This is a genomic window from Kocuria palustris (assembly GCF_007666205.1).
In the GTDB taxonomy this organism is placed as follows: domain Bacteria; phylum Actinomycetota; class Actinomycetes; order Actinomycetales; family Micrococcaceae; genus Kocuria; species Kocuria palustris_A.
On record NZ_VDOR01000006.1, the window covers coordinates 55906 to 113057 of the forward strand.

The window sequence follows — 57152 nt, forward strand, 5'->3', positions numbered from 1 at the left end:
GCCCCCGCCGCCTCCCGGCCCTTCTCGACCGCTGGTTCTGGCTCGCCGTGTGGGCCTGCGCCTGCGCCCTGGCCTGGCCGGCGATCGCCTGGGCGGCCACCGGGGAGATGACGGCCTACACCGAAACCGAGACGGCGTGGCGCGGCGGCGGCCTGGTGCCCGTCGAGCCGTGGCTGCAGCTGGGCGCCCGGCTGCTCGGGCAGGGCTGGGGCTGGCTCTTCGCGGCCGTGCTGATCGCGGTCGCCGCGCTGCTGCTGGGCACGCGGGTCGTGCGCCGCACGCTGCCGCAGGGCGTGCGGCTGTGGGCCGGCGCCTACGCCGTCTACCTCCTGCTGTTCCTGCATCCGCAGTCCTCCACGCTGCGGCTGCTGCTGCCGCTGTTCGTCGTGGCGCTTCCCCTGACGGCCGTGAGCGAGTCGCGGGCCTACCGGTGGACCCTGCTCGTCGTCGGCGCTCTGTCGCAGCTCGTGTGGGTCGGCGTGCTGTGGCAGTGGTCCCCGCTGCCGCAGGGCGGCGACTACCCGCCGTGACCGGCTGCGCTTGAGGCCGCTCCGCTCAGGGTCGCCTCAGCCCGTGTGACGCATCCGATATACTGGCTCCCGAAACGACGTCCGAAGAACAGGAGATGAGTTCCATGGCGGCTATGAAGCCCAGGACCGGTGATGGTCCTATGGAGGTCACCAAGGAGGGGCGCAGCCTCATCATGCGAGTCCCTCTGGAGGGCGGCGGCCGCCTCGTCGTCGAGCTCAAGCCCGATGAGGTCGCGGAGCTGAAGGGCTGCCTCGAGGGCGTCTCCGTCTGAGGCCGGCTCACCCCGCGCGCAGGGCCCCGCACCGCTGCCGGTGCCGGGGCCCTTCGCGTGTCTGCCCCGCCCGGGAGAGGGGGGCAGGGGATCAGCGGCGCACGGCCACGAGCATTCCGGCGCCGGGGGTGAGCACCGTGCTCACGAACCGCTCGTCCTCCCGGAGCATCCGGTGGATCTCGCGGTGGATGCGGGTCGAGTCCTCGCGCTCCACGGGATTCGGCACGCGGTCCTGATCGAGGGCGTCGTGGACGATCAGCGTGCCGCCCGTGCGCAGCAGGCGCACGGCCTCGTCCACGTAGAGCAGGGTGTTGGACGGCTCGGCGTCCAGCAGGACCAGGTCGTAGGAGCCAGCGCTGAGCCGGGGCAGCACGAGCGACGCGCGGCCGGAGATCGTGCGCACGCGCCGGCCCTCGGCGCCGACCTCGCGGAAGGTCTCCCGGGCTGCGCGCAGCGCGCGGATGTCGGTGTCGATCGTGGTGAGCACGGAGTCCCGCGGCATGCCGCGCAGCAGGGCGGCCCCGGACACGCCGGCGCCGGTGCCGACCTCGACGGCCGCGCGGGGCTGGACCGCCGCGGCGAGGACCGTGAGGGTCGCGGCGACCGCCGGGGTCACGGGGCGCAGGCGCAGGGCCATCGACCGCTCGCGGGCCCGCAGCAGGACGTCGTCCTCCCGCGGGTAGGCCTCGGCGTAGGCCCAGCTGGTCGCCTTGCCGCTGCTCATCCGCGCCCCGCCTCTCCGATCGTCCGTCGCTCCCGCTGCCTGCCCGCTCGCGGCGCCGGCCGGCTGCGGGGGTCGGCAGGCCGACCCGACGGGCTGAGTGCGCAGTGCACTGGCGGACATCCTACCCGTCGCCGGCGAACGGGCCCTGCGTCCAGGACCCGCTCAGGTCCGTGGCCGAGCATGGCTGCGCATCGTCTGCACTCGCATCGCCGGCAGGAGGGTCGACCGTGGGCTCCACCGCGCTGCCGAGCTTCGTGTCCCGGGCCCGGCTCGTCTCCGTGGTCACCTCGGTGGCCGCGCTGCTGCTGCTGGGCGTCCTGCTGCTGGGCTGGTTCGCCGGCTCCCGCACCTCCTCTACGGCGGGGGCGGGCTCCGCGGCAGTGCCGGGATCGCCGTGGGCGCAGTCCTCGGGCCTGCTGCTCACCGACATCTCCGACGTGGACCTCCTGCGCTCGCAGGGGTGGACGCTGCCGCTGGCCGGGGCGCCCGGCTACGAGGTCTCCTCGCTGCGCCAGGTCACCGTGGCGGGCGAGCCCGCCGTGCGGATGACCATGAGGGACCAGCAGGGCGAGAGCTACACGCTGGTCGAGCAGCGCGGCGAGGTCGATCCGCAGCACCCGGTGGACGGGCTGGTCGGGCTGCCGTCGACGACCACGGGCCTGGACCCGGCGGCCGTGGACGGCACCCCCGTGCGGATGCGGGCGGGCAGCCCGTGGACCGCTCAGATCGTGCACGACGACGTCGTCTACACCCTGCAGGGCGACGGCTCCGCCGCGGGCATGGTCCGGCTGATCCACCACACGGAGGCCGCGGACCGGGCCACGCTGATCCCCGCTCCGGAGCGGGAGTCGACGCCGGGGGAGACCGTGGTCGACGGGTGGAAGCGCATGCTCGGGCTGGACGCGTGAGCCCGACACCGCCCTGCTAATGTCGAGTCCGTGTTCGGCATCAGCGGGCTCGAAGCCATCGTCCTCATCGTCGTGATCCTCCTCGTGGTGGGTCCCGAGCGGCTTCCCGAGTACGCCGAGAACCTGCGCGACCTCGTGAAGCGGGCCCGCCGCTATGCCACCGGGGCCAAGGAGGATCTGCGCGAGACCCTGGGCCCGGAGATCGGCGACATCGACTGGCGCAAGCTGGACCCTCGCCAGTACGACCCCCGGACCATCGTGCGCGATGCCCTCCTGGAGGCCGATCAGGAGGACTCCGCCGAGAAGCGCCGCCGCGAGCGCGAGGAGCGGGAGGCCGCCCGCGCCCAGCGCCGCCGCGAGCGCGAGGAGGCGGAGGCCGTCTCCGGGGACGACAGCGGGGACGCACCGGCGCCGGCCCCTTCGCTCGTGCGCCTCGGCGACGGCCAGCGCGCGCCCTTCGACCCCGAGGCGACCTGAGGCTGCCGCACCGCGGCAGGCGTCAGCTCGGGCTGATCCCGAGCGAGCGCCCGGCCAGGCCGCGGGGGCCGTCGAGCGCCGCGGCGATCTCGCGCAGGATCCGGGAGGCGGGGGCCTCGGGCTGCGACCACACGAGCGGGAGGCCGTCGTCGCCGGCCTCTCGCAGGGCGACGTCGAGCGGGATCGAGCCGAGCAGCGGGACGTCGTAGCCCATGCGCTGCGTCAGCGACCGCGCGATCTGCTCGCCGCCGCCGCTGCCGAAGAGCTCGAGCCGGGAGCCGTCGGGCATGGCCATGGCGGACATGTTCTCCACGACCCCCGCGACCCGCTGATCGGTCATCGAGGCCAGCGCCCCGGAGCGCTCGGCGATCCCCGCCGCGGCCTGCTGCGGGGTGGAGACCACGAGCACCCCCGAGCCCGGCAGCTTCTGGGCCACGGCGATCGCGACATCTCCGGTCCCGGGCGGCAGATCGAGCAGCAGGTGGTCCAGATCGCCGAAGTGCACGTCGGCCAGGAACTGCTCGACGGCCCGGTCCAGCAGCGGGCCGCGCCAGACCACGGGGTCGGCGGGATCCGTGAACATGCCGATCGAGATGGCCCGGACGCTGCCGCGGCGGCCGTCGCCCGGCGTCCCGGGCCCGTCCTGGCCGAGCACGTCCTCGGGGACCTCGACGACCGGCGGGAGGATCATCTCGTCGACCCGGGTGGGCGCGCGGGTGATGCCGAACAGGCCCGGGATCGAGAAGCCGTGGATGTCCGCGTCCACGACCCCCACGCTGCGCCCGCGCGCGGCCAGTGCGGCGGCGAGGTTGGCGGTGACGGTGGACTTGCCCACGCCGCCCTTGCCCGAGGTCACGGAGTGCACGCGGGTCAGCGACGACGAGTCCGCGAACGGGATCGAGCGCGTGTGCCCGAGCTGCTGCTTGAGCTGCTCGCGCTGCTCGGGGGTCATCACGTCCAGCTCGACGACGGTGCGCCGCACGCCGTCGACGTCGCGCACCGCCTGCTCGAGGTCCGACTCGATGGTGGAGCGCAGCGGGCAGCCCGAGATCGTCAGCAGCACCTCGATGACGGCCGTGCCGTCGGGCTCCAGGCGCGCCGCGCGCAGCATCCCGAGCTCGACCAGCGGGCGCTGGAGCTCGGGATCCTGGACGGCGGCCAGGGCGTCGGCGAGGCGGGGGTCGATCGCGTGCTGCTGCGTCATGGTCCTCCGTGCTCGGCGCCGGCTGCGTGGGAGCCGCTGCGGGCCCCTGCCGCGGTCTCGCCGGGCTTCTGCTTCTTCTTCCTGCGCCTGCGGCCGCCCTGCTCGGCGGTCTCCGCGGTCTCGTCGGGGCCCTCGGGGTCGCCGATCTCCTCGAGCAGCTCCTCGAGCAGGTCGCGCAGCTCCGAGCGGACGTAGTCGCGCGTGGCCACCTCGCGCATGGACATGCGCAGGGCCGCGATCTCGCGGGTCAGGTACTCGGTGTCGGCCAGGTTCTCCTGGGACCGCTTGCGGTCGCGCTCGGCCACGACCTTGTCGCGGTCGTCCTGCCGGTTCTGCGCGAGCAGCAGCAGCGGGGCCGCGTAGGAGGCCTGGAGCGAGAGCATCAGGGTCAGCAGCGTGAAGTTCAGCGCCCGGGGATCGAACTGCATGCTCTCGGGCATCAGGGTGTTCCAGCCCAGCCACACGGCCACGAAGACCGTCATCCACAGCAGGAACTGCGGCGTGCCCATGAAGCGGGCGAAGCCCTCCGTGAGCTGCCCGAATGCGTCCGGGTTGGGACGCAGCCGGGTCCACAGCCCGTGGCGCAGCCCGCCAGGCGTGTCCAGCCCTGCGGTGCGGCGCTCGGCGCCGGCTCGGCTCTCACTCATAGCGTCGTCCCACCTTCCTCACGGGGGTTCCGTCGTCCCAGATCCTCCAGTCGTCCGGCAGGAGGTCGTCGAGCACGTCGTCGATCGTCACCGCGCCCACGAGGCGCCGGCCCTGGTTGACCACCGGGATGATCGTCAGGTCGTAGGTCGCCAGCTCCCGGGCCACGTCGGCGATGGGGGACAGGTCCTTGACGGGGTCGATCGCCGAGTCCAGCAGGGTGCCGATCTGCTCGGGCGGGGGCACGCGCAGCAGCTCCTGCATGTGCACCATGCCCAGGTACCGCCCGGTCGGGGTCTCCAGCGGGGGGCGGCACACGAACACGGCGGCCGCCATGGCGGGGGAGACCTCCTCCTGGCGGATCGCGGCCAGCGCCTCGGCCACGGTCGTCTCCGGGGAGAGGATGATCGGCACGGGCGTCATCATGGAGCCGGCCGTGCCCTCCTCGTACTCGAGCAGGCGGCGGACGTCGTCGGCGTCCTCGGGCTGCATGAGCTCGAGCAGCGATTCGGCCTCCGGATCCGGCAGCTCGTTGAGCAGGTCGGCCGCGTCGTCGGGCTCCATCTCCTCGAGGACGTCGGCGGCGCGCTCGACCTCGAGATTGGTCAGCACGAACACCTGGTCCTCGTCGGTCATCTCCTGCAGGACGTCCGCCAGGCGGTCGTCGCGCAGCTCGCCGGCGATCTCCAGGATGCGCTTGGGCGGCAGCCCCCGCAGCTCGTCGGCGATGTCGGCGGCCTTGTCGTCCTCGTGGGAGCTGACCCACTGGGTCGCCGGCTGATGGCCCGCCGACTCCTGGTCCGAGGCCTCGTTCCAGTCGATGACGAGGGTCTCGCCGCTGCGCCGGCGCATCAGGCCGCCGCTGCCGGAGGGCGTGCGGCGCACGAAGAGCTGCGTGACCTGCCAGTCGCCGGTGCGGGTCTGCTCCATGGCGACGTCGCTGATCGTGGCGGTGCCGCTGCCGTCGAGCATGGTCACGGTGCGGTCGAACATCTCGCCGACCACGAGGATCTCGGAGCCGCGCTGCTCGAACCGGCGCAGGTTCACCAGTCCCGTGCACAGGATCTGCTCGGAGTCCATCGACGTCACGCGGGTCATGGGCAGGAACACGCGGCGCTTGCCCAGGACCTCGACGACGAGGCCGATGACCATCGGCTGCTTGGCCGAGCTGCCGCCGATCGCGGCGGCGCCCCGGCGGATCATGACGAGATCGCGCACGCGGCCGACGCGGTCGCCCAGCGGGTCGAACACGTCCAGGCCGATGAGGCGCGCGATGAAGATCTTCTCGAGTGAACTGCTCACCGGGACAGCGTAGTCGTTGAGGGGATTCAGCCGGTCGCGATAGAGACGCCCGTCTCAAGCCGGCGATCAGCTCCGTGGGGGAATCTGGTGCCCATGAGCAGCTCAGCACAGCAGGCACGGCAGATCTCCGGCGAGGGGCTCCCGGACGGCCAGGTGATCGCCTCGTTCTCCCGCTACGTCGACGCCCAGCACGCGGTCGACCACCTCTCGGACGAGGAGTTCGACGTCTCCGCGCTGTCGATCGTGGGGCACGACCTCGCGACCCTCGAGAAGGTCACCGGGCGGCTGACCTACCCGCGCGTGGCCATGATGGCCGCGGGCCAGGGCGCCTTCTTCGGCCTGTTCTTCGGGCTGATCCTCACCCTCTTCGGCGGCGGCGGTCCCATGGCGATCCTGCTCATCGTGATCCTGGGCGCCGCCTTCTGGATGCTGCTGGGCGTCATCTCCTACGCGGCGCAGCGCGGCCGCCGCGACTTCACCTCGATGTCGACGATCGTGGCCACCCGCTACGAGGTCCTGGCTCGCGGCGACGTCGCGGAGCGGGCCGGGGCGGCGCTGCAGGCGGCGGGCATCCAGGGCCGGGCGCCGCGGACCGGCGGCACGAGCGGCCCCGCCGGCATCGCCCCGGCCGCGCCGGGCGCCGCCGCCCCGGGAGCGCCCGCGGGACAGGAGCGGGCCGATGCGAGGCCCGTGCCGTCTCGCGTCGACGAGACCCCGGACGGCCGGCCGCTCTACGGCGTGCGCGTCTCCGAGCAGGAGCAGGACGCCCGCCGCGTCGACTCGGCAGCTGCCCAGGGCGAGCCCGAGGACGGGTCCGAGGCCGAGCCCGAGGACGGCCGCACGCCGTGGGAGCAGGGCGAGCACCGCGGCTGAGCCCCGGTGCTCGGATCCCGCGGCTCAGTGCGCGATCGACGACGCGGAGGAGGACTCGAAGAGCCCCTGCATCCAGGACTCGACGTCCTCCGGGGTGCGGGGCAGGCCGGCCGAGAGGTTCTCGTTGCCGTCTGCGGTGATGAGGACGTCGTCCTCGATGCGCACTCCGATGCCGCGGTACTCCTCCGGGACGGCGAGGTCCTCCTCCTTGAAGTACAGGCCGGGCTCGATCGTGAAGACCATGCCGGGCTCGATCACGGCGTCCTGGTAGAGCTCGCGGCGGGCCTGTGCGCAGTCGTGGACGTCGAGGCCCAGGTGATGGCTCGTGCCGTGGGGCATCCAGCGGCGGTGGTGCTGGCCCTGCGCCGAGAGGGAGACCTCGGCCGGGACGGGCAGCAGCCCCCACTGCTCGAGGCGGTCGGCGAGCACCGACATGGCGGCGTCGTGGACGTCGCGGAACCGGTTGCCGGGCACCGCGACGGTGAACGCGTGGTCGGCGGCGTCCAGCACCGCCTGGTAGATCTTCCGCTGGATCGGCGAGAACTCGCCCGAGGCGGGCAGCGTGCGGGTGATGTCCGCGGTGTAGAGCGAATCGGCCTCGACCCCGGCGTCCACCAGGATCAGGTCCTGCGGGCGGATCTCGCCGGTGTTGCGGATCCAGTGCAGCACGGTCGCGTTGTTGCCGGAGGCCGCGATGGTGTCGTAGCCGAGGTCGTTGCCCTCGGCCCGGGCCCGGGCGAAGAAGGCGCCCTCGACCAGGCGCTCGCCGCGCGGCTTGGCGATGGCCCGGGGCAGCGCCCGCACGACGTCCTCGAAGCCGCGGGCGGTCATGGCCACGGACTCGCGCAGCTGCCCGATCTCGTGGTCGTCCTTGATCAGCCGCAGCTCCGAGAGCCGCTCGACGAGCTGGTCGTCGCGGGCCTCGGCCTGCTCGAGCAGCACGCCGCCGGCCAGACGGGCCGAGTCCACGTGGCTGTCCACGACGGCGTCCTGCGCCCGGACGAGGCGGACCTGCACGCCGTCGGCGCCGACGTCCTTGGACAGGGCGGGCTGCAGCCCGGAGAGGTCCTGCGTGCGCAGCCCGTAGGCGCTCGAGAGCTCGCGCAGGGTCGGGCGGTCGCCCACCCAGAACTGCCCGTTGCGGGCATCGGCGTAGAACTCGCGGGTGTCGCGCCCGGCCATGGGGTGGAAGTAGAGCACGGCCTCGTGGTCGCCGCCGTCGTCGCCGGTGCCCGGCTCGACCGGCTCGAGGACGAGGACGGCATTCGGCTCGTGGTCCACTCCCAGCCCGGTCAGGTGCGCGAAGGCCGAGTGGGGCCGGAAGCGGTAGTCGGTGTCGTTGGAGCGGACCTTGGGGGCGCCGGCGGGGATCACGAGCCGCTCGCCGGTGTGCTCCTGGGAGATCCGGAGGCGGCGGCGGGCCGCATGATCCGCGACCTCCTCCCGGGGCAGGTCCTCGTCCCTGGCCGGCGCCCACTGCGAGGCCATGAACTCCGCGAACGCCTCGGACTCGGGGGAGCGGGTCCGGTTGTCGACGCGCTCGCCGAGGGGCTGGGACCCGGACTGCGCGCCGGTGTCGGCAGGGGCGTCGGAGGCGGCCTCCTGCGCTGCGGCCGGGGTGGTCTCCGGGGGCTGATCCGTCATGCTCGCTCCGTCCTGTCGGCCGAGGCCGACTGCTCGGTGCAGCCCGGTGCGGCTGCGCGATCTCGTCCGCCCATGGTGCCACTGCGATCCGACGTCGTCCGGCCCGCCCCGCGCAGCGCCCGGGCCGCGGGCCGTGCCACGATGAGGGCATGAAGATCGATCTGCACACCCATTCCACGGCCTCCGACGGGACCCAGCCCCCTGCTGAGGTGCTCCGCAGCGCCGCGGAGGCCGGCCTGGATGTGGTGGCGCTCACCGATCACGACACGACGTCGGGGTGGGCCGAGGCCGCGGCGGCCGCTCGAGCGCACGGGGTGATGCTGGTGCCGGGGACCGAGGTCTCGTGCCAGACGGAGGACGGCATCTCGGTGCATCTGCTGTCCTACCTGCAGGATCCGGGCAGCGCCCCGCTGGCCGATGTCATGAGCCGGGCCCGCAGTTCGCGGCGGAGCCGCGCCCAGCGCATGGTGGAGATGATCGCCGCCGATCACCCGATCAGCTGGGACGACGTGCTCGAGCAGGTGACCGGCGACGCCACGGTGGGCCGGCCGCACATCGCCGACGCCCTCGTCGCCGCCGGCGTGGCGGAGGACCGCTCCGAGGCCTTCCGCACGGTCCTGCATCCGCGCTCGGGGTACTACGTGGGCCACTACGCGCCGGATCCGGTCACGGCGGTGCGCCTGGTCCGCGAGGCCGGGGGAGTGCCCGTCATGGCCCATCCGCTGGCCGGTCTGCGCGGTCGCACGGTCGGCCAGGAGGTCTTCGACGCGATGATCGCGGCCGGGCTGGCCGGGCTCGAGGTCGCCCACCGCGACAACCCGCCCGAGGCGCGGGCCCTGCTGTCGCAGATGGCGGCCGAGCACGACCTCATCGTCACGGGGTCCTCCGACTACCACGGCGCCGGCAAGCCGAACGAGCTCGGGGAGAACCTCACCTCCGAGCAGTCGCTGCGCCGGATCATGGCGGAGGCGGGCTCGGCGACGCAGGTCGTGCGTCCCTGAGCCCGCCTCGGCGGGTCGGGGAGGAGTCAGCCGCCCCGGCGTGCGACGGCGCCGCGGGCGGAGGCCTCAGTCGTCGCCGGCGATGCGCGCCGGCGATCCCGTCTGATCGCCGCCGGTGCGGCGCCTGCGGCGGCGGCGCCGGGCATTGGCCGTCGCCCGATCCTCGACGCCGGCCGATGCGGGAGCGCCGGTGCTCGACTCCGAGCGCGCGCGGTCCCGGCCCGTGCCGGTGCCGCGCGAGCGCGCGCCGCCGTGCTGCGAGCCCTCCGAGCCCTCGGAGCGGGGACGACGACGGCCCTCGCCCTTCGACTCCGGCGTCCTGCCCCCGGAGCCCGACCCGGACCCTGAGCGGGACCGGGAGCCGCGGCTCCGGTCCCCGCCGCGGTCGCCGCGCTTGTCCCCGTCCCGGCCGCGGGCGCCGCCGGAGCGGCCGCGCGAGCCCCCGCGGGAGGAGCCGGAGTCGGACCGGCCGGAGTCCGGCCCGCCGAGGTCCTCGAGCTCCTCCGCGTCCAGGCCCGCGCGGGTCTGCTTCGAGCGGGGGAGCCGGCCCCTGGTGCCCTGGGGGATCCCGAGGTCCGAGTAGAGGTGCGGCGAGGAGGAGTAGGTCTCGACCGGCTCCGGGATGCCGAGGTCCAGGGCCTTGTCGATCAGCCGCCAGCGGGGCACGTCGTCCCAGTCCACGAACGTGATGGCCGTGCCCTTGCGGCCGGCGCGGCCCGTGCGGCCCGTGCGGTGCAGGTAGGTCTTCTCGTCCTCGGGGCACTGGTAGTTCACGACGTGCGTGACGTCCTCGACGTCGATGCCGCGCGCGGCCACGTCGGTGGCCACCAGGATGTCCACCTTGCCGGAGCGGAAGGCGCGCAGGGCCTGCTCGCGCGCGCCCTGGCCGAGGTCGCCGTGCAGCGGGGCGGCCGCGAAGCCGCGCTCGATCAGCTCGTCCGAGACCTTGGCCGCGGTGCGCTTGGTGCGCGTGAAGATGATCGAGCGGCCTCGGCCGTCGGCCTGCAGGATCCGGGCCAGCATCTCCGGCTTGTCGAGGTTGTGCGCGCGGTAGACGACCTGGCGGATGTCGGCCTTGGTGCGGCCCTCGTCCGGGGCGGCCGCGCGGATGTGCATCGGCTTGGACATGTAGCGCCGGGCCATGGCCACGACCGGGCCGGGCATGGTCGCCGAGAAGAGCATCGTGTGGCGCACGCGGGGGACCTCGGCCAGCAGCTTCTCGACATCGGGCAGGAAGCCCAGGTCGAGCATCTCGTCGGCCTCGTCCAGGACGACGGACCTCACCTGGGACAGGTCCAGCTGGTGCTGGCGGTTCAGGTCGATCAGGCGCCCGGGGGTTCCCACGACGACCTCGACGCCCTTCTCGAGGGCCTCGATCTGGGGCTCGTAGGCCCGCCCGCCGTAGATGGTGAGGACGCGGGCGTTGCGGGTGCGCGCGGCGATCGTGAGGTCGGAGCCGACCTGCACCGCGAGCTCGCGGGTGGGGACGATGATCAGCGCCTGCGGGGAGCCCGGGCGCTCCAGGCGGGACCAGCCGTCGTCGTCGCGGCCCACGACGTTCTGGATCACGGGGATGCCGAAGCCGAGGGTCTTGCCGGTGCCGGTCTTGGCCTGGCCGATGATGTCCTGGCCGCTCAGCGCGATCGGCAGCGTCATGGACTGGATCGGGAACGGGTGGACGATGCCGGCCTCGGCCAGGGCCTCGGCGATGTCCGCGCGGACGCCGAAGTCCGCGAAGGTGCGGGTCTCGGCGACCGGCTCCTGCGCGACGTCGACCGAGTCCTCGGCGACGTCCGTCACCTCGTCCTCCGGCGCCGATGCCTCCTGGGCCGGGGCCTCCTGCTGGGGGGTCCCCGCAGCGGTCTGCCGGGTCTGCTCGGAATCGGCCGCCGCGTCCTGCTCGGTCCGCGGCGGGGTGGTGCTCTCGCTCATGTCTCGGGTCCTTCCCGGGTCGGTTCTGCGCAGGCGCGCGCCCGTGGGGCGCGCGGCGCTGCGACGGGCACGCCGCTGCGACCGCTTCGCCGCTCCGCAGCGCTGCGGCTGGGGCGGAAGGGGAGGACGTGCCGGGGGTGGGAGCCGATCGCGGAGGTCTTCGGGTGTGGTCGTCGTCGACGATCGGGCATCCGGTGCGGGGACAACTGTACTCGGACGGGCCCCGTCACGACGGCCGGGGCCGCAGCACGTCCCGTCGGGGATGCGCTGCGGCCCCGGGATCCGCCTCGGCCGGGCGGCCTCTCAGTCGTGCGAGACGCCGGGCATGAAGCCGACCCGCCGCTTGGTCTCCGCGCCGATCTCGACATAGGCGATGCCCGCGGCCGGCACCAGGGTGAGGTTGTCCTTGGAGTCCCGGAGGGACAGGACGGTGCCGTCGCTCAGCGACGTGCTCACCAGATCGGTGGCCTCCTGGGCGGTCAGCGGGGAGTCGACCACGATCTCGCGTCCGACGTGCTGCATCCCGATCTTGATCTCCACGGTTCCTCCTGCTGGTTGTGGGCCTGCCTGTCCGCGGCGGCGATGCCCGCAGGGCGGACGGCCGCCGCCGCTCCTGGAGGCCGAGTCTAGGAGCGGGTCACCGCCAGTCCTCGTCGAGCACTCCGATTCCGCCCCAGGCTAAACGGAAGAGCTGCCGCTGGGCCTCCTCGCGGGTGACGGTCTCGGGGTGGCTGGCCCAGAAGCCGGCGCCCGTCTGGACCATGTCGGTCAGGGCGCGCGAGAGCATGACGGCCGTGCCGCGGCTGAGCCCGGCATTGGGCCCCAGCACGCCGCCGACGGCCTCGGCCACGCCCATGTGGAAGCCCTCGAAGCGGGCGTGGATCTCGGGGTCGGCCATCAGGTCGGACTCGAAGACGAGCCGGTAGGTCTGCGGGTGGAACTCGACGAAGTCGAAGTAGATCCGGAGCATCTCCTCGACCCGCGCCCGGTTGACGGTGATCCCCTCGCGCGGCCGGGCCTCGCGCAGCGCCTCGATCAGATCGGCCCCGAGGGCGTCGAGGCTGTCGCCCACGAGCGCCAGGTAGAGCTCGTGCTTGCCCGGGAAGTGCTGGTAGAGCACGGGCTTCGAGACGCCGGCGGCCTCGGCGATGTCGTCCATCGACGCGCGGTGGTAGCCCTGCTCGGCGAAGGTCGTCAGCGCGACCTCCAGCAGCTGGCGGCGGCGCTGCTGCCTGGGCAGACGGGTGGTGCGAGGACGTGCTGCGGACACGGGCGCTCCTGTGCTCAGCCGGCGGCGCGGGGCAGGCGCTGCTGTCCGGTCGAGTCGTCGGGCGCGCGGCCTCCGGGCGGCAGGTCGGCGGGCCGGCGGTCGCGGCCGCAGATCGGGCGGTCCGCGGTCCCCTCCGCGGCGCCGCGGTCGGGCGCCGGGACCGTCCCGGGACCGGGGGCGGGGTCGCGGGTCTCGGGGGCGCGGTGCTCGGGGAGGTCCACGCTCAGCCCGAACAGCGCCTCGAGGCCGGTGAGGTAGTCCTCGGCGCGGCCCTCCTTGGCCATGCGCCGGGCGCGCACCGTGGGCTCGTGCAGCAGCGAGCGCACCATGCGGCGCATGGCGAACTCGACCTCCTCGGCGGCGGCGGTGCAGCCGTGCTGCCGGCGGACCTTCTCCATCTCGGACTCGAGCACGCTCATGGTGTGCTTGCGCAGGGCCACGATGGCCGCGTCCATGTCGCGCTCGCTGCGCTGCTCGCGGAAGCGCCGGGCCGCGGCGTCGACGATGCCCCGGGCGGCCTCGACGGACTCGGTGGTCTCCTCCGGGGCGGCGAGCTTCACCGACTCGAGCGTGATCAGCTCGACGCCGGGCAGATCCGCGACCGAGGGATCGAAGTCCCGGGACAGGGCCAGATCGATCACCGTGAGCGGGCCCTCGGGCAGCTGCTCGGCGGACAGCGGCTCCGAGCCGCCGGAGCAGCCGATGACGACGTCGGCGCGCTCCAGCGCCCCGCGCAGGTCGTCGGCGGGCACCGGGGTGCCGCCGCGGTTGGCGGTGAAGGCCTCGGCGCGCCCCGAGGCGGAGTGCACCTCGATGTCGGCGCAGCCGCGATCGCGCAGGGCCGCCATGGTCGCTCCGGCATAGGCGCCCGTGCCGAACACCAGGGCGCGCCGCTCGGGCCATCGGCCGTCGGTCACGTCGTCGGCCAGGTCCAGGGCGACCGAGACGATCGAGCGCCCGCGCTCGCCCAGGCTCGTACTGGTCCCGACCTCGCGGGCCGTCCTGGCCGCCTCCTCGAACAGGCGCACGAGCCCGCCGGAGGCGGTGCCGCTGCGCTGCGCGTCGATGAGCGCCCGGCGGACCTGGCCCGTGATCTCGCGCTCGCCGACGACGGCGGACTCGAGGCCCGAGACGACGGTGAACAGGTGGCGTGCGGCGTCCTCGTCGACGTGCAGCTGAGCGCTGCGCAGGATGTCCTCGGCGGGGACCCCGGAGCGCTCGGAGAGCAGCTGCGCCAGGCCCTGGCGGGCGCTCTCGATGCGCTCGGGGCCGGCGTCGTCGGCGAGCTCGCCGTAGATCTCGAGGCGGTTGCAGGTCGACAGGGACACCGAGCCCGTGAGCCCGCCGGCGGAGGTCAGCTCGCCGGGCGCGCCGGCGGCACCGTCGGCCAGGCGGGCGACGGTGCTGAGATCGACATTGCGATGGGAGGCCACGAGAGAGAAGAGCACCACAGTCCCCGCATCCTACCGCGTGCCGGCCCGGGCCGGTCGGCCCCGCCTCCCGGGAGCCGTCCGATCGGCCGCCGCTCGGACGGCTCCCGGCGCCCTCGCGGGCCTCTGCGGGCAGCTCGGCAGCGGCTTCGGACCGGGCGCTCGCCCGGCCCGCGCCTCGGCGCGTCGGGCGCGGATGCCAAGGGGAGCACGCGGGCGCGGCGGGGCAGGGCCCCAGGGGGAGCGGAGCCCAGCGACGGCTCGTCGCCAAACCTGCGAGTCCGCGGCGGCACAATGAGGGCCATGACCATCTCTGCCGATGCCCCCGGACCCGACGCTCCCGGACCCGACGGCCCCGAGCGCCCCGACGGCGGCCCCGGTGCGGAGGCGGCTGGCAGCGGGCTCACCGACGAGAACGCCCCGGGGGGCTTCCGGGCGGGCTTCGAGCGGCTGCCCCAGGAGCATCCCCTGCGCCGGGGGGCGACGGCGGACTCCGCCCTGCTGCGGGAGCTGACCGGGCGCCGCGCCGCGACCCATCCCGTGTGGTTCATGCGCCAGGCCGGGCGCTCGCTGCCCGAGTACCGGCAGGCGCGCGAGGGCACGGCCATGCTCGACGCCTGCCTGACCCCGGAGCTGGCCGCCGAGATCACCCTGCAGCCGGTGCGCCGCCACGGCGTGGACGCCGGCATCTTCTTCTCCGACATCGTGGTCCCGCTGCGCCTGGCGGGCGTGGGCGTGGACATCGTGCCGGGCCGCGGCCCGGTCCTGGAGCGCCCCGTGCGCACCGCCGCCGAGATCACCGCCCTCCCGGAGATCGACGACGAGGCCCTCGAGCCCATCCGCGAGGCCGTGGCGCTGACCGTCGCCGAGCTCGGCTCGACCCCGCTCATCGGCTTCGCGGGCGCGCCGTTCACGGTGGCGGCGTACATGGTCGAGGGCGGCCCGTCGCGGGATCATCTGCGCCCGCGCACGATGATGCACGCCGACCCCCGGGCCTGGGATGCGCTCGCGGACTGGGCCGCCCGGGCCTCCGGTGCGTTCCTGCGAGCCCAGGTCGAGGCCGGCGCCTCGGCCGTGCAGCTCTTCGACTCGTGGGCAGGCTCGCTCTCCCTGCGCGACTACCGCGACCACGTCGCCCGGCACTCGGCGCGCTCCCTGGCCGCCGTCGAGGACCTGCCCGTCCCGCGCATCCACTTCGGCACGGGCACCGGCGACCTGCTCGCGACCATGCGGGAGGCCGGAGCCGAAGCCGTGGGTGTGGACCACCGGCTCACGCTCGAGGAGGCGGTCCGGCGCCTGGGCAGGGGCGCGATCGTCCAGGGCAACATCGATCCGGCCCTGCTGCCGGCGCCCGCCGAGGTGCTGCGGCGCCACGTCGACGAGGTGCTCGCCGGCGGCGCGCAGGCCGCGGGGCACGTGGTGAACCTGGGCCACGGCGTCCCGCCGAGCACGGATCCTCAGGTGCTCACGGATCTGGTGAGCTACATCCACGATCAGGCCCCCGCGGCCGGCGGCTGAGGGAGCCGGGGCCGCCGCGCTGTCGGGCGTCGGTGGCATCCTGGGAGGACAGCAGCGGTCGGCAAGAGCAGAACGGCCGCCCGGGACGAGGATCCGGGGCGGCGCAGCAGAGGAAGGACGGGCAGCGGTGGAGCAGTCGGAGTCGCGGTCGGCAGCCGAGGACTCTGCCGCACGGGCGCCGCGCACGGCGCTCGTCGTCGGCGGGGGCATCGCCGGGCTGTGCGCCGCGCGCGAACTCGCGGCCGCCGGCCTGCGCGTGACCCTCGTGGAGGCCCGGCCGCAGTTCGGCGGGTCCGTGGGCTCGCACCTGGTGGACGGGCTCGTGCTCGACTCGGGCGCCGACTCGTTCGCGACCCGCTCGGACGCCGTCTCGGACCTGGCCCGCGAGCTCGGGCTCGGCGACCGGATCGTCCGCCCCAGCCCGGCAGGGTCATGGGTCGCCCTGCCCGACGGCCCCCGGCCCTCGCAGAGCACCGGCGTCCTGGGGATCCCCGGTGATCTCTCCGAGCCCGGCCTGGCGCAGACCCTGGGCCGCTTCGGGCTGTGGCGCGCCCGGGCGGACCTCAAGCGCCCGGCCAGGATCGGCGCCGACGCCCGCACCCTGGGCGAGCTCGTGCGCAAGCGCATGGGCAGCGCCGTCCTCGAGCGGATGGTGGCGCCGTTCACCCTGGGCGTGCACTCCGCCCAGCCCGATGCCCTGGACCCGGACATGGTCGCACCCGGCCTGCGCGAGGCGCTGCGCCGGGAGGGCAGCCTCAGCCGCGCGGCCGCGTCGCTGCGCCGCGCCGCGCCGGCCGGCAGCAATGTGGCGGGGCTGCGCGGCGGCATGAACACCCTGGCCGAGGCCCTCGTGGCAGACCTCAAGAAGCGCCGGGTGAAGCTGGTGCTCGGCTACGACGTCATCGCGGTGGACCGCGATCCCCGGCGCCCCGGGTGGATGGTCCTCCAGCGCCAGCCCGAGGTCGGCGACAAGTCCGCGATCGCCCGCGGCGAGCTGCTCGTCATGGCCTCGGACGGTCCCACGGCCGTGCGCCTGCTGGGCGGGCAGTCCCGCGAGATCGCCGGGTTCCAGCCGGGCCTGGGGCCCAGGATCGCCCTGGCCACGCTCGTGGTCGACCGGCCGGAGCTGGACCGGGCCCCGCGCGGCACCGGCATCCTGGTGGCCCCGGACGTCCCGGACGTCCACGCCAAGGCCCTGACCCACGTCAGCGCCAAGTGGGACTGGGTCCGGGAGGCGCTGCCCCCCGGGCGCCACGTGCTGCGGCTGTCCTACGGGCGCGTCGACAGCTCGGGGAGGAACGCCTCCCGCGAGCTCGAGCTCGCCGACGACCAGCTGCTCACCCTGGCCATGCGCGATGCCTCGCACCTGCTCGGCGTCGAGCTGCCCCACGAGTGCCTCGTCGACGGCGACGTCGTGCGCTGGGAGCAGGCCATGGCCCGGCCCTCGGCGGGCCATGCCGAGAAGGTGGCCGCCTTCCGGCGCGCCCTCGAGCAGGTCGGCGGCGTCGCGGCCGTCGGCTCCTGGCTCTCCGGCACCGGCCTCGTGGCCGTCGTGGCCGACACCCGCCGGGAGGTCGCCCGTGTCCTGGCGGAGCACGGGATCGCGGCCGCGCAGGACCCTGCCGGCTGAGCCGGCGCGCATCCATCAGCCCATCCGCTCCGAGGCCCTTGGCCTTCGGAGCCCGTCGAGAGGAAGAACGACGATGACCGCACCCGCGAACGAGCAGACCGACGCGGCCCCGGCCCAGGACCAGAGCCAGGGCCGGGAGCAGCAGCACTGGGCCGTCTGGTCCGTCTACGCCCGGGACCACGACCGCGCCGCCCCGTCCCCCGAGCAGGACGAGCAGGCCGTCCGGGAGTTCGACGCCCTGGTCGCCGAGCTCGCCGACGAGGGGATCGTCGTGCGCGGCACGTACGACGTCTCGGGCCAGCGCGCCGACGCCGACGTCATGCTGTGGCTGCACGGCCACGATCCCGCGGCCCTGCAGCTGGCCCTGCGCCGGGCCCGCCGCACCGCGCTGCTGTCCGGGACCCACCAGGTGTGGTCGTCCATGGGCGTGCACCGCGAGGCCGAGTTCACCTCCAACCACTCCCCGTCGTACGCGCGCGGCATCGCCCCGGAGGCGTGGGTCTGCGTGTACCCGTTCGTGCGCTCGTACGACTGGTACTGGATGGACCCCGAGGACCGCTCGCGCATGCTGCGCAACCACGGCATGAAGGCCCGGGACTTCCCCCAGGTGCTGGCCAACACGATCGCCTGCTTCGGGCTCAACGACTTCGAGTGGATGCTCGCGCTCGAGGCTCCCGAGCTCGTGGACCTGGTGGATCTCATGCGCCACTTCCGCAACACCGAGGCCCGTCTGCACGTGCGCGAGGAGACCCCGTTCTACACCGGTCGGCGGGTGAGCACCGCGGATCTGGCCGAGGTGCTGCGATGAGCGGCGCGGAGACCGGCTCCGCCCCCGAGCCCGAGCTCGCGCCGTCCTCCGTGCCGATCCTGGACGGGGCCGCCGTGAGCTCCGGGCCGCGCCCGGCCGACTCGCCGGCCCTGAGCCGTGCTCGGGCCGAGTCCCCGGGCACGTGGGACGCGGTCGTGCTCTCGTCGTTCGGGGGCCCCGAGGGCCAGGACGACGTCATCCCGTTCCTGCGCAACGTGACCCGCGGGCGGGGGATCCCCGACGAGCGCCTCGAGGACGTGGCCGGGCACTACCGCGCCCACGGCGGCGTCTCGCCGATCAACGGCCAGAACCGTGCTCTGCTCGCGGCGCTCGAGGCCGAGCTGCGCGAGCGCGGGATCGACACCCCGGTCACGTGGGCGAACCGCAACTGGGAGCCCTACGTCGGCGATGTCCTTCGCCGGCTGCACGAGGAGGGCCGGGACCGGATCCTGGTGCTGGCGACCTCAGCCTTCGCGGGCTACTCCTCGTGCCGGCAGTACCGGGAGGACTGGGGCGTCGCCCTGGCGGAGTCCGGGCTGCGGGAGCAGATGACGGTGGGCAAGATCCGGCAGTACTTCGATCTGCCGGGGCTGCTGACCCCGTTCGCCGAGGGCCTGTGCGAGGCGCTCGAGCGGGTCGCGGGTCAGGGCCCGGTGCGGGTGCTGTTCGCGGCGCACTCGGTGCCCGACGCCGATGCGCTGGCCTCCGGCCCGGAGACCATGCGGGCGTCGTTCACCGGCGGCTCCGCCTACGCCGATCAGCTGCTGGCCGCCTCCCGCGAGATCATGGACCGCACCCGTGCGCAGCTGCGCGCCGTTGGCTCGGACCTGCCCCCGGAGACGGACTGGGAGCTGGTCTTCCAGTCGCGCTCGGGCGCTCCCGGGACGCCGTGGCTCGAGCCCGATGTCAGCGACGCGATCGAGAGGGCCGCCGACGAGCGCGCGGCGGCCGTGATCGTGGTGCCCGTCGGGTTCGTCTCGGATCACATGGAGGTCGTGTGGGACCTCGACACCGAGGCCCGCGAGACGGCGGAGCGGCGCGGGCTCGCCTTCGTGCGCACCCCCACTCCCGGGACGCATCCCGCCTTCGTGCGCGGGCTGGCGGATCTGATCGAGCAGCGCATGGCCGATCGGACCGCCCCGCCGCGCGTCTCCGCCTGCGGCGACGGCACCTGGTTCGACGCCTGCCCCGCGGACTGCTGCCGCAAGATCCTGCGCGGGAGCACCGAGCCGCGGCCCACCATCGCCCAGCTGCCCGCCGGGCAGCCCGTCCCGGTCGGCGTCGACGACGACGGCGACGTCGTGCGGGCATGACGGCTCGGCACCACGACCACGAGGAGCGAGGACAGTCCATGAGCACATCCGAGCAGACCGCGCACGGCCCCCGTCCGGAGGAGGCGGCCGTGCTGCGCATCGGCACGCGCGGCTCCGCGCTGGCGCGCACCCAGACCACGTGGGCGGCCGACGCGGTGGCCGAGGCGGCGGGGGTCGAGCACGAGCTCGAGATCATCCGCACCGAGGGCGACGTCCTGACCGGGTCGCTGGCCACGCTGGGAGGGACCGGGGTCTTCGCGGCCGCGCTGCGCGTGGCCCTGCTCGAGGACCGCGTGGACATGGCCGTGCATTCGCTCAAGGACCTGCCCACCGCACCCACCCCGGGGTTGGCCATCGGCGCCGTCCCGCGGCGGGAGGACCCCCGCGACGCCCTGTGCGCGCGCGACGGGCTGCGGCTCGAGCAGCTGCCGGAGGGGGCGAAGGTCGGCACGGGCTCGCCGCGCCGGGCGGCCCAGCTGCTGCTGGCCCGCCCGGACCTGCAGATCGTGGACATCCGCGGCAATGTCCCCACCCGCCTGGCGCGCGTGGCCGGGCTGGACCCGGAGGGGCCCGGAGACCTCGACGCCGTGGTGCTGGCCGCCTCCGGCCTGCGCCGGCTGGGGCTGCAGGCCCACATCACCGAGGCCATCGACCCCTCCGTCGTGCTGCCCGCACCGGGCCAGGGCGCCCTGGCGCTCGAGGTGCGCAGCGAGGTCCTGCAGCGCGATCCCGAGCTGGCCGAGCAGGCCTCAGGAGCCGCCTCGGTCGCCGAGACCGCGGCGCCCCGGCAGCGGCCGGGGCAGCAGGAGCTGGACGAGGCGCTGCTCGCCGGGCTGGCACGGGTCAACCACCCCGAGACCCGCTGGGCCGTGACGGCCGAGCGCGCCCTGCTGGGCCGGCTCGAGGCCGGCTGCGCGGCCCCTGTCGGCACGCTGGCCACCGTGCAGGACGGGATGCTGACCCTGCGGGTGGCGGTGGCCGCCCCGGACGGGTCCGAGGTCATGCACCGCACCGAGGCCGCCCAGGACCTCTCCGCGGGTGCCGCGCGAGAGCTCGGCCGCCGCGTGGGCGACGGGCTCCTGGCCGACGGGGCGGCGCGACTGGCGGGGCTGGCCTGAGACCTGTGTCCTGTCCGAGCGAGCCCACCGGGACGCAGGAGCCGCGGCGCAGCCCCCTGGAGGGCATGCGCGTGATCGTCACGCGCATGCCCGATCGAGGTGCGTCCCTGACGCGGATGCTGCGAGAGCGCGGCGCGCAGCCGATCCTGGTCCCGGTCCAGGAGGCCGAGCCCGTGGACGGCGGCGAGCGGCAGGAGCTGCTCGACCTGCTGGATGCGGCCGCCGCCGGCCCGCGGGACCGGGAGCCGCTGTGGCTGGTGATCACCTCGGCCAACACCGTGCGAGCTCTGGCGCTGCTGTCGCGGCAGGAGAGGGGCCGGCGACTGGCCGAGCTGCTCGCCGCTGCGCTCGAGGGCGGGCTGCGCGTGGCCGCCGTCGGGCCCGCGACCGCCGCCGAGCTCGCCGAGCACGGGCTGCCCGTGCATCTGCGCCCGCACCGGGCGTCCTCCGCCGCCGGGCTGCTGGACACGTGGGCCCGGCCCGAGCGGTCGGGGCCGGGGAAGGGGCCGGGCACCGTGCTGCTGCCGCAGTCGGCGGCCGCATCGCCCCGGCTGTCCCGCGGGCTCGGCGAGCTCGGCTGGCGGGTCGAGCAGCGGGTCGCCTACCGGATGGCCGCATGGCCCGCCGACGACCCGCTGGTCAGCGCCCCGCCCGCCGAGCAGGACATCGTCTGGACCCTCTCCCGGGCGCGCCGGGAGCTCGCCGCGGGGAGCATCGGCGCCGCCGTGCTCACCGCGCCCTCCGCAGCGCGTGCCCTGGCCCGCGGCGCCGTCGCGGACCTGCGCCCGGTGGCGCTGGCGGCGATCGGCCGCCCGACGCAGGCGGCCGTCGTCGAGCTCGGCCTCGAGGCGGTCGTCGCCGACAGCACCGACCCCCCGGGGCTGATCGAGGCCCTCGAGGAGTCCGCGGTCCGCGCCGCACGACCGGGGCCGCCGGGGAGCAGCACATCCGAGCACACCACTCAAGCAGCACAGGAGGACCTGTCATGACCGAACCGCATCCCCGCCGCACCGACGCCCGCCCGCATGCCGTCGACCTGCCCGTGCGCCCGCGGCGCCTGCGCCAGTCCGCCACCATGCGCCGTCACGTGCGCGAGACCCGCTGCCACCCGGATCAGCTGATCCTCCCGGTCTTCGTCAAGGAGGGGCTGTCGTCCCCGGTTGAGCTCACGTCCATGCCGGGCGTCGCCCAGCACAGCATGGACTCGCTGCGGCGCGCGGCCGCCGAGGCCGCGGAGCTGGGCCTGGGCGGGATCATGGTCTTCGGGGTGCCGGCCTCCCTGGACGCCCAGGGCTCGGGGCTCACGGATCCCGACGGCATCCTCAACCGCGCGCTGCGGGAGGTCCGCGACGAGGTCGGCGACGACCTGCTCGTGATGGCCGACCTGTGCCTCGACGAGTTCACCGACCACGGCCACTGCGGCGTCCTCGACGACCGCGGCGAGGTGGACAACGACGCGACCCTGGAGATCTACGCCCGCGCCGCCGTCGTGCAGGCCGAATCCGGGGCCCACGTGCTGGGCCCGTCCGGGATGATGGACGGGCAGGTCGGCGCGATCCGCGGCGCCCTCGATGCCGCGGGGCACATCGACACCACGATCCTGGCCTATGCCGTGAAGTACTCCTCGGCGTTCTACGGGCCGTTCCGCGAAGCCGTGGACTCGGCGCTGACGGGGGACCGCAGGACCTACCAGATGGACTCCGGCAACCGCCGCGAAGCGCTGCGCGAGCTGGAGCTGGACCTGGCAGAGGGCGCCGACATGGTCATGGTCAAGCCGGCCATGTCGTATCTCGATATCCTGCGGGAGGTCGCGGACCGCTCGCCCGTGCCGGTGTCCGCCTACCAGATCTCCGGCGAGTACGCGATGATCCAGGCCGCCGCCGCCAACGGCTGGATCGACCGGCGCGCCGCCGCGCAGGAGTCGGTCCTGTCGATCGTGCGCGCCGGCGCCGGCACCGTGCTGACCTACTTCGCCGCCGATCTCGCCCGCTGGTGGCGCGAGGAGAACGGCCTGCGCTGAGCGCATCCGGACCGCCGTCGCCGCCCCGCCGGGGCGGCGCCCACAGACCGCGGGCCGACGCCCGCGACGGCGAGGAAGCCGCCGCGGGCGTCGGCCCGGACCACCCGAGAGGAACCCATGACCGTCTCAGCAGAGCTCTTCGAGCGATCCCGCCGCGTGATCCCCGGAGGGGTGAACTCGCCCGTGCGGGCGTTCGCCTCCGTCGGGGGGACCCCGCCGTACATCTCCGCGGCGCGCGGTCCCTACCTGACCGATGCGGACGGCCGCGAGTACGTGGACCTGGTCGGGTCGTGGGGCCCCGCCCTCGTCGGCCACGCCCACCCCGTCGTGCTCGAGGCCGTGCACGCCGCCGTGGAGAAGGGCCTGTCCTTCGGCGCCTCCACCGTGGGCGAGACCGAGCTGGCGGAGCACATCGTCCAGCGCGTCGCCGCCCTGGACGAGATCCGCATGGTCTCGACCGGGACCGAGGCCACCATGACGGCCCTGCGCCTGGCGCGCGGGGCGACCGGGCGCGATCTCGTCATCAAGTTCGCCGGCTGCTACCACGGCCACGTGGACTCGCTGCTCTCCGAGGCCGGCTCCGGCGTCGCCACGCTCTCCCTGCCCGGCTCGGCCGGCGTCACCGCGGCCACCGCTGCCGAGACGCTCGTGCTGCCCTACAACGACCTCGACGCGGTGCGCGCCGCCTTCGCCGAGCACGAGGGGCGCATCGCCGCCGTGATCACGGAGGCCTCGCCCGCCAACATGGGCGTCGTCCCGCCGGAGCCCGGCTTCAACGCCGGCCTCCGGGAGATCACGCGGGAGAACGGCGCCCTGATGATCTTCGACGAGGTGCTCACCGGCTTCCGCGTGGACCCCGCCGGCTACTGGGGCCTGACGGCCCCGGGGGAGGGCGGCTGGGAGCCCGACATCTTCACGTTCGGCAAGGTTATCGGCGGCGGCATGCCCGTCGCGGCGCTCGGCGGGCGCCGGGAGATCATGGAGCAGCTGGCTCCCACGGGCCCCGTCTACCAGGCCGGGACGCTGTCCGGGAACCCGGTGGCCATGGCCGCGGGCCTGGCCACCCTCCGGCTGGCGGACGACGACTGCTACCGGACCATCGACCGCCTCTCCGAGCAGCTGCGCGCCGAGGTCTCCTCCGCCCTGTCGGCCGCCGGCGTGAACCACTCGATCCAGAGCGCGGGATCGCTGTTCTCGGTCGCGTTCGGGACGCAGGACCGCGCCGTGCGCTCGTACGACGACGCGAAGGGCCAGGAGGTCTTCCGCTGGGCCCCGTTCTTCCACGCGATGCTCGACCAGGGCGTCTATCTGCCGCCGTCGGTCTTCGAGGCGTGGTTCCTCTCGGCCTCCCACGACGAGTCGGCGATGGAGCGCATCGTCGACGCGCTGCCGAAGGCCGCCGAGGCCGCAGCGCAGGCCCGCCCGGACCAGGGCTGAGGCGCGCCGGCGGGAGGGGCCGACCGCCCTTCCCGCCCGGCCGCCCCGTGCGCGCCGCTGCGAGCCCTCTGCCGGGCGCCGGGAGGCCGGATCGCAGAAGCGCCCCCGGGTCGGCAGCAGCTGCGGCCGATCCGGGGGCGCTTCGTCGTGGGAGCGCGCGGGCTCTCAGTTCTTGTCGTTGCCCAGGACGTTGTCCTTGGCGTCCTTCAGGTTCTCGCCGGCCTGCTTGAGCCCGGAGCTCGACTCCTGCTGCTCGCCGGCGCCCTTGAGGCGCTCGTCGCCGGTCGCGTCGCCGAGCTTCTGCTTGGCCTGGCCCGAGGCCTCCTGGGCCTTGTTGCTGATCTTGTCACCGAGTCCCATGGGAACCTCCTGTGCTCAGATGCCGACCGGAAGGTCGGCGCGGGACCATCAGCCTACGTGACGGTCCGTTCCGCCCCGCAACCCTCGGTGCGGCTGCGGGGGACCCCGGAGGCGGCGTTCAGCGGACTCCCAGCCTGCTGCGTCCGGAGCCGGGGCGGCTCATCCGTCCAGGTCGCGCACGGGCCACGTGCCGTCGATGACGATCGACGGATCCTGCTTCCGCTCGCGCAGGAAGGCCTGGAAGTCGGCGGCCTGCTCCCGGGACCATCGGACCTGCGCCTCGTGGATCTGCGCCGGGCTCAGGTGCAGCTCGTCGAACTCGTCGGCCAGGCGGCGGGCCACCTGCTCGGCCGCCAGCGCATCGGCGCCCGAGGTGTGGGCCTCGGACAGGACGACGCCGTAGGCCTCGGACAGCGCCACGAGCGTGCGCTTGCCGCGCCACCGCACACGGACGTGCTTGTGCATGACGTAGGGGTCGAGCACGGGGAAGGCTCGGGGCGCCTCGAGGCCATGCCGCCGGGCCTCCGCCGCCAGGACGGTGAAGTCGTACGAGGCGTTGAACGCCATGACGGGGATGCCCCGGCCCATCAGCTGCGCGACGGCGGCGACGATCTCCGGGACGACCTCCGAGGCGGGCCGGCCCTGCTCGCGGGCCTGCTCGGTCGTGATGCCGTGGACGGCGGCCGCGCCCTCGGGGATCTCGATGCCGGGGTCCGCCAGCCAGTCCCAGCGCCGGGAGACGGTCCCGTCGGGCTCGATCAGCAGCAGCGCGGCGGTCACGATGCGGCACTGCTCGGCGTCCTTGCCGGTGGTCTCGAGGTCGAAGGCGGCCCGGGGAAGCTGCGGCCAGGGGAGGCCGGCGGCGACCTGGGGCTGCTCGGCGCCCGCGGCTCGGCCCTCGCCCCCGGGGTCGGCGCGGGCCTCGGTCTCCTCGGCGCCGAAGAGCGGCAGCTGCTCCGCGGTCTCGGCGCCGCCCCGGGCCTCGGCCTCGGGGGCGCCGTCCGGCGGGGTCGGGAGGTCGAAGAGCGGATCGGTCCGGTCGGGTCGGCTGGTCATGCCGCTCACGGTACGGAGGCGCTCCGACAGCACGGGGTGCCGCGTCACGGCCCGGTCGCCGGGGCTTGTGCTGTCGGAGACCTGTGGTGCGATGTCGGCATGCCCGAGCAGACGTCTCCGCAGCCCCCCGAGCCCGTCGTCGATCTCGCCCCGGCCAGGTCGGGCTGGCGGATCGTCCCCGCCCGGACCGGCTCGCTCGCCCTGCCCCCGCTGTCGGAGCTCGACCCTCGCCAGCGGGAGATCGCCCAGCTCGGACCGGGCAGCGGCCCGCGGTTCGTGCTCGGGGCGCCGGGGACCGGGCGCACCACCGCCCTGCTCGCGCTGGCCGCCCGTCAGCTGCGGGAGGGCCTGCCGGCCGACCGGCTGCTCGTGCTGAGCCCCTCGCGCGCCTCCGCGGCCCGGGCCCGGGACGCGCTCACCGCCACCGCGGCCACCACCATGTCGTCGCCGCCCGTGCGCGCGTGGCAGGCCTACGCCTTCGACCTGCTGCGCCGTGCGCAGGCCGAGGGGCTGCTGCCGGGCGTCTCGGAGGCGCCCCAGCTGATGTCCGGCCCCGAGCAGGACGTGCTCATCAAGGAGCTGCTGGACGGGCACCGGCGCGGTCACGGCGCGGCCGTGGTGTGGCCGCCCGATCTCTCGGAGGCCGTGGGAACCCGCGGCTTCCGGCACGAGATCCGGGACCTCTTCGACCGCGTCTCCGAGCACGGGCTGAGCCCGGATGGCCTCGAGGAGCTCGGCCGGAGCATGGACCGCCCGGACTGGGTCGCGGCGGCCGCCCTGCGCCGCGAGTACCTGCGGGTGCGCCGCCTGCGGATGCCGGAGGCCTTCGACCCCGCCGGCCTGGTGAGCGAGGCCAGCCGCGTCCTGGAGGCGCACCCGGACTTCCGGGACAGGGAGCAGCAGCGCCTCGAGCTGGTGGTCGCGGACGACCTGCAGGAGGCGACGCCGTCGATCCACCGGTTGCTGGAGGTGCTGTGCCGGGGACGGGACGTCGTGGTCGCGGCCTCTCCGGACACCGTGGTCCAGGGCTTCCGCGGGGCCCGCCCCGACCTCCTGCGCGGACTGGAGGACCGGCTGGGCACCGCGCAGCGCCCCGTGGGACGGCATGTGCTCGGCACCGGGCACCGCATGCCGGCGGGCGTCCAGCTCGCGTGGCAGCGCACCGCCGAGCGCATCCCGGCGATCGGCGGCGCCCGGGACGCCCGGCGCCCGGCCCCGGCTGCCCCGTGGCCTGCGCAGCCCCCTGTCGAGCCGAGCGCGGCGCCGGCGGCCGGGGCCCAGGAGGATGCGGCGTCGTCGACCGTCGCCGCATCGCCGCGCCCGCGGGCCGCGATCCTGGCCTCGGCCTCCCAGGAGGCCCGGTGGATCGGGCACGCCGTCCTGCAGCGGCATCTGCTGGAGGACGTCCCCCTGCAGGACATGGCGGTGGTCGTGCGCTCGAGCGACCGCCTCCAGTCGCTGGAGCGGCATCTCACGGCCCTCGGAATCCCCGTGACCACCTCGGCGGCCGAGACCCCTGTGCGGGACGAGTCCGCGGTCAAGCCGCTGCTGGCGGCCCTGCGCCTGATCGTCGCCGAGCGCGCGGAGGCCGCCCAGGAGGATGCGGAGGCGCGGACGGGCGGGGCTCCGGGAGCCGCCGCGCCGCTGGAGGCCGAGGAGGCCGTCGAGCTGCTGAGCTCGCGGATCGGCGGGGCCTCGGCCATGGATCTGCGGCGGCTGCGCCAGCGGCTGCGCGCCCACGAGCTGCGCTCGGGCGGGGGCCGCAGCTCGGACCGGCTGCTCGTCGAGGCCCTGCTCGATCCCACGGTCATGGAGGACGCCGGCGTCCGCGCCGCCCCGGCTCGCCGCGTCTCCCGCATGCTCCAGGCCGGGCGCACGGCGCTGCGTGCCGAGAGCGCCACCGCGGAGACCGTGCTGTGGGCGCTGTGGGAGGCCTCGGGCGTCGCCGGGCGATGGCAGCGCGCAGCCCTGGCCGGGGGCCCCGAGGGGCAGCGCGCCGACCGCGACCTCGACGCGGTCGTGGCCCTCTTCGGCACCGCGGAGCGCTTCGTGGACCACCGCCCCGGGGCGGGGCCGCAGGAGTTCCTCGACTTCCTGGAGCACCAGGACCTGCCCATGGACACGCTCGCCGCGCGCGCCCCCGCGGGGGACTCGGTGGAGATCATGACGCCGGCCACCGCGGCCGGCCGCGGCTGGCCCGTCGTGTTCATCGCCGGGGTGCAGGACGGCCGGTGGCCCAACACCACGCTGCGCGGACAGCTCCTGGGGGCGCAGCTGCTCTCGGAGGCCGTCGAGCTCGGTCCGCAGACCGCGGCGCGGTCCAGCCCCGCCGCCCGGCTCGCCGAGGTCCGCCACGACGAGCTGCGCCAGTTCGCCACGGCGGTCTCCCGCTGCTCCCGGGAGCTGATCGTCACTGCCGTCTCCGGGCCGGACGACGAGCCCTCGGAGTTCGTCGACCTGGTGGACCCATGGGACCCCGCGGTGCATCCCGAGGCCGCCGATGCGGCCCGTCCGGTCCTCGCCGCTCCGCGACCGCCCACGCTGCGTGCGCTCACGGCCGAGCTCAGGTCCGCGCTGACCCGGGACTCGCAGCCACCGGCCCGTCGCCGCGCGGCCGCCGGTCTGCTGCACCGCTTCGCGGCGTCGCCGGAGTCGGTGCCCGGCGCCTCCCCGGACACGTGGTGGGGGCTGCTGCCCCTGTCCTCCACCCAGGAGGTCCTGGACCCGGAGCAGCCCGTGCCGCTGTCGCCGTCGCGCATCGAGACGATCCAGCGCTCGCCGCTGGACTGGTACGTCTCCACGGCCCGGGCGGAGGAGGCCTCGGATGCCTCCCGCTCCGTCGGGACGCTGGTCCATGCGATCGCGGAGGAGCACCCCGAGGACACGGGCGACCAGCTCGTCGCCGAGCTCGACCGGCGGTGGAGGGAGCTCGGCCTGCCGGACACGTGGGAGTCCGACCTGCTGAAGGAGCGCGCCGAGACCATGGTCCGGCGCTTCGCGGAGTACGTGATCGCGGCGCGCAAGGACGAGCACCGGCGGCTGGTGCTCGTCGAGGGCGGATTCGAGGTCCTCATCCACGGCAGAGCCCGCGATGCCCTGCTGCGCGGGCGGGTGGACCGGCTGGAGATCGATGCCCAGGGTCGCTACGTCGTGGTCGACCTGAAGACCGGTCGCAGCGCTCCTGCCGGCAAGGACCTGCCGGATCACCCGCAGCTGCTGGCCTATCAGACCGCGCTCGCAGCCGGCGCCGGCGACGCCATGGCCCGGAGGCAGGACCGGGGCCATGACTCCGAGGACCAGCCGGAGGCGGAGGCCCCCCTGGTGCTGCCGGAAGGTCCCCTGCGGCATCTGCCCGGCGGAGCGCTGCTCGTCCAGCTCGGGAAGGACACCGCCAAGGTCAGCACGCAGCTCCAGGACGGGCTGGGCGTCGAGGACGGGGACCGGGTCAGGGAGCTCGTCACGGCCGCGGCGGACCTCGTGGCGGGCGACCGCTTCCTGGCCGGGCACGCGGCCGGATCCGGGGGGAGGTTCGGCGGCCTCGGTTGCCGCATCCCCGAGATCTGTCCCCTGTGCGCCGAAGGGCGGCAGGTGACCGAGTGAGCGCCTCCCGCCCCCATCAGCCGAATCCGCCGACCGCCCACCGCACCCAGGAGCCCCGCATGGCCCATGACGCACCGCAGGACGCCGAGCATCCGCATTTCGGCGTCGAGCCGCGCTGGAGCGCGGCCGAGCTCGCCCTGGCCCTGGGCGGCAACGTGCCCACCGAGCAGCAGCAGGAGGTGATCGAGGCCCCGCTGAGTCCGCGACTGGTGGTCGCCGGCGCGGGGTCCGGCAAGACGGCCACCATGGTGGACCGCGTGGTCTGGCTCGTCGCCAACGGCATCGTGCGCGCGGATCAGGTGCTCGGCGTGACGTTCACCCGCAAGGCCGCCGGAGAGCTGCGCGATCGCGTCCGCGGCCGGCTCGGCGTCCTGAGGGCCAAGGGGCTCGTCGTCGATCCGCACGGGGCGCACGACCGCGGTGCGCGGCCCGGCGAGCCGGAGGACCGAGCCGACGCAGCGGACGGGAGCGCTCGGACGGACGGCGGCGAGGACCCGATCGCGACCGTGCTCGAGCCCACCGTGCTGACCTATCACTCCTACGCGAGCACGCTCGTGCGGACCTACGGCCTGCGGATCGGCGTCGAGCCGGAGACGGCGCTGCTCGGACAGGCGCAGGCCTGGCAGATGGCCTCGCGCGTGGTCGAGTCGTGGGACGGGCCGGTCCCGCCGGACTTCAAGCTCTCCACGGCCACCCAGCAGGTGCTGGCCCTGTCCTCCGGTGCGGCCGAGCACCTGCTGGAGATGGACACGATCCGGGAGTACAGCGAGCGCCTGGGGCACCGGATGCTCGAGACGCCGGCTCGCCCGGGAAGCCGGAAGAAGAGGATCACCAAGGAGCAGACGGCCACGGCCGAGCGCCTGCTGCGCACGGGCGTCCTGTGCGGGATGGCCCAGCGGTACCAGCAGGCCAAGCAGGACGCCGAGGTCATGGACTTCGGGGATCTGCTGGCCCGCGCGGCGCGGATCGCCGCGGAGGATCGCACGTGCGCCGCCGCCGAGCGCGAGCGCTTCCGCGTCGTGCTGCTCGACGAGTTCCAGGACACCTCCCACGCGCAGATGGAGATCTTCGCCCGCCTCTACGGGCGGGGCCACTCCGTGATGGCCGTCGGGGATCCGCAGCAGTCCATCTACGGCTTCCGGGGGGCCTCGGCGGGGCAGCTGTTCGGGTTCGCCGAGCACTTCCCGGCGCCGGGGGATCCGGACGACGCCGTGTCCTTCCTCACCACCGCGTGGCGCAACGACGTCGCGATCCTCGATGCCGCGAACCACATCGCCGGGCCCCTGCGCACACCGCCGCCGTGGGCCGATGGCGGGTCGGGGCGGGGACTGACGGAGGTCCCGGGGCTGGAGCCCCGCCCAGGTGCGCCGCGCGGCACCGTGCAGATCACCGGGCACCGGACCGACCAGGAGGAGGCCGCGGCGATCGCCGACGCCGTGCTGACCGCGCGGTCCGAGGCGCCGGCCGACCGGCCCCTGCCCACCACCGCCGTCCTGTGCCGCCGCAGGGCCCAGTTCGAGGCCGTGCGCCGCGAGCTGGAGGCCCGGGACATCCCCGTCGAGGTCGTGGGCATCGGCGGCCTGCTGCAGGTCCCGGAGGTCGTCGACGTCGTCGCCACGCTGCGGGTGCTGACGGACCCGGGGCGCTCGGACTCCCTGGCCCGGCTGCTGACCGGCGCGCGCTGGCGGATCGGGGCCCGGGACCTCGTGGCGCTGGGCGACTGGGCCGGGCACCTCGAGCGCCGACGCACGGCGGCCGCCGACATGGGCCTGATCGAGGCCGTCGACGAGGCGGGGGACCCGGACACGGCCGCCGCCGGGCTGCGCCGGGACGAGGACGCCGGTCCGGCCGCGGACCCGGACGAGGTGCTGATCGAGCCGGACATGGTCGATGCCGCCTCCCTCGTGGAGGCCGTCGAGACGCTCCCGCGCCCCGGCTGGGTCTCGGGGGCCGGACGCAGCCTCACGGAGGTCGGGCGGCAGCGGCTCGTCGCGTTCGCCGAGGAGCTGGCCGAGCTGCGCACCTGGCTGTCCGAGGACCTCCCCACCGTCATCTCGGTCATCGAGCGGACCCTGGGCCTGGACATCGAGATCGCCGCACGCCCCGGCGCCCGCGCGGAGCAGGGCCGCCGGGACCTGGACGCCTTCCTGGACCTGGCCGCCTCCTTCACCTCGACCAGCGGGGCCCAGGACGCCGGGTCGTTCCTCGCCTGGCTCGACGTGGCCGCCCAGGAGGAGAAGCTGGACACCGCGCCGCCCGAGCCCGCACCGGGGGCCGTCCAGCTGCTGACCGTCCACGCCTCCAAGGGCCTCGAATGGGATCACGTGCATGTCCCGGGCATGAATCAGGGGCACTTCCCCTCGACCCGGGACTCCCGCTGGACCAAGAGCGCCTCGGACGTCCCGTGGCCCCTGCGCGGCGACCGGGACTTCCTGCCGCAGTGGAGCGAGGACACCTCGGATCTGGAGGCGCTGCCCGCGTCGCTCGCGCTGTTCGAGGAGGACGCCGCCCAGCACGCGGAAGCCGAGGAGCGGCGTCTGGCCTACGTGGCCTTCACCCGCGCCAGGACGCATCTGCATCTGTCCTCGACGGCGTTCTCCGGCACGGCGGCCTCGCGCCTCGTGCCGTCCCGGTTCCTGCTGGAGCTGCTGCCCCTGACCGGCGAACGGGGCCTGGAGATCGCGCGGGAGGCGGCGCAGGACAAGGCCTTCGAGGCATCGCCCGTCACGCTGCCCCAGGACGGGGAGGCGACCCCCGTCGAGGGGATCGACCTGGCCGGCTGGGTCGAGGTGGGCCCCGAGGAGGCCAACCCGGAGACGTCACGGCGCCTCTGGGCCCTGTGGCCGTACGACCCTCTCGAGGGCCCGGAGATCACCGAGACCCGCGGCGACGGGGAGCGCCGGCCGTCGGCGCCGTCGGCGGACCCGTCGCAGGACACCGCGGAGCAGCAGCGGGAGGTGCGTCCGCCGGCTCGCGCGGGCCGCCGCCGCGCGGTCGAGGCCGCTGCCGAGCTGGTCCGGCGCGGTGGCGACCTCGAGCCGGGGGCGGAGGCGGACCCGGCGGAATGCGATCCGCGCGACGATCCGCAGGCGTCCCGCTGGATCGAGGAGGCCCGGATCCTGCTGGCCGCCCACGAGCGGCGCAGCGATGTGCAGGAGCTGGCGCTGCCCTCGCACCTGTCGGCCTCCACGGTCGTCGCGCTGGGCCGTGACCCCCGCGCGGTCGCCGCGCAGTTCCGTCGCCCCATGCCGCGCCGGCCCGGAATGGCGGCTCGTGCCGGGACGACCTTCCACTCGTGGGTCGAGGACCACTTCGGGTCCTCGGCGATCTTCGACCTGGACGAGCTGCCGGCGGCGGACGACTTCGTGGACGAGGCCTACGACCTCCCGCGCCTGGCCGAGACCTTCCGCGCGAGCGAGTGGGGGCGGCGGCAGCCCTGGTCGGTCGAGCACGCGATCGAGACCCCGATCGCCGGGGTCACCGTACGGGGCCGCATCGACGCCGTGTTCCGCGGCGACGACGGCACCTGGGAGCTCGTCGACTGGAAGACCGGTGCCGTGCCGAGCGCGCGGGAGCTGTCCGAGCGCGCCGTCCAGCTGGCCGTCTACCGGCTCGGGTGGTCGCGGCTTCAGGGGGTGCCGCTCGAGGACGTCTCGGCGGCCTTCTACTACGTCGCCGCGGACCGGACCATCCGCCCGCACGATCTCGCGGACGAGGAGCAGCTCGAGCGGATGGTGGCCCGCGCCTTCGGCTGAGCGTCCGAGGCCGCGCCCGGCCGGGCCGGCTCAGCGGTGCGAGCTCGGGGCCCCGGGACGATGCAGGGGCGTCACCGTGGCACCGTGAGGTCCCTTGCCGCCTGCGCGGGCCTCGCGGTCCGCGGCGGCGTCGTGCTCCGACGAGGCGTCCTCGTCCTCCAGCAGATCGCCGCTGAGCCTCGTGCGCCGGTGCGCGGCATCCGCGGCGGCGCGCCGGCGCCCCTCGAGCAGCACGCGGCGCCGGGCCGACTCCTCGTGGCTCGCCTGATCGCCGCCCGGCTGATCGTCGCCCGGCCCGTCCTCGCGCTGCCCGACAGCCGGGCGCTCGGAGGTCGCGCCGTCCTCCGGCTCCTGCTCCTGATCCTCATCGCGCCCCCCGCCGTCGTCGGGTCCGGGGGCGGCGGCGCGCTCCCGGGCGGACCGGGCGTGCTCGGTGCGCGCGGCGACCGACTCCTCGGCCGGCAGCCCCCGGGAGACGGCCTGCTCGCGGTCGTACAGCTCCACGTCCTTCTCCAGGACCCGCAGCATGGACTCGGCGTCGGCCACCAGCTCGGGCAGGTCCCGCGAGACGCCCCGCACGAGCCACCGGGCCAGGGCGAACTCCGCCTCGAGGTGGGCACGACGCAGCAGGTGCGGATCGGGCTCGACCGGTGCGGACCGGGAGTACTCGGCCACGACGGCCTCGGCGAAGGACGGGTCGCTCGCGCCGATCAGCCACGCGAAGTCGCCGGCGGGATCGCCCACGTGGACGTCCGACCAGCCGGTCACCGCCGTGACGCGATTGCCCTCGACGATCAGGTTGTCCTCGTGCAGGTCGCCGTGGACCACATGGGTCGAGAAGCGCCACAGGGTGCGGTCCTCCAGGGCCTCCTCCCACCGCCGCAGCAGCGACGAGGGGATGCGCCCGGTGGTGGCCGCCTGGTCCAGCTCGCCGAGCATGCGCCGACGGCACTGCTCCGAGCTGTAGGCGGGCAGATCCGCGTCCATGACCATTGCGCGCGGCAGGCTGTGGATCGCCGCGATCAGCTGCCCCAGCTGCGCGGCGGCCTCCGGCACCGGGGCCGCGCTCGGCGGCTGCGGCCGGGCCGGAGCCGCCTCGGACAGATCCATGAGGTCATCGATCGGCACGGGCCCGCCCGGGAGGTGCGAGTACACGAACAGGGGGCGGCCCTGGTCCTCGACGGAGCCCACCACGGTGGGCATGTGGAACGGCAGCCTGGAGCGCAGGCCGGGGCTGAACGAGCTCAGGACCGAGTGCTCGGCCGCCAGGCGCATCGACGCCTCGTCGGTCAGCGCGCTGCGCACGCGCCAGCGGCGCTGCGAGGCATCGACCACGACCGCCGAGCGGAAGTCGGCGTCGTCGGGGGAGGGCCCCACCGCCGTGGGACGCAGCCCGGGGACGGCCGCGGCCGCCGCGGCCGCCAGATGCTCCAGGGACGATGTCATGGAGGCAACCCTACAAGCGCACCCTGGCCGATCCCCGGGGACCGGGTCTCGTCCCGGGACGCCCGCTCGGGTCGTTCCGGCTCCACGCAGCGCCTCCGCGCAGCGGCCCCTGGGGCTCTTCCACCGGGCCCGGCGGCGGCGCTCCTGCGGGCGGCGTCGTCGGGCGCTGGTCCTACAGTGGAGCCGTGCCTCATGACGACCCCCGCGACCACCGCGCCGACAGCCCCGGCGGCACTCGCCGCGACGACCCCGCCGCAGCGCCGTCCGCCGCATCCGCGGCACCCGCCGGGCCGCGACTCGCGCCGGACCACGATCGCCTGGACCCCTCGTCGATGCTGTCCACCGAGGCGCTGGACCGCCGCGCCGTGGAGCGCGAGCACACCGACCTGCGTCCGGGCGCCCAGCTGTGCCTGGTCCTGCGCGGCGGGCGCCTGCCCGTCTCCCGGGGCCGGCTGGTCCTGCTCGAGCGAGCGGCCCTGCCCGAGCTGCGGCCCGATCCGGCGCGCCCGGAGGTCTATCTCGGCCGCATCCCCGTCGCTGCCCTGGCCGGCGAGACAGCCGCAGCCCTGACCGGCACCGCGTCGATCTCCGACGCGCCGACGGCCGCCGACGTCCCTGAGGCGGCCGATCCGCAGGCGCGGGTCGACATCACCGTGCGCAGCCTGGACAGCTCCCACGACCCCCTGCAGGACACCACCCACGGCGTGGTGGACGAGTCCGCCGAGCAGGTCGCGGTCCTGGATCGGATGCTGGCCGAGCGCGCCCCCGACCACGAATGGACGGACCTGCGCCGCGCCGCCGTCGCGCTCATGGGCTCCTCCGCGGAGGACGAGGCCCTGGCCGTGGCGGCGCAGGCGGTCACCGCATGGCATCTCGATCACCCCCGCTGCCCGCGCTGCGGAGCGGTGACCGAGGTGCGCCGCTCCGGCTGGCTGCGCGTGTGCCCCCAGGACGCATCCATGCAGTTCCCGCGCACGGACCCGGCGATCATCGTGACCGTGACGGACGGCGAGCCGGGGGACCCGCAGGAGCGCGTGCTGCTGGGCCGCGCCGCGGCCTGGCCGGAGCGCCGGTTCTCGACGCTGGCCGGCTTCGTGGAGCCCGGTGAGTCCCTCGAGCAGGCGGTCCGCCGGGAGGTCCACGAGGAGTCGGGGGCCCTCGTGGGCGACGTCCGCGTGCTGGGCTCCCAGCCCTGGCCCTTCCCCCGATCGCTCATGATCGGCTGCACGGTCCGGCTCGAGGGCGGCCGCGTCGCCCCCGACGGCCTGGAGATCGCCGAGCTGCGCTGGCTGACGCGAGCGCAGCTGCGGGAGGCGGCGAGCACGGGCGAGCTGCGGCTGCCCGGACGGGTCTCGATCGCCCGCGCCCTGCTCGAGCACTGGAACGGCGAGCCGCTCCCGGGAGGCGACTGGTGACGGCACAGGACACCGAGCCGCAGGGCCCCGCGCGCGATCTCCCGCCCGACGCCGCGTCGGCGGCGCTGTTCGCACTGCCCCGGGCGGACCAGCGCCCCCTGGAGGAGCGCATCCTCGAGGGGCTCGACCCCGAGCAGCGGGAAGCCGCCACGACCCTGCGCGGCCCGGTCTGCGTGCTGGCCGGAGCCGGCACCGGCAAGACCCGGGCGATCACCCACCGCATCGCCTATGGGATCGCAGTGGGTGTCTACACCCCGCAGAAGGTCCTGGCCCTGACCTTCACCGCCCGCGCGGCGAACGAGATGCGCGATCGCCTGCGCCTGCTGGGCGCCGAGGGCGTCCAGGCGCGGACCTTCCACTCCGCGGCGCTGCGACAGCTGCAGTACTTCTGGCCGCAGGCCGTCGGGGGGCGGATCCCCGATCTGGTCAGTCACAAGGCGCGGCTGATCGCCGAGGCCGCCGGCTCCATGCGCCTGAGCAGCGACCGCGGGGCCGTCCGCGACCTGGCCGGCGAGATCGAGCGGGCGCGCGCCCTGCTGCTCGTCCCGGACACGTACCCGGATGCCGTCGCCCGCGAGGCGGCCGCCGGAAGCGCGCGCGAGCTCCCGGGGGGTCACAGCGCCACCACGATCCAGCGGCTGTGGCAGACCTACGAGGACCTCAAGACGGATCGGAACCTGATCGACTTCGAGGACGTGCTGGCGATCATGACCGGCATCCTCGAGGAGGACCAGCGCATCGCCGCGGCCGTGCGAGCCCAGTACCAGCACTTCGTCGTCGACGAGTACCAGGACGTCTCCCCGCTGCAGCAGCGGCTGCTGGACGCCTGGCTCGGCCCGCGGGACGACCTGTGCGTGGTGGGCGACGCCTCCCAGACCATCTACTCCTTCACCGGCGCGACGTCGCGGCACCTGCTCGAGTTCCCCTCCCGCTACGAGGGCTCTCGCGTGGTGCGCCTGGTGCGCGACTATCGCTCGACGCCGCAGATCGTCGACACCGCCAATCGGCTGCTCACGGCGCGGCGGCCCGGCCCCGATTCCACGGAGGGCCTCTGGGCCGATCCGCTGCGCCTGGTGGGGCAGCGGGCGCCGGGCCCCGTGCCGGACTGGCACGAGTACCAGGACGATCAGGCGGAGGCTCAGGGCACCGCCGTGCGCATCCAGGACCTGCTCGACGACGGCGTCCCCGCCACCGAGATCGCGGTGCTCTTCCGCACCAACGGGCAGGCCCAGGCCTTCGAGACCGCACTGGCCGATGCCGGGATCGGGTTCCGGCTGCGCGGCACCGAGCAGTTCTTCCGCCGGCCCGAGGTCCGTCAGGCCATGGTCCAGATCCGCTCGGCCGCCGGCGCCGAGGCCGAGTCCGGCGGGGGAGCGGTGGCCCAGCAGGTGCGCGACATGCTGCGCTCGCTGGGCTGGTCGCGGCACGCGCCGCGCACGACCGGCAGCACGCGCGAGACCTGGGAGTCCATGGCGGCGCTGGTCGACATGACCGACCGCCTGGCCGCCGCGCACGCCCAGGCGCTCGAGGACGCGCAGCGGCGGGGGACCGAGGGCCCCGGCCCGTTCACGCTGCGCCACGTCGCGGAGGAGCTCGGCCGGCGGGCGGTCGCCCAGGACGCGCCGCCGGTGGAGGGCGTGACCCTGGCCTCGCTGCACTCGGCGAAGGGCCTCGAATGGGACGCGGTGTTCCTGACCGGGCTCTCCGAGGGTCTGCTGCCGATCACGTTCGCCGAGACCTCCGACGAGATCGACGAGGAGCGGCGCCTGCTCTACGTGGGGATCACCCGCGCCCGCGAGCAGCTCATGCTCTCGTGCTCGCTCTCGCGCACACCGGGCGGGCGGGCGAACCGTCGGCCCTCGCGCTTCCTGCGCGACATCGGCGCCGGTCGCTGACCGCCCGGGGATCCGCTCACGCCGTGCACAGCGGGCACTCGACGCCGGCCGCTGCGACCGCGGTGCAGGTGCTCAGGGGGCGGCCCGCACGCAGCAGCAGGTGACCGTCATCCGGTCCCGGCTCGGCTCCCGCGGCCGCGGCCAGGACCGTCTGGGTGACCAGCGCCGCGCAGAACGCGGTGTGCGCCGGCCCGGCCGCCCGGTTCGCCGCCGGTCCTGGATCCGCACGGCTGCCGGGCTGCGACGCCGCCCCGCCCGCGGCCGCCTCCCGGCATGCCGGACAGGGCCGGCGGTGCCAGGGCCGCTCCGGCCACAGCAGCACCGCGCCGCCGCCTGCCAGGCTCATGACGTCCACGAGCGGGACCGCGGCCGGCAGCGGCAGCTGATCCCCGGGCGCCTCGACGGCGACGCCTTCGCCGGGCCGCGACACGGCCCGGGACGAGCGCAGCACCACGCGGCCGGGGCGCTCGTCGGTCAGCACGTCGTCGGTCCAGGTGACGGGGGCGGCCTCGGCATTCGCCGCGCGGATCCGACGACGGGTGCACAGCTCGCGGCAGCGGCCCACCTCGGTGGAGTCGAAGGCCCCGGCGCGGGCCTCCGCCCACGTGACGCGGCCGTCGTCGACCACGGTGAAGCCGCGGACCCCGCAGCCGGCGAGCATCACGGCGGCGGCCGCGGTGATCGGGCACAGCCCCAGCACCAGCACACGCAGCTCGGACACGGGCGCCCCCAGCAGGGGCGGCCCGCTTGCGCGGCGGGGCATCAGCAGGGGATCGAGCGACGCGGGTGCGGCAGGCACCGGCGGAGGGGTCGTCATCGGGAGCCTCCGGACAGGGACGGGTCGGGCCTCGGGGAGCGGGCCGGGAGGCGGAGCGCCAGGCACCGGGGAGGTGCCCCGCGCGGAGCCCGGGCCGAGATGCCGCCGCTCGCGGGGCGAAGACGCGCTCGTGCCCGGACCCGCCCGGCTCGCACAGTCTCGCTCGTCGCGCGGCCCGACGGCCGTCGTCCACAGGAGAGCCCGGCCGAGGACGACGGGACGGGCAGCTCGGAGCTGGGAAGGGCCGCTCGGCGATGGGTAGCCTTCGGGACATGCCTGCCGCGCGCCGTCCCCGTCCGAGTCCCGCCGCCCCGGCTCGCGGCAAGGCACCGGAGCCGACCGCCGGCTCCGGTGCCTCGGAGCATGCAGGGGACCACGACGCGCCCGAGGTAGAGGTCCGGCGCTCGCAGCGCCGCCGCAAGACGGTCTCGGCGCACTGGTCGGGGCAGCGCATCATCCTGCAGGTCCCGGCGCGGATGCCGGCCCGGGAGGTCGCCCGGTGGAGCGAGCGGATGTCGGCCCGCCTCATCGCCCAGCGGGAGCGGACCCGAGCGGCCGCCGCGGCGCGCGGCAGCGATGCGCACCTCATGCGCCGGGCCCGGGAGCTCTCCGCCCGCCTGCTCGACGGCCGGGCCCAGCCCACCGACGTGGTGTGGAGCTCCCGGCAGACCACGCGCTGGGCCTCGGCCACCCCGGCCACGGGGCGGATCCGCGTGTCCGACCGGCTGCGCGGTGCTCCCGAGTGGGTGCTCGACACCGTGCTGCATCACGAGCTGTGCCACCTGATCGAAGCCGGCCACGGCCCGGAGTTCCGCCGGCTCGAGGCGCTGCATCCGGACATGGCCAGGGCCCAGGCCTTCCTCGACGGAGCGGCCTGGGCCCTGGGGAAGGACGATCAGCGTCCGCTGTCGCCCGATCCGGAGCCGGAGTCCGGATCGGAATCCGGACCCGAGCCGGAGCCCGGAGCCGAATCGGGATCCGCGTCCGGGCCCTGATCCGAGCTCGGGTCCGCATCCCCCTGGGGGCTCTCGGCCGCATCCGCTCCCGAGCCCGCGTCGTCCGCGGAGCCCGACTCGGAGTCGAGCAGGCTGCGCAGCGCTGCGTCGAACTCGTCCTCGGAGGCCGTCAGCAGGCCGCGCCGGGACTCGTAGCCCTCGGGGTCGTCGAGGTCCTCGTCCGTGGGCAGCAGCTCCGGGGCCTCCCACAGGCCGTCGCGGTCGTCGAGGCCGCGGCGCTGCTCGACGCGCTCCCAGAAGGCCGCGGCATCGCGCATGCGGCGCGGGCGCAGCTCGAGGCCGATCAGCGACGCGAAGGCGTGCTCGGCGGGGCCGCCCGAGGCGCGGCGGCGCCGGATGGTCTCGGACAGCGCGGCCGCCGACGGGAGATTCGCGGTCGCGCGCACGGTCACGACGTCGACCCAGCCCTCGATGAGCGCCAGCAGCGTCTCGAGGCGGTTCAGCACGGCCTTCTGCTCGGCGCTCTGCTCCGGCACGAACACCCCGGAGCTCAGCGCCTCCTGCACCGCGCTGGGATCCGTCGGGTCGATGTCCGAGGCCAGGCCCTCGATGCGCTCCATGTCGATGTGGATCTCGCGGGAGAACCGCGTGATCAGATCGATCAGGTGCCCGCGCAGCCAGGGCGCCGCGTGGAAGAGGCGCGTGTGCACGACCTCGCGCACGGCCAGGTAGATCACGATCTCCTGCGCCGGGATGTCCAGCCCCTCGCCGAACTCCTCGACGTTGCGCGGGAGCATGGCCGAGCGGTCCTCGGCCAGCGGCAGCCCGATGTCCGAGGACGAGACGACCTCGGCCGCCAGGCCGCCGATGGCCTGGCCGAGCTGCATGGCGAACATCATGCCGCCGGCCCCGGCGAGCATGTGCGAGGCCCCGCCCATCATCTGGGACAGCTCCTCGGGCATCTGCCGCGTGATGGTGTCGGTCAGAGCCTTGGTGACCGACTCGGCCACGGGCCCCGTGATCTCCTGCCAGGTCCCGAACGTGCCCTCGACCCACTCGGAGCGCGACCAGGCGGCCGGCTGGACCGGGCCCCGGCCGAAGACGGTGTGGTCGTCGACCCACAGCTGGGCCAGCTGCACGGCGTCGTCCACGATCTTGCGCTGGGAGTCCGTCACGGACGGATCGCCCGCGGCGGAGACGACCCGTCGGGCGTGGTCCTGGGCGGCCTTCCAGTTGACGGGTCCGTCGGAGGCGGAGGCCGAGAACATGGACTGCACCTGCGCGAACATGGCCTGCATGGCGCCCGGGTCGGTCGGCATGCCCATCTTCTGCAGATCCTCCGGCGAGATCCCCGACTGCCCGAGGAACTGCTGGAACATCTGCTGGAAGGGGTCATCGCCCTGACCCTGGCGGTCGTCGTCGCCGTTCGGTGACTGGGGGCTCATGGTCCTCGATCCTGTTCTGCGTCGATGGCTGCGCGCACGGCTCTGCGGGGCAGGCGGCGGCGCGCAGGGTGTCTGCGCGGCTCGGCCGGCCGAGAGCCGACCCGGGACGAGTCGGGCTCGGCCGGCCTGCGATGCCCCCAGCGTAGCGACCGCGTCCGAGCGCGTCGCCGGGGCAGGGGCTCTTTCGCTGGGAGCATGCCGGCCCGGGGGCGACTAGGATCGGCGGCATCGCCCGCCGCCGATCGATCCCGAGGTCTCCACGCCGTGTCCCGTCTCCGATTCCGCCCGGGCATGGAAGCCGGATCGCTGATCGCGGCCGCCGTCCTGCTGGTCGCGTGCGCCTGGGCTCCCGCTCCGTACGTCGTGGAGCGGCCGGGCCCCACCTTCGACATCACCGAGGAGGTGGGCGACGAGCCGATCATGACGATCGAGGGCGCGCAGACGCACCCCTCGGACTCCCGGCTCGACTTCTCGACCGTCTACGTCGTCGGGGGACCCGGCTCCAGCCCGCGGGCCCTGGAGACGGTGATCTCGTGGGCCGATCCGGGAATGGCCGTGGTGCCCCTCGAGGTCATGTACCCGCCGGCGGCCACCCGGCAGCAGGTCTCCGACTCCGGGACGGCCGCCATGGAGTCCTCTCAGGACATGGCGATCGCCGCGGCGCTCAACGACCTCGACCTCGACTACTCGACGCGCCTGACCGTCGCCTCGACGGTTCCGGGGGCCCCGTCGGAGTCCGTGCTGCGCGCCGGCGATGAGCTGATCGAGCTCGACGGCGCCCCGATCGGCTCGCTCGAGTCGCTGCGCGACGACCTCGATGCGCTCGAGGGCGACACCGCCGAGGTGACGGTCGATCGCGATGGGCGGCGCGAGACGCTGGAGGTCGGGACCGTGGACTCGCCCGAGGGACGGCAGCTCGGCGTCTACCTGGACCGGGAGTTCGACTTCCCCCTGGAGGTCGGCTTCGGCCTCGAGGACGTGGGCGGGCCGAGCGCGGGGATGATGCTGTCGCTGAGCCTCGTGGACCAGCTCACGGAGGGATCGCTGGCCGGCGACCACCACGTGGTCGGCACGGGCACGATCGACGCCGAGGGGGATGTCGGGCCGATCGGAGGGGTGCGCCAGAAGATGCTCGGCGCCTCCGAGACCGGGGCCGATCTGTTCCTGGCCCCCGTCGAGAACTGCGACGAGGTGCGCGGACACGTCCCGGACGACCTGCCGGTGGTCGCGGTGGACACGCTCGACGACGCCGAGGACGCCCTCGGCGTCCTGGCCGGGGACGGGGACCTCGCCGCGCTGCCGAGCTGCGAGGGCGGCGACGGCTGAGGCCGGTCGCGTCCCGGCCTGCCCAGGGGATTCACCGACTTTGCCCATGTCGCCGACAGGGCGGACAATGGCTGGGGCGCGCCTCCACCGGTGCGCCGACCACCTGACGATCAGTCGCCGGGCCTCCACCGAGGGCTCCGCCGCGCGGCGGATCGCACGCACCGACCCCCAGGGAAGGCCCAGGCTCACGTGACCGCTGGACCAGCAGAACCGCCCCGCCCGCCGAGGGGCCCATCAGGCAGCACTCCGACGGGAGACGGACCGGCCGCGCGCCAGTCCAAGCGCACCGGGGCCCTGCTGCCCACGATCATCATCGTGGTGGCCCTGATCGCGGCCTTCGTCGCGTTCACGCAGGTGTACACCGAGATCCTGTGGTTCGACCAGGTCGGCTTCCTCGACGTCTTCGCGACCCAGAACATCGCCCGCGTGGTCCTGTTCATCCTGGCGGCGCTGCTCGTGGCGGCGCTGCTGTGGCTGTCGATGCGCCTGGCGCACCGCCACCGCCCGATCACGGCGGCCGATGCCCTCGACGACAACCTCCGCCGCTACCAGCAGGCCTTCGAGCCGGTGCGCCGGATCGCCATGATCGCCATCCCGGTGCTCTTCGGCCTGTTCACGGCCTCCACGATCGCCTCCCAGTGGGAGACGGTCCTGCTGTTCTTCCACCAGGTCCCCTTCGGGCAGGACGACCCCGAGTTCGGCATGGACCTGTCTTTCTGGGTCTTCACCCTGCCGTTCCTGCAGCTGGTCCTCGGCTTCCTGACCTCCACGCTGCTGCTGTGCGGCATCGCTGCCCTGCTCGTGCACTACCTCTACGGCGGCATCCGGCTCTCGGAGCGCGGCCTGAGCTTCAGCCGCCCCGCGCGCATCCAGCTGGCCGTGACGGCGGCGGCGTTCCTGATCCTGCAGGCCGTGAGCTTCTGGCTGGATCGCTACGCGACCCTGCAGTCCACCGCCGGCAGCTGGACCGGTGCCATGCACACCGACATCAACGCCGTGATCCCGGTGCGCGGGATCCTGGCCGCGGCGGCGCTCGTGGTCGCGGCCCTGTTCATCGCCTCGGCGGTCATGGGCCGCTGGCGGCTGCCCATGATCGGCACGGCGATGCTCGCGATCGTCGCGATCGTCGCCGGCGGCATCTACCCCTCCCTCGTGCAGCGCTTCCAGGTCGTGCCCTCGGAGCAGCAGATGGAGGAGGAGTACATCCAGCGCAACATCGACGGCACGCGCGCCGCCTTCGCCCTGGACGACACCGAGACCCAGCCCTACGACGCCACGACGCAGACCGAGGAGGGAGCGCTGGCCGGCTACGAGGAGACCACCAGCAACATCCGCCTGCTCGATCCCAACGTCGTGTCGCCGGCCTTCGGCCAGCTGCAGCAGTTCCGCCCCTACTACTCGTTCCCCTCGACCCTCAACGTCGACCGCTACGAGATCGACGGCCAGGTCCAGGACACCGTGCTCGCCGCCCGCGAGCTCAACCAGGGCGAGACCGAGGGCTGGTACAACCAGCACGTCGTCTACACGCACGGCTACGGGCTGATCGCCGCCTACGGCGACCGCGTGCAGGCAGACGGCTCCCCGTCGTTCATCCAGGGCGGCATCATGGCCGAGGGCGAGATCTCCGAGGACTACGAGCCGCGGATCTACTTCGGCGAGCAGTCGCCGGAGTACTCGGTGGTCGGCGGTGCGGAGGGGGATCCGCACCTCGAGCTGGACCGCCCGTCGACCTCCGACGACGAGGAGAACGACGTCCGCACGACCTTCTCCGGCGACGGCGGCCCGAACGTGGGCAATCCGCTGAACCGGCTGTCCTACGCGATCAAGTTCCAGTCGACCGACCTGATGTTCTCCGATGCGGTGCGCCCGGACTCCCAGGTGCTCTTCGACCGCACGCCGCGCGAGCGCGTCGAGAAGGTCGCCCCCTACCTGACGGTCGACGGCAACCCGTACCCGGCGATCGTCGACGGCCGCGTCAAGTGGATCGTGGACGCCTACACGACCTCGGACTCGTACCCGTACTCGACCCCCATGGAGCTCGACGACGCGACCGAGGACACCGCGACCGCCGAGGGCGCCTCGGCCGCGCTGCCCAGCGAGCAGGCCAACTACATGCGCAACTCGGTCAAGGCGACCGTGGACGCGTACGACGGCTCCGTGGATCTCTACGCCTGGGACGACGAGGACCCGGTCCTGCAGGCCTGGCAGGGCATCTTCCCGGCCTCCTACAAGCCGTACTCGGAGATGTCCGCCGAGCTCATGGAGCACGTGCGCTACCCGGAGGACGTCTTCAAGGTCCAGCGCGAGCTGCTCAACCGCTACCACGTCACCGACGCGGGCTCGTTCTACGCCGGCGACGACGTCTGGTCGATCCCCAACGACCCGACGACCGAGGCGAACACGGCGATCCCGCCGTACTACCTCTCGATGCAGATGCCGGGGGAGTCGGAGGCCAGCTTCCAGCTCACGACCCCGTTCATCCCGCAGCAGAACGAGGGGGAGAACTCCCGCAACGTGCTCTACGGGTACCTGGCCGCCAACGGCGATGCCGGCACCGGCGAGGACGGCGTGAAGTCCGAGGAGTACGGCTCCATGAAGCTGCTCGAGCTCCCGCGCAGCTCGGTGGTCCCGGGCCCGGGTCAGGCGCAGAACAACTTCAACTCGAACACCGAGGTCTCCTCGGCGCTGAACCTGCTGCGCCAGGGCGGCTCCGAGGTGATCAACGGCAACATGCTCGCCCTGCCGGTCAACGACGGGATGATGTACATCCAGCCGGTGTACGTGCGCTCCTCGGGCGAGTCCGGCTATCCGACGCTGCGCCGCGTGCTGGTCAGCTTCGGCGAGGAGGTCGGCTTCGCCCCGACCCTCGACGAGGCCCTCGACCAGGTCTACGGCGGCGACTCCGGGGCCCAGACGGCCGACGGCGCCGGCGTCAGCGACGCGGATGCCGCGGCGGGCGGCGAGCAGCCGGCGGGCGAGGACCAGCCGGCCGAGGAGCCCACGGACGGGGCCTCGACGCCGCCGACCGGCGGCACCGATCTGGAGTCGGCGCTCTCGGATGCCGGGGACGCCATGGAGGACTCCCAGACGGCCATGGAGGACGGCGACTGGGCGGCCTACGGGCAGGCGCAGGATCGCCTGGACGACGCCCTGGCCCGCGCCATGGAGGCCGAGGGCATCTCGACCTCCGGCGGCGGCCAGGGGCCGGTGGCCCCGGACGCCGGGCAGTGACCGGGCGTCGGCAGGCTCTCGGCCGCGGCTGCTGAGCCGCTGATCGGGACGAGGCCCCGGGGCGGGCGCGCGCATCGCGCACCCGCCCCGGGGCCTCGTCGTCGCCGGAGGGCCTCCGGCGCCGCAGGGTGGCCGGCGGGTGAACGGCCGACGACCCCCGGTTTGCACGTCGCCGCGCAGGTGCGTATAGTCGTTCTCTGTCGCCGCGGGGTGGAGCAGTTCGGTAGCTCGCTGGGCTCATAACCCAGAGGTCGCAAGTTCAAATCTTGCCCCCGCAACCAGAGAAGGCCCCGTCATCGGCTCGCAGCCGATGACGGGGCCTTCGTCATGCACTGGATCCGCCGGGTCAGGGCCTGCGGGCCGGTGCGACTGCGGCGGGCGGAGGCCCCTGGAAGACCTCCGCCCGCCGCTCGGTTCAGCGCTCGAGGCGCCTCAGCGCCGTCTGCCGATCAGTGCTCGATCTCGCCGATCTGCTGGGGAGTGGGCAGCGTGCCGAGCTGCTCGGCGGGCCGTCCGGCCTTGAGCGCGGCGAAGCGGGCCTCGACCTCCGACTCCTGGCTGAGGTCCTCGAGGGACTCGAACTGGGCGTCGAGGCTCGACGCCGCGAGCTCCTGCTGGCCCATCACACGGGCCTCCTCGCGGCGGATCTTGTCCTCGAAGCGCGAGACCTCGCTCGTGGGATCCATGACGTCGAAGGCCTTGAGCGCGTCCTGGACCTGCGACTGCGCCTGGACCGTCTTCTGCCGGGCATTGAGCTCATCGCGCTTGCTCGACAGCTCCTGGAGCTTGCGGCGCATCTTCTCCAGACCGTCCTTGAGGCGGTTGACCACCTCGGTCTGCGCCTGGATCTGGGGCTCGGCGCCGCGGGCCTCGTTCTCGTGCTGCATCTGGCGCTGCAGGGCGATCCGGGCCAGGTTGTCGAACTTCTCCGCCTCGCCGCTGCTGCCCGACGCGCGCAGCTGGTCGGCGCGGTTCGAGGCCGCCATGGCCTTCGAGCCCCACTCCTGCGCCTCGCGCACGTCCTCGTCATGGTCCTGCTCGAGCAGCCGCAGCTGGCCGATCGTCTGGGCGACTGCGGCCTCGGCCTCGCGGATGTTCTCCGTGTAGTCGCGCACCATCTGCTCGAGCATCTTCTGCGGATCCTCGGCGGAGTCGATCAGCGCGTTGATGTTGGCGCGGGTGAGCTGGGCGATGCGCCCGAAGATGGACTGCTTGGTCATGGTCCGTTCCTCCTGTGGTCGGGGTGCTGCGGGGATCGTGGGTCGTGGATCGTCGGTCGGATGCGGGTGGTCTGATGCGACGGGCCGGCTGGTGCCGCTCGGCCGGGTCCGGGAGGGCGGGGGGAGGTCAGAACCGCCCGCCGGAGCTGCGATGGCCGTCGTCGCCGCCCCCGCCGCCGAAGCCGCCCCCGAACGAGCCGCCGCCGAAGGTCGCGCCCCCGAATCCGCCCCCGAATCCGCCGCCGAATCCTCCGGTGAAGCCGCCTCCGGAGCGGCGGTCGCGAGAGCTCGAGCCGTCCACCATCTCGTCCAGGATGGAGCCGATGACGATGCCGCCGAGCGTGGCGCCGCCGAAGCCCGAGGGGCCGACCCACTGGACGCGCCGGTTCGAGAAGTCGAACGAGTCGGCCTGGGCGCCGTCGAGGGCGAGCTGGGCGTGGTGCTCGGCCTGCTGGGCCTCCTCCAGGGCGGTGCTCGGATCGCGGTGCGCGGCCTCCTCGGCGCGCTCGAGATAGCGCTGCGCCGCGGCCAGCCGGGTGCGGGCCTCGGCTCCGATGCCGCCCCGGTTCCCCCAGATGTAGCGCTCGGCGGACTGGACCCTGCTGCGGGCGCCCTCCATGGCCTGGGCGAGCCGCCCTCGCAGCGCGCGATCCTGCTCGGCGGCCGAGCGCAGCCCGCCCAGCGAGGCGTTGAGCTGATCGCGGGACAGGTCGAGACGGTGCTGCAGCTCGACGGGGTCGATGCGCTCGGCATCGAGCTGCTGCCCGATCGCATCGAGGACGGCGCGCACCCCGGCCGCGGCGGCGGCCAGATCCGGCCGGGAGCCGTCCCTCGCGTAGGCCTCGGCCTCGGCGATGTCGCGCTGGGTCAGCGCCATGGCATCGCGCAGAGCGGCTTCCGCCCCGGCCAGCTCCTGGGCGGCCTCGTGCATCGAGCGCAGCAGGCCCGCGGCCTGGCCCGCGCCCTCCTCGGCCGCGCGCAGGCGCACGACGGCGGCGCTGCGATCGCCCGCGCGGGCCGCCTCGTGGGCCTGGGCGGCCGTGGTGTCCACGAAGAGCAGGCGCTCCCGGGCCTGCTCCAGCCCCTCGCGCAGCGGCCGCAGGGCGCTGTCCGAGAACCGGGTGGACAGCTGCCCGATGCGGGCGTCGGCGGTCTCGAGGTCCGGGCGGATGCGCTCGGTCTCGCGCTGCAGATCCGACAGCGCCTCCGGCAGCCGCGTCTCCAGCTGCCGCAGCCGGCCGAAGGCCTCCTTCTGCTCCTCGAGGGAGCGCTGCGCATCGCGGCAGCGGCCGATGATCTCGCCGAGCCAGGCCCGCTGATCGTCCTCGGAGTCGGGGATGTGGTCGTCCAGCTGCTGCTGCAGCGCGAAGGAGGCCCGCATGTGCTCCTTGGCCTGCCGGATCGCGTCCTCGAACGGGGCGATCTGGGCCTGGCTGTACTGGAGCCGGGCGAACTCGAGCTCCTGCTCCGAGTGCTGGATCGCGTTGTCCGCGGCCACGATGAGCTCGCCGGCCCGGGTCCGCAGCTCGGGCAGGGGGACGTCGGCGTGCTCGCCGAAGCGCTTCCGGCGCTCCTCCCGCTGCTGGGTCTGCAGTCCCTGGCGGCGGTTCCGGACGCGTCCGGTCACCCGCAGCAGGAACGGGATGAAGATCCCGGCCAGGCCCAGCAGGAAGATGAGCAGAGGGAGGCCGACGAACGAGATCGGGGAGCCCGTCGCGACGGGGCCCGCGGGGGCCGAGCCCAGCTCCTGCTCGAGCCCGTCCACCGCCCCGGAGACGGCGCCGTCCCAGTCGTCGGCGGACAGCTCGGGGGCGATGCTCTGCCGGTAGATGCCGTCCTGCTCGTCGACGCTCACCCCGCTGCCCTCGCCGGCGACGAACCGGGCCTCACGGTCCTCCGTGGCCACGGCCAGCAGCGCATCGGAGCTGCCCAGGCCGCTCGTGCTCCAGGTCTCGCGGACCCAGTCGTCGGCCGCGGACGGGCTGGAGAACTCGTCCACGAACACGGCGGTCAGGGAGACGCCCTCGTCCTGGGCCAGCTGCCGGATCTGCTGCTCGAGCGCGGCGGGGTCCTCGAGGACGCCGGACTCGTCGACGACCGGCTCGCCGGCCGGGAGGTCGACGGGCGGCTCGGCGTGGACGGGGGCGGGGGCGATCAGCCCCAGCAGCAGGGCCGCTCCCGCGGCGCGCAGGGCGCTCGAGCGGCCCGCGCGGGGGACGGGCGGGGGCGTGGTCATGATCGGGGGCATGCTCTCCGTCGGCGGTCGAGGCCCGGCTCCCGGAGGCGGCCAGGGGGCCGCGTCGCGGGGGCGCGAGGGGTGGTGACGATCACTGGGCTCGAGTATAGGGCCCGCCCCTGCGGCGTCGCCGGGAACCGGCGGCATGACGCCCGACGACGGCCGCCCGACGGCCGGGGCCGCCGGGACCGCTGGGGCGGCCAGCGTCCGGACAGCGGCTTCCCAGCCGACGTGCGCCGGCGCCCAGCGACGGTCCAGGCGCCGGCTGGATACTCTGGGATCCGATGCCGGGACCGGCGACGTCCGGGACCGCGCATCGGATCCGAGACCTTCGCACGAGGAGCACAGGCTTGAGCAACGGCGCCGACACCCCCCGCCCCGACGACCGCGCGGGGGCGCCCACCGGGTGGCAGGCAGGCGGGGCGCCGCAGCCGGTCCCGGGCCAGGACCCCCGGCTGGGCGCACCGCCCCGGAGCGGCGGGCCGTACGCGCAGGCGGCGCCGCACGGCCCGTACGCGCAGGACCCGTACGCCGGGGCTCCGGCGCCCGGGGGCCCGTACGGGCCGTACGGCTCCCAGGGGGGCGCCGTCGGGGACGAGCGGCAGCGCCGCCGGGGCCCGGGCGCGGGGCTGATCGCGGGCGGCCTGATCCTGTCGGCCCTCGTGGGCGCCGGGTCCTACGCGGCCGTGGACGCCGCGACCGGATCGGACGACGGATCCGCCGGCCCGGGGGCGAGGGAGCTGATCGTCAACGACACCGACTCCGTCACGGAGATCACGGGCGCCGCCGCCAAGGCGTCGCCGTCGGTCGTGACGATCTCGTCCTCGGACGGGCAGAGCGCCGGCTCCGGCTCGGGCGTGATCCTGGACGAGGAGGGCCACATCCTCACCAACACGCACGTGGTCACCATGGACGGCCAGGCCAGCGACGCCTCGATCGAGGTCCAGCTCTCCGACGGCACCGTGACGACCGCGGAGGCCGTCGGCACCGATCCGCTGTCCGATCTGGCCGTGATCAAGATCGACCACGACGGGCTGGTGCCCGCCGAGATCGGCAGCTCCGGGGATCTGAACGTGGGCGATGCCGCGATCGCGATCGGTGCACCGCTGGGCCTGTCGGGCACCGTGACCGACGGCATCATCTCGACGACCGACCGCACGATCGCCGTCGCGTCGTCGGCGGCTCCCGAGACCCCGGGCGAGGGCGAGAGCCCCGAGGACGACCGGGGCGGCGGCTGGCAGGACTTCTTCTTCGACTACGGTCAGGGCGATTCCTCGCAGGGCCAGGCCGAGTCGGTGTTCCTCAACGTGATCCAGACGGATGCCTCGATCAATCCCGGCAACTCCGGCGGCGCGCTCGTGGACTCCGAGGGCCGGGTCATCGGCATCAACGTGGCCATCGCCTCGGCCGCGGGCAGCGAGTCGGACGGCGCCGGAAGCATCGGCGTCGGCTTCGCGATCCCCATCGACCACGCCCAGCGGGTGGCCCAGGAGCTCATCGAGGACGGCGAGGCCACCCACGGGTACCTGGGGGCCAGCGTCTCGGCCGCCGCGGCCGACGACGGCGACAGCCGGGCCTTCTCCGAAGGCGCGCTCGTCCGCTCGATCGAGAACGGCTCCCCGGCCGATGACGCCGGCCTGCGCGAGGGCGATGTCATCCGCAGCTTCAACGGGCACCGGACCCTGGATGCCGACGAGCTGACCGCCGCCGTGCGGGAGCTGCCGGCCGGCGGCACGGGCGAGCTCGTCTACGAGCGCGGCGGCCGGGAGCAGACCGTCGAGGTCGCGGTCGGGGACGCCGAGGAGGCCTGAGCCGCCGCCCGTCCCCGACGGCCGGCGCGGCGGCGGCGGCGCGCCCGGCTCAGACCGCCCCGCGGAAGCCGAGCTGCCGCCAGGCCTCATAGACGGCGATCGACACGCTGTTGGCCAGGTTCAGCGACCGCCGCGCCGGCAGCAGGGGGATGCGGACCTCGTCGGTCACATGCGGATCGGCCTTGTGGGCCTCGGACAGCCCCACGGACTCCCGGCCGAACATCATGATGTCGGACTCGCGCCACTGCACGGCGGTGTGCGGCGTGGTCCCGGTCGTGGTGAAGGCGAAGACGCGCTCGGGCCGCAGGGCCTGCCACGCGGAGCCGAGATCCGGATGCACGGTCATCCCGGCCAGGTCGTGGTAATCGAGCCCGGCGCGGCGCAGCTTGGCATCGCCGAAGTCGAAGCCCAGCGGCTCGACCAGGTGCAGCTGTGCCCCGGTGACCGCGGACAGGCGGATGACATTGCCCGTGTTGCCGGGGATCTCGGGCTCGACCAGAAGCATGCGCAGCATGCCCGGAAGTCTACGGGCGGGCGCGCGGCTCGGTGTCCGCGGCCCGCTTCAGCCCTGCTCCGCGTCCGGCAGCACCCGGTAGCGGGTCAGCAGCATCGACCCGTCGCGCAGGATGCGCCGCAGCTCGAGGCGGCGGGGATGGACGGCCGCGCCCAGCAGACCCAGCGCACGGCCGCCGGCGAGGACCGGGGCCAGGCTCAGGTGCAGCTCTGCGACCCGACCGGCGGCCAGCCATGCGGCCAGGACGGAGGGCCCGCCCTCGCTGTGCACGCGCCGCCAGCCCCTGCTCGCGAACAGCTCGTGGGCGGCGACCGGATCGACGCCGCCGCGGCCGTCGTCCAGGACGACGACGTCGGCGACCTCCTGGAGCCGCCGACGACGCTGCGCGCAGGAGCGCCCGCCCGTGAGGATCAGCGGGCGGACCGGGGCCTGCGCCAGGAACGGGGCCTCGGGATCCAGGCCGAGGCTGCGGGAGACGACCGCGAGCACGGGATGATCCGGCAGCCCGCGGGCCCGTCGCCAGGCCGTCGAGTCCGCCTCGACCCGCAGTCCGCCGTAGCCCTCGTCGCGCAGGGTGCCGGCGCCGATCACGACGACGTCCGCGACGCCGCGCTGCACGTCCATGAGCTTCTGGTCCGCGGGCGAGGACAGCCCGCCGGAGACGGCTCCCAGCACGGCGGAGCCGTCCAGGGACGCGATCATCATGGCCCCGGATCCGTCGGCGGCGTCGGGCCAGGTGCGGGCGTACTCGTCGCGCAGCTCGTCCAGGGTCAGCACCCGCGGGTCGGGCCAGATGCGCTCGACGCGCTCGACGCCGCCGGTGCGGGGCCGCTCGTCGCGGTCGTCGTGCCCGGTGCCGGTCTGCTCAGGCATTCGCATCTCCCGTGTTGTGGAGGGCCTGGGCGGGCTCGCGCAGGCCCAGGACGACGGCGGCCATGTCCAGGGCCCGCCGTGCTGGGCCCGCCTCGTGCATCCGGAAGATGCGCGCGCCGCCGGCCGCGCACAGGACCGCCGCGGCCAGGGAGCCCTCGAGCCGCTGATCGCGCGGCAGGCCGAGGGCCTCGCCCACGAAGTCCTTGTGGGACACGGCCGCCAGCGTGGGATGGCCCAGCTGCGTGATCTCCCGCAGGCGCCGCGTGAGCTCGAGCGAGTGCTCCGTCGTCTTGTTCAGGTCGTGCCCCGGATCGGCGAGGATCCGGTCCTCCGGTATCCCGCGCTCGAGCGCCCCGCCGATGCGATGCTCCAGGAAGCCGCGCACCTCGGCCACCACGTCCTCGTAGTGCGGCCGCGGCACGGCGGTGCGGGGGCCGCCGGGACCGACGAGCGAGTGCGTGACGATCACATGGGCGTCGTGCTCGCGGACCACGTCGGCCAGCTCCGGGTCCGAGAATCCGGTCGTGTCGTTGACCACGTGGGCGCCGGCCGCCAGGCAGGCATCGGCCACCGAGGCGTGGAACGTGTCGACGGACAGGATCAGCCCCGGATGCTCCTCGGCCGCGCGCTCGATCACCGGGACCACCCGCTGCGCCTCGATCCGGGGCTCGAGCGGCTCGCCCGGGGCGAACGGCACCCCGCCGATGTCGACCCAGTCCGCGCCCTCGGCCGCATGGCGGCGGCAGGCCTCGACGGCGTCGTCGAGCCGGACGGTCGAGCCCCGGTCGTAGAAGGAGTCCGGCGTCGTGTTCACGATGCCCATCACGAGCAGCTCGGTGCGGAAGTCGATCCGCCGGCCGGCCAGCATGCGCACGGGCGCCCGCAGCGGCGGCAGCGGCGGAGGACCCGCGGGCCGGACGCGCGCGGGCGGGCGGCGCGGTGCGGACGACGGCTCGGAGGGGGTGCTCACGTCCGCCACGATAGCCCGTCGGGCAGCGCTCCTACACTGAGCGCGTGTCCGACCCGTCTCCCGCAGCCGCTCCCGGCCCCGCCCCCTCCGCCCCCGATCCGACCGCCGCAGCGGCCCCTCGGCGGCCCGACCGGCCGATCTACCTCGATCACGCGGCGACCCATCCCGTGCTGCCCGCCGCGGCCCGGGCCGTGCACGAGCAGCTGCTGCGCGGCGGGAACCCGTCCTCCCTGCACGCCTCCGGGCGCGGGGCGCGCCGGGTCCTCGAGGAGTCCCGCGATGTCGTCGCCGCGGCGTTCGGGGCGGATCCGGTCGAGGTCGTCCTGACCTCGGGCGGCACCGAGGCCGACAACCTCGCGGTCACGGGCCTGTGGCGGGCTCGGACGCAGGAGGATCCGCGCCGCCGCCGCGTGATCATCTCGAGCATCGAGCATCCCGCGGTCCAGGAGCCGGCCGAGCAGCTGGCCCGGTCCGAGGGCGCCGAGCTCGAGCACCTGGAGGTCGATGCCCTGGGCCGCACGGATCCGCAGCGGCTGGCCGAGATGCTCGCGGCGGATCCGGGGTCGGTCGCCCTCGTGGCGGTCATGTGGGCGAACAACGAGGTCGGCGCCGTCCAGCCGATCGCCCGGCTGGCCGAGATCTGCGCCGAGCACGGCGTCCCGCTGCACGTGGACGCCGTCCAGGCGCTCGGCGCGCTGCCGATCGACGCGCGGCTGCCCGGGCTGAGCACCCTGGCGGTCTCCGGGCACAAGATCGGCGCGCCCGTCGGCAGCGGCGCCCTGGTCGTCGGCCGGGCGGCGCGGCTGGCGCCGATCCTGCACGGCGGCGGGCAGCAGCGCGGCCTGCGCCCCGGGACCATGGACGCCGCCGGGGCTGCGGGCCTGGCCGCTGCGGTGCAGGAGGCCACACGCGATCTGCCGGGGGAGGCCCGGCGCCTGGCAGGGCTGCGCGACCGGCTGATCGACGGCATCCGCGCGGCGGTGCCCGATGCCGTGCTGCGCGGGCCGGAGGACCGGGGCCGGGCCGGTCTGAGGCTGCCCGGCAACGTGCACGTCACGTTCCCGGGCTGCGAGGGCGACTCGCTGCTCTTCCTGCTGGATGCCGCGGGCTTCGCGACCTCGACCGGGTCGGCCTGCACCGCGGGGGTGCCGCGGCCGTCGCGGATCCTGCTGGCCATGGGCCTGGACGAGCGCACGGCCCGGGGCGCCCAGCGCTTCACCCTGGGCCGCGGCAGCACCGAGGCCGATGTCGATGCCCTGCTCGAGGTCCTCCCCGGGGTCCACGAGCGCGCGCTGGCCGCCGGGCTCTCGGGCGGCTGAGCCGGGCCCCGACTGAGCGGCTGCCCGCGGCGGGGTCTATCCTGGGAGGCTGATCCGCTCACGGCGCCCGGCCGACGAGCCGACGAGCCGGGCGCCGGGGACGAGCGCCCGAGCCGAGAAGGAGGACCCCATGCGCGTGCTGGCAGCCATGTCCGGGGGAGTGGACTCCGCCGTCGCCGCGGCCCGCGCGGTCGACGCCGGCCACGACGTCACCGGGGTGCACCTGGCGCTGAACCGCATGCCGGGCACCCTGCGCACCGGATCGCGCGGGTGCTGCACCGTGGAGGACTCGAACGACGCCTGGCGGGCCGCCGAGAAGCTGGGGATCCCGTTCTACGTCTGGGACTTCTCCGAGCGCTTCCAGGCGGACGTGGTCGACGACTTCGTCGCCGAGTACGCGGCCGGGCGCACTCCCAACCCCTGCCTGCGCTGCAACGAGAAGATCAAGTTCGAGGCGCTGCTGGACAAGGCCGTGGCCCTGGGCTTCGACGCCGTCTGCACGGGCCACTACGCGACCGTCGTGGACGTCGACGGCCACCCCGAGCTGCACCGCGCCGCCGAGGACGCCAAGGACCAGTCCTACGTCCTGGGCGTGCTCGACGAGCAGCAGCTGCGGCACTGCCTCTTCCCCCTGGCGCCGACCCCCTCCAAGGCGCAGGTGCGCGCCGAGGCCGAGCGGCGGGGGCTGTCGGTCGCGGCCAAGCCGGATTCGCACGACATCTGCTTCATCCCGGACGGGGACACCCGGGGGTGGCTGGCCGAGCGCGTCGAGATGCGGCCCGGGGCGATCCTCGACACCGAGGGCCGCGAGCTGGGCCGCCATGAGGGCGCGCTGGCCTACACGGTGGGCCAGCGCAAGGGCCTGCACATCGGGACCCCGGCGCCCGACGGGAAGCCGCGCTACGTGCTCGAGATCCGCCCGAAGACCGACGAGGTGGTCGTCGGCCCGCGCGAGGACCTCGCCGTGGACGAGATCCGGGGCATCCGGATCTCGTGGGCGGGGCGCCCCGTGCCCGAGCTCGCGTCCTTCGACCCGGCGGGTGAGCCCGGCGAGCGGTCCGAGGCGGTCGACGTCCGGGTCCAGGTGCGCGCCCACGGGGACGCGCTGCCCGGACGGGCGCGGCTGGAGCGCGTCCGGGAGGACGGGGCCGTGTCCGTGCAGCTGGTCCTGGAGCTCGACGAGCCCCTGCGCGGCGTCGCGCCGGGGCAGTCGGCCGTGATCTACCGGGGCACCCGCGTGCTGGGCCAGGCCACGATCAGCTCCGCCCGGGCCACGGCCCGGGCCCGCTGACCTAGGATCGAGGCCATGAGCTCCGCCGATCAGCCCGTCAGCGCCCCGCCCCCGGACAGCAGCGAGGGCGCCGATCCCATGGCGCAGCTGCGCGCCATGCGGGGCACGATCGACAATCTGGACGCGGTCCTGGTCCACGTGCTCGCCGAGCGCTTCAAGGCCACGCAGCGCGTGGGGGAGCTGAAGGCCGCCCACGACCTCCCGCCGGGGGACCCGCAGCGGGAGTCCCAGCAGATCGAGCGGCTGCGCAGGCTCGCGGCCGAGGCCGAGCTGGATCCCGAGTTCGCGGAGAAGATCCTGAGCTTCATCATCAGCGAGGTCATCCGCCACCACGAGCACATCGCCGATCAGCGGCGGACGGGCTCCGAGCAGTGACGGCGACCGGATCGAGCCCGGGCGGCGGGGCCGTCCAGGAGGCCCGCACGCGGGCGGTCGTCGTGGGGCCGCTGCCGGGCCGCAGCGCCGTCGAGGCCTTCACGACCATGCGGGGCGAGCTCGGCGCTCCCCACCGCAGCGGCCTGCTGGCCCTTCCGGGGCGCTCCGATGCCGCTGACGAGCTCCCTCGCACCGTCGCCGTGCTCACCGAGCTGCACTGCGATCTGCAGCCCCACGGCTGGCGGCTGCAGCGCCACGGCTCCCAGGACTCGCGCGCCGCGCAGTCCCTGCTGGCCGGCGACATCAACGCCCTGGCGGACGTGATCGGGGCGGAGTCCGGCGGCGACCGCGAACCGGTGACCACCGAGCTGCTCGGCCCGATCACCCTGGCCGCGCGCCTGCACCTGCACGGCGGCGAGCGGGTGCTGCGCGACCACGGCGCCCGCCGGGATCTGGCGGACTCCCTCGCCGACGGCATCGCGGGCCATCTCCGCGCCGTGCGCGAGGCCGCAGGAGGGCGGGAGGTCGCGGTGCGCTGGTCCGAGCCGGAGCTGCAGCGCGTGCTCGACGGCAGGATCCCCACCGCGAGCGGCTACCGGACGCTGCGGGCGGTGCCGTGGGCCGAGGTGCGCGAGACCCTGACGCGGATCGGCCGGGCGGCCGCGGAGGCGGGCGCCGCATCGGTCGAGCTGCGGATCCCGCAGGGGGCCGAGATCGCCCGGTTCGCCTCCGTCGGCGCCGACCGGCTCGTCCTCGACGCGCCCGGGCCGTCCGCCCGCGAGTGGGAGCCGCTGGCCGCGGTGCGCGAGGACGGCGTGGAGCTGACGCTGCAGCTGGGGCGGCTCGGCGATCCGCGCTCGGGACGCTTCTCGACGGGGCAGCACGTCGAGGCCGTCGCGGGCCCGTGGACCGATCTCGGGCTGCCCCAGCGCGAGCTGTCGCGGCTGATGATCGCGGCGGGACCCGGTCTGGAGGACACCGATCCGGGGAGCCTGGCCATGACGCTGGGCCGTGCGGCGGACATCGCCCGGGAGCTCGAGGAGACGGCCCGCGAGGCCTGAGCGCGCGGACGGCCGCGCGAGCGCTCGGGCCCTCTCGTGCCGTGGTCCGGTGCGCGGCGGCGGGGCCGCAGGGCTGCTCGGTGCTGGCCCGCGGGGCTCACCGGAGCTGACATGATGGAGTGGG

At 74.7% G+C, this 57152-nt stretch carries 45 protein-coding genes and 1 tRNA gene (1 of these 46 running past the window's edge); 27 read left to right on the plus strand and 19 right to left on the minus strand.

Annotated elements, in window-relative coordinates:
* Both FSY66_RS07580 and FSY66_RS07585 read left to right on the plus strand, forming a co-directional pair.
* Positions 1 to 530, plus strand: partial view of a hypothetical protein gene (locus FSY66_RS07580; RefSeq protein ID WP_144793092.1) — the 3' end only. Its footprint begins 754 nt before the window's first position; only the last 530 of its 1284 coding nucleotides appear in the window; its start codon lies off the left edge, out of view; it ends in the stop codon at positions 528 to 530.
* Between the two features lie 104 nt (positions 531 to 634).
* Positions 635 to 802, plus strand: coding sequence for a DUF3117 domain-containing protein (locus FSY66_RS07585; protein ID WP_144793095.1), 168 nt, complete (start codon positions 635 to 637; stop codon positions 800 to 802).
* A 91-nt stretch (positions 803 to 893) separates the two neighbouring features.
* On the opposite strand, the gene FSY66_RS07590 is transcribed toward FSY66_RS07585, so the two are convergent.
* The gene (locus FSY66_RS07590; RefSeq protein WP_144793098.1) at positions 894 to 1526 is read right to left on the minus strand and encodes an O-methyltransferase; all 633 of its coding nucleotides are present in this window, start codon (positions 1524 to 1526) and stop codon (positions 894 to 896) included.
* Between the two features lie 227 nt (positions 1527 to 1753).
* On the opposite strand from FSY66_RS07590, the gene FSY66_RS07595 reads away from it, so the two are divergent.
* Complete coding sequence (locus FSY66_RS07595; RefSeq protein ID WP_144793101.1) at positions 1754 to 2434, plus strand: hypothetical protein; 681 nt, start codon at positions 1754 to 1756, stop codon at positions 2432 to 2434.
* A 30-nt stretch (positions 2435 to 2464) separates the two neighbouring features.
* Positions 2465 to 2911, plus strand: coding sequence for a twin-arginine translocase TatA/TatE family subunit (locus FSY66_RS07600; RefSeq protein WP_144793104.1), 447 nt, complete (start codon positions 2465 to 2467; stop codon positions 2909 to 2911).
* Between the two features lie 22 nt (positions 2912 to 2933).
* Here FSY66_RS07600 and FSY66_RS07605 read toward each other — a convergent pair whose 3' ends face one another.
* From FSY66_RS07605 to FSY66_RS07615, 3 genes are read right to left on the minus strand one after another with little or no spacing between them, the layout of a single operon-like run.
* On the minus strand, positions 2934 to 4115 hold the full coding sequence (locus tag FSY66_RS07605; RefSeq protein ID WP_144793107.1) for a P-loop NTPase: 1182 nt from the start codon (positions 4113 to 4115) through the stop codon (positions 2934 to 2936).
* Positions 4112 to 4762, minus strand: a complete 651-nt coding sequence (locus tag FSY66_RS07610; RefSeq protein ID WP_144793110.1) for a DUF1003 domain-containing protein — start codon at positions 4760 to 4762, stop codon at positions 4112 to 4114. Before FSY66_RS07610 ends, FSY66_RS07605 begins: the two co-directional genes overlap by 4 nt.
* Positions 4755 to 6062, minus strand: coding sequence for a magnesium transporter MgtE N-terminal domain-containing protein (locus FSY66_RS07615; RefSeq protein WP_144793113.1), 1308 nt, complete (start codon positions 6060 to 6062; stop codon positions 4755 to 4757). Before FSY66_RS07615 ends, FSY66_RS07610 begins: the two co-directional genes overlap by 8 nt.
* Positions 6063 to 6155: 93 nt before the next feature.
* Between FSY66_RS07615 and FSY66_RS07620 the strand changes: the two genes are divergently transcribed.
* A complete protein-coding gene (locus FSY66_RS07620; RefSeq protein WP_144793116.1) occupies positions 6156 to 6935 on the plus strand; it encodes a YflT domain-containing protein in 780 nt (259 codons plus the stop codon).
* 24 nt (positions 6936 to 6959) lie between these two features.
* Here the strand turns inward: FSY66_RS07620 and FSY66_RS07625 are convergent, their stop codons facing one another.
* Positions 6960 to 8579, minus strand: coding sequence for an aminopeptidase P family protein (locus tag FSY66_RS07625; RefSeq protein WP_144793119.1), 1620 nt, complete (start codon positions 8577 to 8579; stop codon positions 6960 to 6962).
* A gap of 149 nt (positions 8580 to 8728) precedes the next feature.
* Between FSY66_RS07625 and FSY66_RS07630 the strand changes: the two genes are divergently transcribed.
* Positions 8729 to 9580 carry a PHP domain-containing protein gene (locus FSY66_RS07630; protein ID WP_144793122.1) on the plus strand — a complete coding sequence of 284 codons (852 nt, stop codon included), beginning with the start codon at positions 8729 to 8731 and terminating at the stop codon, positions 9578 to 9580.
* Between the two features lie 66 nt (positions 9581 to 9646).
* Here the strand turns inward: FSY66_RS07630 and FSY66_RS07635 are convergent, their stop codons facing one another.
* The 4 genes from FSY66_RS07635 to FSY66_RS07650 form a co-directional block, all read right to left on the minus strand.
* Positions 9647 to 11512, minus strand: a complete 1866-nt coding sequence (locus FSY66_RS07635; RefSeq protein WP_144793125.1) for a DEAD/DEAH box helicase — start codon at positions 11510 to 11512, stop codon at positions 9647 to 9649.
* A 303-nt stretch (positions 11513 to 11815) separates the two neighbouring features.
* A complete protein-coding gene (locus tag FSY66_RS07640; RefSeq protein WP_144793128.1) occupies positions 11816 to 12052 on the minus strand; it encodes a DUF3107 domain-containing protein in 237 nt (78 codons plus the stop codon).
* A 97-nt stretch (positions 12053 to 12149) separates the two neighbouring features.
* Positions 12150 to 12782 (minus strand): TetR/AcrR family transcriptional regulator, encoded by a 633-nt coding sequence (locus FSY66_RS07645; protein ID WP_144793133.1) that lies wholly within the window; start codon positions 12780 to 12782, stop codon positions 12150 to 12152.
* 14 nt (positions 12783 to 12796) lie between these two features.
* A complete protein-coding gene (locus tag FSY66_RS07650) occupies positions 12797 to 14233 on the minus strand; it encodes a glutamyl-tRNA reductase (protein ID WP_144793136.1) in 1437 nt (478 codons plus the stop codon).
* A 282-nt stretch (positions 14234 to 14515) separates the two neighbouring features.
* Between FSY66_RS07650 and hemE the strand changes: the two genes are divergently transcribed.
* The 8 genes from hemE to hemL all read left to right on the plus strand — a co-directional run bounded on the left by hemE (position 14516) and on the right by hemL (position 24056).
* Positions 14516 to 15730 (plus strand): uroporphyrinogen decarboxylase, encoded by a 1215-nt coding sequence (hemE, locus tag FSY66_RS07655; protein ID WP_144793139.1) that lies wholly within the window; start codon positions 14516 to 14518, stop codon positions 15728 to 15730.
* A 127-nt stretch (positions 15731 to 15857) separates the two neighbouring features.
* Positions 15858 to 17360 carry a protoporphyrinogen oxidase gene (hemG, locus tag FSY66_RS07660; protein ID WP_186304499.1) on the plus strand — a complete coding sequence of 501 codons (1503 nt, stop codon included), beginning with the start codon at positions 15858 to 15860 and terminating at the stop codon, positions 17358 to 17360.
* Positions 17361 to 17433: 73 nt separating this feature from the next.
* Complete coding sequence (gene hemQ, locus FSY66_RS07665) at positions 17434 to 18168, plus strand: hydrogen peroxide-dependent heme synthase (protein WP_144793145.1); 735 nt, start codon at positions 17434 to 17436, stop codon at positions 18166 to 18168.
* Positions 18165 to 19481 carry a ferrochelatase gene (locus FSY66_RS07670; RefSeq protein ID WP_144793148.1) on the plus strand — a complete coding sequence of 439 codons (1317 nt, stop codon included), beginning with the start codon at positions 18165 to 18167 and terminating at the stop codon, positions 19479 to 19481. Before hemQ ends, FSY66_RS07670 begins: the two co-directional genes overlap by 4 nt.
* Positions 19482 to 19519: 38 nt before the next feature.
* The gene (gene hemC, locus FSY66_RS07675) at positions 19520 to 20599 is read left to right on the plus strand and encodes a hydroxymethylbilane synthase (protein WP_260853576.1); all 1080 of its coding nucleotides are present in this window, start codon (positions 19520 to 19522) and stop codon (positions 20597 to 20599) included.
* 5 nt (positions 20600 to 20604) lie between these two features.
* Positions 20605 to 21588 carry a uroporphyrinogen-III synthase gene (locus tag FSY66_RS07680; RefSeq protein WP_144793154.1) on the plus strand — a complete coding sequence of 328 codons (984 nt, stop codon included), beginning with the start codon at positions 20605 to 20607 and terminating at the stop codon, positions 21586 to 21588.
* The gene (gene hemB, locus FSY66_RS07685; RefSeq protein ID WP_144793157.1) at positions 21585 to 22619 is read left to right on the plus strand and encodes a porphobilinogen synthase; all 1035 of its coding nucleotides are present in this window, start codon (positions 21585 to 21587) and stop codon (positions 22617 to 22619) included. The genes FSY66_RS07680 and hemB overlap by 4 nt, the downstream gene beginning before the upstream one ends.
* 117 nt (positions 22620 to 22736) lie before the next feature.
* Positions 22737 to 24056, plus strand: a complete 1320-nt coding sequence (gene hemL / locus FSY66_RS07690) for a glutamate-1-semialdehyde 2,1-aminomutase (protein ID WP_144793160.1) — start codon at positions 22737 to 22739, stop codon at positions 24054 to 24056.
* A gap of 165 nt (positions 24057 to 24221) precedes the next feature.
* Here hemL and FSY66_RS07695 read toward each other — a convergent pair whose 3' ends face one another.
* Complete coding sequence (locus FSY66_RS07695; RefSeq protein ID WP_144793163.1) at positions 24222 to 24416, minus strand: CsbD family protein; 195 nt, start codon at positions 24414 to 24416, stop codon at positions 24222 to 24224.
* A gap of 159 nt (positions 24417 to 24575) precedes the next feature.
* Complete coding sequence (locus FSY66_RS07700) at positions 24576 to 25472, minus strand: 3'-5' exonuclease (protein ID WP_144793165.1); 897 nt, start codon at positions 25470 to 25472, stop codon at positions 24576 to 24578.
* Between the two features lie 99 nt (positions 25473 to 25571).
* On the opposite strand from FSY66_RS07700, the gene FSY66_RS07705 reads away from it, so the two are divergent.
* Together FSY66_RS07705 and FSY66_RS07710 are read left to right on the plus strand one after the other, a co-directional pair.
* Complete coding sequence (locus FSY66_RS07705) at positions 25572 to 29072, plus strand: UrvD/REP family ATP-dependent DNA helicase (protein WP_144793168.1); 3501 nt, start codon at positions 25572 to 25574, stop codon at positions 29070 to 29072.
* Positions 29073 to 29131: 59 nt separating this feature from the next.
* Positions 29132 to 32827 carry an ATP-dependent helicase gene (locus FSY66_RS07710; protein ID WP_144793171.1) on the plus strand — a complete coding sequence of 1232 codons (3696 nt, stop codon included), beginning with the start codon at positions 29132 to 29134 and terminating at the stop codon, positions 32825 to 32827.
* A 30-nt stretch (positions 32828 to 32857) separates the two neighbouring features.
* Here FSY66_RS07710 and FSY66_RS07715 read toward each other — a convergent pair whose 3' ends face one another.
* Entirely contained in the window at positions 32858 to 34273 is a 1416-nt protein-coding gene (locus FSY66_RS07715; RefSeq protein WP_144793174.1) for a macrolide 2'-phosphotransferase, read from the minus strand.
* A 185-nt stretch (positions 34274 to 34458) separates the two neighbouring features.
* Between FSY66_RS07715 and nudC the strand changes: the two genes are divergently transcribed.
* Positions 34459 to 35688 carry an NAD(+) diphosphatase gene (gene nudC / locus FSY66_RS12860; protein WP_260853577.1) on the plus strand — a complete coding sequence of 410 codons (1230 nt, stop codon included), beginning with the start codon at positions 34459 to 34461 and terminating at the stop codon, positions 35686 to 35688.
* A 65-nt stretch (positions 35689 to 35753) separates the two neighbouring features.
* The gene (locus tag FSY66_RS07730) at positions 35754 to 37583 is read left to right on the plus strand and encodes an ATP-dependent helicase (RefSeq protein ID WP_144793318.1); all 1830 of its coding nucleotides are present in this window, start codon (positions 35754 to 35756) and stop codon (positions 37581 to 37583) included.
* A gap of 16 nt (positions 37584 to 37599) precedes the next feature.
* Here FSY66_RS07730 and FSY66_RS07735 read toward each other — a convergent pair whose 3' ends face one another.
* Entirely contained in the window at positions 37600 to 38304 is a 705-nt protein-coding gene (locus FSY66_RS07735; protein WP_186304500.1) for a ThiF family adenylyltransferase, read from the minus strand.
* A 368-nt stretch (positions 38305 to 38672) separates the two neighbouring features.
* Here FSY66_RS07735 and FSY66_RS07740 point away from each other — a divergent pair, with 368 nt between their 5' ends.
* Positions 38673 to 39395, plus strand: coding sequence for a M48 metallopeptidase family protein (locus FSY66_RS07740; protein ID WP_144793183.1), 723 nt, complete (start codon positions 38673 to 38675; stop codon positions 39393 to 39395).
* On the opposite strand, the gene FSY66_RS07745 is transcribed toward FSY66_RS07740, so the two are convergent.
* Positions 39296 to 40801, minus strand: coding sequence for a zinc-dependent metalloprotease (locus FSY66_RS07745; RefSeq protein ID WP_144793186.1), 1506 nt, complete (start codon positions 40799 to 40801; stop codon positions 39296 to 39298). The genes FSY66_RS07740 and FSY66_RS07745 overlap by 100 nt on opposite strands.
* 291 nt (positions 40802 to 41092) lie before the next feature.
* On the opposite strand from FSY66_RS07745, the gene FSY66_RS07750 reads away from it, so the two are divergent.
* The 3 genes from FSY66_RS07750 to FSY66_RS07760 all read left to right on the plus strand — a co-directional run bounded on the left by FSY66_RS07750 (position 41093) and on the right by FSY66_RS07760 (position 45639).
* On the plus strand, positions 41093 to 42127 hold the full coding sequence (locus FSY66_RS07750) for a YlbL family protein (RefSeq protein WP_186304501.1): 1035 nt from the start codon (positions 41093 to 41095) through the stop codon (positions 42125 to 42127).
* 189 nt (positions 42128 to 42316) lie between these two features.
* Positions 42317 to 45358 carry a UPF0182 family membrane protein gene (locus FSY66_RS07755; RefSeq protein ID WP_144793192.1) on the plus strand — a complete coding sequence of 1014 codons (3042 nt, stop codon included), beginning with the start codon at positions 42317 to 42319 and terminating at the stop codon, positions 45356 to 45358.
* Positions 45359 to 45562: 204 nt separating this feature from the next.
* A tRNA-Met gene (locus tag FSY66_RS07760) sits at positions 45563 to 45639 on the plus strand.
* A gap of 168 nt (positions 45640 to 45807) precedes the next feature.
* On the opposite strand, the gene FSY66_RS07765 is transcribed toward FSY66_RS07760, so the two are convergent.
* Together FSY66_RS07765 and FSY66_RS07770 are read right to left on the minus strand one after the other, a co-directional pair.
* Positions 45808 to 46578 (minus strand): PspA/IM30 family protein, encoded by a 771-nt coding sequence (locus FSY66_RS07765; protein ID WP_144793195.1) that lies wholly within the window; start codon positions 46576 to 46578, stop codon positions 45808 to 45810.
* A gap of 127 nt (positions 46579 to 46705) precedes the next feature.
* Positions 46706 to 48814, minus strand: coding sequence for a TPM domain-containing protein (locus tag FSY66_RS07770; RefSeq protein WP_186304502.1), 2109 nt, complete (start codon positions 48812 to 48814; stop codon positions 46706 to 46708).
* A gap of 350 nt (positions 48815 to 49164) precedes the next feature.
* Between FSY66_RS07770 and FSY66_RS07775 the strand changes: the two genes are divergently transcribed.
* Complete coding sequence (locus tag FSY66_RS07775; protein ID WP_144793201.1) at positions 49165 to 50625, plus strand: trypsin-like peptidase domain-containing protein; 1461 nt, start codon at positions 49165 to 49167, stop codon at positions 50623 to 50625.
* Between the two features lie 49 nt (positions 50626 to 50674).
* On the opposite strand, the gene FSY66_RS07780 is transcribed toward FSY66_RS07775, so the two are convergent.
* From FSY66_RS07780 to folP, 3 genes are read right to left on the minus strand one after another with little or no spacing between them, the layout of a single operon-like run.
* On the minus strand, positions 50675 to 51139 hold the full coding sequence (locus tag FSY66_RS07780; protein ID WP_144793203.1) for a tRNA (cytidine(34)-2'-O)-methyltransferase: 465 nt from the start codon (positions 51137 to 51139) through the stop codon (positions 50675 to 50677).
* 48 nt (positions 51140 to 51187) lie between these two features.
* Positions 51188 to 52012, minus strand: a complete 825-nt coding sequence (locus tag FSY66_RS07785) for a dihydrofolate reductase family protein (protein ID WP_186304503.1) — start codon at positions 52010 to 52012, stop codon at positions 51188 to 51190.
* Positions 52005 to 52880, minus strand: coding sequence for a dihydropteroate synthase (gene folP, locus FSY66_RS07790; RefSeq protein ID WP_396350888.1), 876 nt, complete (start codon positions 52878 to 52880; stop codon positions 52005 to 52007). Before folP ends, FSY66_RS07785 begins: the two co-directional genes overlap by 8 nt.
* A 239-nt stretch (positions 52881 to 53119) precedes the next feature.
* Between folP and FSY66_RS07795 the strand changes: the two genes are divergently transcribed.
* From FSY66_RS07795 to FSY66_RS07810, 4 genes are all read left to right on the plus strand, one after another.
* Positions 53120 to 54301 (plus strand): cysteine desulfurase family protein, encoded by a 1182-nt coding sequence (locus FSY66_RS07795; protein ID WP_144793324.1) that lies wholly within the window; start codon positions 53120 to 53122, stop codon positions 54299 to 54301.
* A 130-nt stretch (positions 54302 to 54431) separates the two neighbouring features.
* On the plus strand, positions 54432 to 55592 hold the full coding sequence (gene mnmA, locus FSY66_RS07800) for a tRNA 2-thiouridine(34) synthase MnmA (RefSeq protein WP_144793211.1): 1161 nt from the start codon (positions 54432 to 54434) through the stop codon (positions 55590 to 55592).
* Positions 55593 to 55607: 15 nt separating this feature from the next.
* Complete coding sequence (locus FSY66_RS07805) at positions 55608 to 55967, plus strand: chorismate mutase (RefSeq protein WP_144793216.1); 360 nt, start codon at positions 55608 to 55610, stop codon at positions 55965 to 55967.
* The gene (locus tag FSY66_RS07810) at positions 55964 to 57028 is read left to right on the plus strand and encodes a uroporphyrinogen decarboxylase/cobalamine-independent methonine synthase family protein (protein ID WP_144793219.1); all 1065 of its coding nucleotides are present in this window, start codon (positions 55964 to 55966) and stop codon (positions 57026 to 57028) included. The genes FSY66_RS07805 and FSY66_RS07810 overlap by 4 nt, the downstream gene beginning before the upstream one ends.
* The last annotated feature ends 124 nt before the right edge of the window (positions 57029 to 57152 follow it).

What these genes read in the sequence shown, in the direction of transcription:
- folP (WP_396350888.1), bottom strand. Translation starts at nt 52,880, where the DNA reads ATGCTGGCCGGCCGGCGGATCGACTTCCGCACCGAGCTGCTCGTGATG.
- FSY66_RS07765 (WP_144793195.1), bottom strand. Translation starts at nt 46,578, where the DNA reads ATGACCAAGCAGTCCATCTTCGGGCGCATCGCCCAGCTCACCCGCGCC.
- FSY66_RS07630 (WP_144793122.1), top strand. Translation starts at nt 8,729, where the DNA reads ATGAAGATCGATCTGCACACCCATTCCACGGCCTCCGACGGGACCCAG.
- FSY66_RS07740 (WP_144793183.1), top strand. Translation starts at nt 38,673, where the DNA reads ATGCCTGCCGCGCGCCGTCCCCGTCCGAGTCCCGCCGCCCCGGCTCGC.
- FSY66_RS07715 (WP_144793174.1), bottom strand. Translation starts at nt 34,273, where the DNA reads ATGACATCGTCCCTGGAGCATCTGGCGGCCGCGGCGGCCGCGGCCGTC.
- hemE (WP_144793139.1), top strand. Translation starts at nt 14,516, where the DNA reads ATGACCATCTCTGCCGATGCCCCCGGACCCGACGCTCCCGGACCCGAC.
- FSY66_RS07705 (WP_144793168.1), top strand. Translation starts at nt 25,572, where the DNA reads ATGCCCGAGCAGACGTCTCCGCAGCCCCCCGAGCCCGTCGTCGATCTC.
- hemQ (WP_144793145.1), top strand. Translation starts at nt 17,434, where the DNA reads ATGACCGCACCCGCGAACGAGCAGACCGACGCGGCCCCGGCCCAGGAC.
- FSY66_RS07620 (WP_144793116.1), top strand. Translation starts at nt 6,156, where the DNA reads ATGAGCAGCTCAGCACAGCAGGCACGGCAGATCTCCGGCGAGGGGCTC.
- FSY66_RS07710 (WP_144793171.1), top strand. Translation starts at nt 29,132, where the DNA reads ATGGCCCATGACGCACCGCAGGACGCCGAGCATCCGCATTTCGGCGTC.
- FSY66_RS07770 (WP_186304502.1), bottom strand. Translation starts at nt 48,814, where the DNA reads ATGACCACGCCCCCGCCCGTCCCCCGCGCGGGCCGCTCGAGCGCCCTG.
- FSY66_RS07585 (WP_144793095.1), top strand. Translation starts at nt 635, where the DNA reads ATGGCGGCTATGAAGCCCAGGACCGGTGATGGTCCTATGGAGGTCACC.
- FSY66_RS07635 (WP_144793125.1), bottom strand. Translation starts at nt 11,512, where the DNA reads ATGAGCGAGAGCACCACCCCGCCGCGGACCGAGCAGGACGCGGCGGCC.
- FSY66_RS07780 (WP_144793203.1), bottom strand. Translation starts at nt 51,139, where the DNA reads ATGCTGCGCATGCTTCTGGTCGAGCCCGAGATCCCCGGCAACACGGGC.
- mnmA (WP_144793211.1), top strand. Translation starts at nt 54,432, where the DNA reads ATGCGCGTGCTGGCAGCCATGTCCGGGGGAGTGGACTCCGCCGTCGCC.
- FSY66_RS07745 (WP_144793186.1), bottom strand. Translation starts at nt 40,801, where the DNA reads ATGAGCCCCCAGTCACCGAACGGCGACGACGACCGCCAGGGTCAGGGC.
- FSY66_RS07610 (WP_144793110.1), bottom strand. Translation starts at nt 4,762, where the DNA reads ATGAGTGAGAGCCGAGCCGGCGCCGAGCGCCGCACCGCAGGGCTGGAC.
- FSY66_RS07695 (WP_144793163.1), bottom strand. Translation starts at nt 24,416, where the DNA reads ATGGGACTCGGTGACAAGATCAGCAACAAGGCCCAGGAGGCCTCGGGC.
- FSY66_RS07785 (WP_186304503.1), bottom strand. Translation starts at nt 52,012, where the DNA reads ATGCCTGAGCAGACCGGCACCGGGCACGACGACCGCGACGAGCGGCCC.
- FSY66_RS07750 (WP_186304501.1), top strand. Translation starts at nt 41,093, where the DNA reads ATGGAAGCCGGATCGCTGATCGCGGCCGCCGTCCTGCTGGTCGCGTGC.
- FSY66_RS07605 (WP_144793107.1), bottom strand. Translation starts at nt 4,115, where the DNA reads ATGACGCAGCAGCACGCGATCGACCCCCGCCTCGCCGACGCCCTGGCC.
- FSY66_RS07590 (WP_144793098.1), bottom strand. Translation starts at nt 1,526, where the DNA reads ATGAGCAGCGGCAAGGCGACCAGCTGGGCCTACGCCGAGGCCTACCCG.
- FSY66_RS07670 (WP_144793148.1), top strand. Translation starts at nt 18,165, where the DNA reads ATGAGCGGCGCGGAGACCGGCTCCGCCCCCGAGCCCGAGCTCGCGCCG.
- FSY66_RS07625 (WP_144793119.1), bottom strand. Translation starts at nt 8,579, where the DNA reads ATGACGGATCAGCCCCCGGAGACCACCCCGGCCGCAGCGCAGGAGGCC.
- hemL (WP_144793160.1), top strand. Translation starts at nt 22,737, where the DNA reads ATGACCGTCTCAGCAGAGCTCTTCGAGCGATCCCGCCGCGTGATCCCC.
- FSY66_RS07805 (WP_144793216.1), top strand. Translation starts at nt 55,608, where the DNA reads ATGAGCTCCGCCGATCAGCCCGTCAGCGCCCCGCCCCCGGACAGCAGC.
- hemB (WP_144793157.1), top strand. Translation starts at nt 21,585, where the DNA reads ATGACCGAACCGCATCCCCGCCGCACCGACGCCCGCCCGCATGCCGTC.
- FSY66_RS07700 (WP_144793165.1), bottom strand. Translation starts at nt 25,472, where the DNA reads ATGACCAGCCGACCCGACCGGACCGATCCGCTCTTCGACCTCCCGACC.
- hemC (WP_260853576.1), top strand. Translation starts at nt 19,520, where the DNA reads ATGAGCACATCCGAGCAGACCGCGCACGGCCCCCGTCCGGAGGAGGCG.